Origin of the sequence: Anabaena sp. CCY 9910, assembly GCF_963920875.1 — a bacterium.
In the GTDB taxonomy this organism is placed as follows: Bacteria; Cyanobacteriota; Cyanobacteriia; order Cyanobacteriales; family Nostocaceae; genus Trichormus; species Trichormus variabilis.
This window is the reverse complement of sequence record NZ_CAWUDJ010000010.1, coordinates 115,343-165,872: the sequence shown is the minus strand read 5'-3', so window position 1 is coordinate 165,872 and position 50,530 is coordinate 115,343. Positions and strand designations below refer to the sequence as shown.

Sequence of the window (50,530 nt, the reverse complement as noted above, 5' to 3'; positions counted from 1 at the left end):
CAAGTCTTGGTTCTTCTGAAATCGATAAGCTGACAACGTTAACTGAACCGTATTGAGCTATGATTCAGTCTTGCTGTTCGCGGGACTCTGGTATGACTTCCGAACCCAGTCTGTGAAACTGTCCTAGCTAGTTGTGCCGCCTTTCCCCGAACAGCACCCATAACAATTCAAAATTCAAAATTCAAAATACCCTACGGGAAGCGCAAGCGCTACAAAATTCAAAATTTTTTAGTTTTACTACTAATGTTCGCGGGACTTTGGTATGATTTCCGTTCCAACCTTTTAAGTTGTCTAACCTAGTCGTACCGTTCTTTCCCCGAACTTGATATAACTCTTTCTCTTTGCGCCTCCGCGTCTCTGCGTGAGTAAATAAAAAACTCATCCCACAAAGCTTTATGACTAACCTCAATACCAACCGCATCGAACAGGTAGCGCGAGAAGATTTAGTAATGTTTATTAATGCTTGCCTCGCCTGCACGGGACAAAAAGAATTTTATGATGATGCTTATGGTCAACGAGTATCAATTGACTTTCTCCATGATTATATTCTGGGTAATTACCGCTTACTTTATGCCCGGACTTTAGCCGCAGGTATCAACCATTTTAACCAAGCCCAAATTATCTTAAAATTACTGGCCACAGGAAAAGACACAATCCCCGAACATCGCCAAGAAGAAGGCGCACTGATTGCCCACGCACTCAACGCCTTACCTCCACAACGAGCTTGGGGAGTTTTACAACAGTTACGACAACGTAAAATTAATAATAGACGAAGTAGAGCGATCGCCCGCGATTATTTAAGTATGCGGCGTGATATGAGTTTTGATGCTGTTAAGTATCGCGCAAAAGTGAGAGCGATCGCCACCCATGCCCACCTAAAACTACAAGGTGAATTGGGTACTTTCCTTTTCCGCAAATGGAAGCAACAGTCTTACTCCACCCAGTTATTTGAACAGTTTCGCCAAGCCCATTACAGCACCGAAGCCATTTACAATTTGCCTTTCACTATCGCTGAAGGATTTGCAGTTAAACACAAAGTCCCCCGTGATGTTTTCTTATCTCGGATTCAACAGCAAATGACTTTAGGAGAAAAGCTGCGTTTGCAAGGTGCGGCGGAACGTAACGAAACTGATATCAATGTAGATTTTGGTCGTCTTCCCTTAACCAAGTTGGCGTTATATATTTTGTCCTTACCTTGGGATATACGACAACAACAAAGAGATATTCTACATCAAGCCTTAGAGCGATCGGCACATTTAGCGTTAAAAAAAGCACCCCTCAAACTGGGAAAAGTTGCAGCCGTTTTGGATTGCAGTTATTCCAGTTCCGGCTCTAGTGAAAAGCGCCGCCGTCCCTTGGGTATAGCTATGGCTGCACACTACTTATTACAAGTCGCCGCGCAAGAATATCAAGCTTTTTGGACAGTACCCGTAGAAGATTCATTGCAAGTAAGCGCCCGTGGACAAACTGACTTAGCCACACCACTGTTAGCCGCTTTAGCAACAAGAGCCGAGTTAATCATTATTATTTCCGATGGTTGCGAAAATGACCCACCCAATGGAGCAGCCGAAGTCCTACGCGTCTACCGGAATAAATTAGACCCCAGAGGGCGAACTTCTATCATTCATTGCAACCCTGTATTCAACTCCGACGACTTTTCTCTACGCACCCTCAGCCCAGCCGTCCCAACTGTAGGACTAAGAGACGCAGAAGATTTACCAACTATGCTCAACTTTGCTCGTTTTGCTGAAGGTTCTGCACCGTTGTCAGAACTAGAAACATATCTAGCAGAACGAGTAGAGCAATTAATTAGGGGTAATGGGTAATAGGTGATGAATTTTTTACTCAGTAGTAGGGTGGGCATTGCCCACCAAAACCAAGCTAAGTTTATCAGATTGTCCTTAATTTTGAATTGGAGCAAGGCGACTTGAGCGCAGGTTATTACGAATTAACTTATTATGTCAAAAACCAAAACTTTATTAACAGATATATCCCTCAAAGGATTGGAAATTGCACCTTCTCAAATACGTGGTGCAGTGCGTATCGTACCATTACTGCGGCGAGAAGTGCGGGGTGATTTGCGTTTGCTGCGTCGTTCTTACGATGAAGATATTGCGGTGGTTTCCCTGGAGGGTCAAATAGCCGAACCGGGGATGAAATACTATTCTTATGTTCCTCATGGCTTAGTCATGTCTTGGAGTGATGACGGTAGTCCAGTAGCTAGCTTTGGCGGACAAATGCTCAAGCCTGATGGTAAAAGTCATTCCTGTTGTGCAAGTGTGCGGTTAATGCACCGCATGGCGAAGCGGGAATCAAGGAACCAACTGAGATTTTTACCTTTGCACTTAGCAATGGAAGGTTTTTTATCGCTGTTTTTCTCAGGGCCAGATATTGCTTGGAGTGAGTATTCTAAATATGTTTTGTCTCATGGATTGGGTTCACGCTACGAATCATCTTTTAGCGGACGTTACATTGGTGGACTAGAAGATGCTTTGCGGGTATTTGAGATTCATAAAAGACAAGTGGGTGTATTGGTATTTGTCGCTGAAGCTTTAGCCTCTGCTTTTGTCGTTCCCACACCTGAAGACTACCGCGCTTTGCATACCAGTCTTTTAGAGGATTTTTATGGTGAACTAATTTACGAATACAGCTTGATGTATGGTGCAACTTTTCCAATGGCTACATCTGTAGATGATGCCCAGATTAATAGTTTGACAGATTTAAGTGGAGCGATCGCCCAAATGCGATCAGATTGGGCTGCATTCCAAGGATTCATGGCGGAAGGATTGCTACAGCGCCAACTCCAATCCCAGAGAGTGTACACGGCTGGTTCATTCCACCTGCAACGGTTCATTACTAACCTGCAACCCAAAGAAGAAAACCATATCGGTGAAGCGATTATTCGAGATAACGGAGAGTTAGAATATCTCAAAACTTACCGTTTATCAACCGCCCAAACCCGTCGCGTGTACTTACTCAGCCAACTAGCTGAATATAACTGGAATATCGATGCTACAGCCAAAGCCTTGGGACACACCCGCGATGAACTAGTTTCTCGCCTTGAGGCTTCAGGTTTTGGCTATCTACTCAATCAACAAGTACGCGACGCAGCACGGAAAAAAGCGAAAAGGTGAAGATGGGGAGCAATAGGAATTCAAAATTCAAAATACCCTACGGGAAGTAGTAGGGTGGGCATTGCCCACCTTATCAAGGTTTTGGTGGGCATTGCCCTACAGATACTTATAGAAAATTGATTTAAAAAATATAAATAACCCTAAAATAAAGTCCGTTTTTTTTCACACAAATCAGATATTACTTGTAGTTATTATTATTTGATTTTGTGGAAAATATGGTCAAATATAAGTTTTTAATCGGTAATATCAGTATTTTATTGTGTTTATTAAACTTTACTACCGCAAAAGCAGAAATTATTCCCGATACTACACTTCCTAGTAACTCTACTGTTAGACCAGTGAGAAATATCCGAGTAATTGAGGGAGGTACTCAAAGGGGAGAAAATTTATTTCATAGCTTTAGGGAATTTTCTTTTTCTGCCTTAACTACTAATGTTACAGGAAATGTTGCTATTTTTAACCACGATTTGGCAGTCCGAAATATTATTACTAGAATTACAGGTGGCTCACCTAGTTATATTGATGGTTTGATTACAGCTACCTCAGGTAGTAGAGCTAATTTGTTTTTGATTAATCCTCAGGGTATAATTTTTGGGGCAAATGCTAGTTTAAATATTGGCGGTTCTTTTGTGGCGACTACCGCAAATAGTATCAAGTTTGCTGATGGGATAGAATTTAACACAAATACTAATAATCATAACTCCTTATTAACAGTAAATGTTCCCGTAGGGTTGCAATTTGGTGATAGTCCGGGAAATATTGAACAGCCAATGGTTGCTAATTTACCTTTGGAATTGCAAGTAAGAGATGGCAGAACTTTAGGATTAATCGGTGGGAATTTATTATTAGAAAGTAGTCTTTTAGAAGCGCCTGGGGGCAGGGTTGAGCTAGGTAGTGTTACTGGAGGTGGTTTTGTCAGCCTTAGCCAAATTGATGATGCTTACGTTGCTGGATATTCAGGTGTACAAGATTTTGGAGATATCAATCTTGCGGCTGGAACTTTAGTTAATAGTGGTAGTGTACCCATGCAAGATAGTGGTGGTGCAATTCAAATTCAAGGAAGAAATGTCACGATTGACGATTCACTAGTTTTTACAGTTAACTCTGGTTCGCAAACAGGAAATAGCCTCGTTGTTAATGCTACTGAATCTTTAAAAGTAGGTGGCACTTCTAATATCTTGACTATTGCTCAGGCTGAAGGTAAGGCGGGAGATATTTGGATTACAGCTAAAGATTCAGTAGAATTAAGGGAAGAATCATTCATTGGTTCACAAGTCTGTTCTTTAGGTGGAAATTGTGCCAATGTGACAGGTAATGGTGGCAATTTGACCATTGAAACCGGGCGACTTTTGCTAACAGATGGTGCGGGAATAGAAGCTTCTACATTTGGTGCAGGAAACACGGGAAATATTTTAGTTAAAGCTACAGATTCTATAGATTTAAGGGGAGAAAGTCCCGATGGTGATATTCCCAGTGGAATTTTCGCACAAGTTTCCCCCGATGCTCCCGGAAATGCCGGTAATACTGGCACAATTACCCTACAAACTAGACGGTTGAATATTCAAGGTGGCGCACAAATATCTAATGTTTCTAGGTATGGAAGTCAGGGGGGTGATGTCTTGATTAATGCCTCAGCAGGTATTCAAGTGAGTGGTGCTTCCCAATTTGCTACAGCCTCATCTTTAGATATTTTTCGTAGTGGGATTTTTGCTGCAACTCAAGCAGGAACTACAACCAATGACAGCACATTAAATATCAATACTGGATTACTGACTGTAGAAAACGGAGCCAGGCTAACAGCAGATAACTTAAATATTGTAGGCGATCGCCTCATTATTCAAAATGGGGCAGAAGTTACGGTGGCTGGAGAGTCGGGAAATTTATCTATCAAGGCGCGATCGCTTAAACTAGATAACCAAAGTCAATTAATTGCTCAAACTACCTCCGGTAATGGTGGCAATATCACTCTCAATCTCAGCGCCATATTGCGACTACGCCTTAATAGTCAAATTTCCACATTTGCTGATGGTAATGGTGGCAATATCGAAATTAATAGCCCTTTCATTGTGGCAACTCCCAATGAAAATAACGACATCGTTGCCAATGTGTTTGGGGGTGCAGGGGGTCGGGTGACAATCAGTACTCAGAAATTTCTTGGTTTAGTTGTGCGTAATCGAGGCGAACTTGAGCAAATTTTAGGAACTAATGACCCCAATCAGCTTGACTCAGGATTTTTACTCACCAATGACATTGTTACTTTCTCACAGACCAGCCCATCTTTAATAAATACGGCCACAATTAACAGGCCGGATGTAGACTCGCGTCAGAGATTTGCTGCGTTCCCCACAAATCCCATCAATACATCCAGGCTAACCCAGGTTTGTAGTTCAGATAGTAGGAAAAAACCACGACTGAAAGACAGTTTTCAAGGAGAAAGGAAAACCAAAAATTCCCCCAGTCCTCACCATTTGTTAACAATCAGTAATTTTACCCCCATTGATGTTGTGGATAACCCTGATTCCCCTAAAATTGTGGAAGCACAGGGATGGGTGATCGATACTGATGGCAATATTACCTTAGTTGCTCCGGTTCCTACTGTTAATCATCACTATCCCTGGTTTTCGTCCACCATCTGCCATATTCATGAATAAAACTACTAGGGTCTACTATCCTGATTTTGTTACAGGTAGAATACGGAAGATAAAAGGTAAGCTGTTCAAGTTCTTACATTTGGCTTTGTGCTTTCTGTTGGCGTTGATATGTACGGTGAATTCGCCAGTGCTGGCAAGAGTAGTCACCCCAACTCATACCGCACAAGTCACTTCTACCATCTCCCTAGTAGAACAGGGTAAAGCCCTATACGATACAGGCAGGTTTGCTGAAGCAGCGCAAATATTACAGCAGGTGGCGCAGGAATATCAGCAAAAGGGTGAAAATCTCAAATTAGCAGCGACTCTCAGTAACTTGTCTTTAGCCTATCAGCAAATAGGTGAGTGGCAACAAGCACAGCAGGCGATTACAGACAGCTTAAATTTACTTGAGGGAAAAGAGCAGAACCCCCAAGTATTAGCCCAATCATTAGATATTCAAGGCCGTCTGCAACTGGCGATGGGTAAACCAGAGGCAGCTTTAAGCACTTGGCAGCGCACAGCCAAGATATATCAACAAACTAAAAATTTTAATGGCGAAATGCGATCGCAAATCAATCAAGCCCAGGCATGGCGGACACAGGGCTTTTATCGTCGGGCGGTGAAAGTTTTACTAGAAGTTAGGCAAAAATTACAATCACAGCCAGACTCCCTGGAAAAAGCAGTGGGATTGCGATCGCTTGGTGATGCTCTGATGGTAGCAGGGAATTTAATGGACTCCCGCACTACCTTAGAACAGAGTCTAGAAGTTGCCAAGCGCTTGGCAATACCTGGGGAAATTGCAGCTAGTTACTTTAGTTTAGGAAACAATACCCGCGCTAAACTGCAAATATCAGAAGCGATCAACTACTATCAACAAACAGTAGCCACATCCCCCTCACCTTTAACGAAAATTCAAGCCCAAATCAACCACCTCAGCTTGCTGCTGGAAAACGAAAAATTCACGGAAGTTGCCCCTCTGATCCCAGCAATACAAGCCCAAATCAACCAATTACCCCCTAGTCATGCGGCTATCTACGCCGAGATTAACTTTGCTCAAAGTCTCATGAAACTGGCGGGTTCCGACAACCAAGGGCGGAATCAAAATGTTCCATCAGCACCAAGCACTCAGGATGTAGCCAAATTATTAGCAACCACTATCCAACAAGCCCGCAGTTTGGATGATAAACGGGCAGAAGCCTATGCAATATTGAGTTTGGGGAATTTGTATGAACAAAACCAGCAATTGCCAGAAGCCAAAAGTCTGACACAACAAGCCTTAATCTTAGCCCAGGCTAGTAACGCGTCAGACATTATCTATCGCTTGCAGTGGCAATTGGGGCGGTTGCTATGGGCGCAAAAAGATATATCTGGTGCGATCGCCGCTTATGATACAGCAGTAGAAAGCCTAAAATCCCTACGCAGTGACTTAGTAGCTGTCAATCAAGATGTGCAGTTTAACTTCCGTGACAGTGTAGAACCCATCTATCGGCAATCGGTGGAGTTATTATTGTCATCCCAGCCAGAAAAAGTTAATGACAAAATTCTCGATAAAGCCCGTCAACGAATTGAAGCATTGCAATTGGCAGAATTAGATAACTTCTTTCGGGAAGCTTGCTTGCAAGGCGAAACAGTGTTACTTGATCAAGTGGTAGACCAAGATAACCCCACAGCAGCGATTCTCTACCCGATTATTTTGCCAAAACAGATTCAGGTAATCGTTAAGATTCCCCAGAAACCTTTGCAACTTTACAGCACTAATGTTGAACAAAGAGAAGTTGATGAAGTTCTGAGCGAACTACGCAAAAACCTTGTTCGTCCCACAGCTAACAAAAACGTCAAAACTCAGTCACAACAGGTTTACAACTGGCTTATCAAACCTATTGAATCAGAACTAGCAGCTAGTGGGGTAAAAACTCTCGTGTTTGTTCCCGATGGTTTATTACGCAATTTACCACTAGGCGCACTTTATGATGGACAACAATACTTAATAGAAAAATATGCGATCGCCTTGAGTGTAGGTTTGCAACTCCTCGACCCCAAACCCCTACAACGAGGAGACCTGAGAGCATTAACGGCTGGACTCACTCAACCCCCACCAAACTACCCCAACTTTGCCCCATTACCTGCAATCAAGTCGGAAGTAGACTTAATTGCTAGCGCAGGAGTTTCCATTACAAGTTTGTTCGACCAGCAATTTACCCGCGAAGCACTAGAAAAAGAAGTCAACACAGAACCATTTAACGTAGTTCATTTAGCCACACATGGCCAATTTAGTTCCCGCGCTGAAAACACCTTTATTTTGGCAGCAGATGGGCCAATTAACGTTACCCAGTTCGATACCTTGCTTCGCAGTCGAGAACAAATTCGTCCGAGTGCAGTAGAACTATTAGTTTTAAGCGCTTGTCAAACCGCAGCCGGAGACAGTCGCGCTGCTCTTGGTCTAGCCGGAGCCGCAGTCCGCGCCGGCGCACGCAGTACGGTAGCATCTCTGTGGCAAATTGATGATGAATCAACAGCTTTATTGGTTGGTGAATTCTATCGAGAACTCAAAAACAACAACATCACTAAAGCCGAAGCCCTCCGCCGCGCCCAACTAAAATTATTACAACATCCCAACTACAGCGCCCCAAGTTACTGGTCTGCCTACGTGTTAATTGGTAATTGGTTGTAATATTTAGCAAATAGAGATCAGGTTAACTATCAGGGCTGATTTGGGCAACATTAATACTAATAACATCAGAAGTTCTTGTGGTAGCAGAAAAGCTTCTGATGATTTAATTTGCTCGGAGATTAATCACTATGTTTCCTGAATTTCAGCATCAAGAATTGCAGTCTTGTTGCCAGCAGGGCGATCGCCTAATGGTAGATTTACAGAAGCCACAACAGGAACTTCAAGAAACCCAGGGTAAATTATCGCTAAAAAAATCTCTCAAAGAAGTAGGAGATATCAAATTTGCCTTAGATCAGTCATCTATTATTGCTGTGACAAATCATCAAGGCATTATTGAATATGTAAATGATAATTTTTGTCAAATATCTCAATATCAACCAGAAGAATTAATTGGCAAAACTCATAGAATTATCAATTCCCATTATCACTCAAAAGAATTTTTCCAACAAATGTGGTTAACCATCAGCCAAGGAAGAGTTTGGAAAGGTGAAGTTAAAAATCTGGCGAAAGATGGCACATATTATTGGGTAGATACAACTATTGTCCCCTTGTTAGATGAGCAAGGTAAACCTCAGCAATATGTGGCTATTCGCAATGATATTACTGCTCGCAAACAAGCAGAAATAACTTTAAAACAATCCCTTAAAGAAATAGCAGATATCAAATTTGCCCTAGACCAGTCGTCTATTGTTGCTGTAACAAATCATCTAGGAATTATTGAATATGTCAATGATAAGTTTTGCCAAATATCTCAATATCAGCCAGAAGAACTAATTGGTAAAACTCATAGAATCATCAATTCTGGGTATCACTCCCCAGAATTTTTCCAACAAATGTGGTTAACTATCAGCCAAGGAAGAGTTTGGAAAGGTGAAGTTAAAAATCTGGCGAAAGATGGCACATATTATTGGGTAGATACAACTATTGTCCCCTTGTTAGATGAGCAAGGTAAACCTCAACAATATGTGGCTATTCGCAATGATATTACTGCTCGCAAACAAGCAGAAGCCGAACTCAGCAAGCAAGCGAAGGAACTTGAACAAGCGTTAAAACAACTACAACTTACCCAACTGCAACTTATTCAAAGTGAAAAAATGTCTTCTCTAGGTCAATTAGTAGCAGGTGTGGCTCACGAAATAAATAATCCAGTGAACTTTATTTCTGCTAATCTCAAACACGCTTGCCAATATACTCAAAACCTATTGAAAATGATTCATCTTTATCAAACTTACTACCCAGAACCAGCCTTAGAGATTGCAGAAGAAGCTGAACATCTCGACCTAGAATTTTTACTTGCAGACTTGCCAAAACTTTACTCTTCGATGACACTGGGAGCAACCCGCATCAGCAAGATTGTTACTTCTCTACGTACATTTTCGCGTCTTGATGAATCTGATTTAAAAGCTGGTGATATACATGAAGGTATTGATAGTACATTAATGATTTTAGAACACCGTCTGAAATCCCAGCAAAATCGACCTGATATTTTAGTTATAAGAGAATATGGTAATTTGCCTTTAGTTGAATGCTATGCTGCCCAACTCAACCAAGCCTTAATGAATATTTTAATCAATGCTATTGATGCTTTAGACGAAAAATATGAACAAGAAAACTATCAGCAGGTAACACCTACTATCCATATCTGTACAGAGATATCAAGTTATAAACAAATAACTATCCGCATAAAAGATAATGGTGTAGGTATGTCAGATGCAGTAAGACAAAAAATATTTGACCCTTTCTATACAAGTAAACCTGTAGGTAAGGGAACTGGTATGGGCTTGTCTATCAGTTACCAAATTATTACTAATAGACATGGTGGGTCTTTAGAATGTATTTCTTCTCTGGGAAAAGGCGCAGAATTTATAATTGCAATTCCCATTCACCTGATGAAAAATACATAGAAGTGTCATCTTCAGATATAATTGGTATGACATTATTTAACTCTCAAAAATCGGGGTGTTGCTGAGAACAGTCCAAGTGCGATCGCCTACAATACCATCGACTTTTAAGTTATTTCGTAGTTGAAAAGATTTAATACCTGCTTCTGTAACGAAGCTAAAATCTCCGTCAATCAATCCCGTATAGTATCCAGCATTCTGGAGTCTTTGTTGCAAAGCTTTAACTAGTTCACCTTGACTACCATATTTCAAAATAGGTAAATCAATTGCTCGTCCTTCATATAAAGCTTGCCAAGTTTTACAGCCAACAATTCCATCTTCTGGGATAAAAACCCGATGCTGAAATAAAATTACGCCCCCAACTGTTTCTGAATCTAAAACCCCATCAATAGGCCCAGAATAACAATAATAATTCCTTAACAGCCTTTGTAATTCTTTGACTACCTCCCCTGTATCACCTTGTTTGAGTGTTGGTTGATTCTCAGGTGCTTTACTGTTAGTTGTATCAGTCATAGTGGTCATGCTTAGTACTCCATATTGAGCGATTTGTATACTAAAAAGTTAAATTTATAAGCTCAATTAAAACTTCACTCAATCTGAGTGATTTTTAACTACACCAGTAGTTAACTCAATAGTAGGATGGCAAAATATAGTAATCCGTTCTGGTTTCTGAATAGGCCTGGTTGGGATAAGAATAGAGCAAAATGCTTTTTGATGGGTAAGGAGCTTATTTAACAATCAAACATTAATCCTCTATTTGACCAGGGGAATCATAATTTAGCTGTAATTGTTTTAACAGGTAAAGGCTGTAAAGAAAAGATGATAAATGAAAAAGTTTTGCGTATAATTCGATGCAAGTATTGACCTGGCAGAGAATATAGATATGTAGAGCAGTAACGCAAATAATTACATAAAAGCTAATTAAGATGAACCTATAATTTATCATTGCTGGATGATGCGGTTCTAAAAGCAATACCCTGCAAGATTTTTAGGCATTCTAGAAGTGTGACCCTCAGTAAATTTAACTCAACATACTTCACTACAAGGCTTACTAGTACAAGTCACTTACAAGATGGTTAGAATGTCAATAAGAATGAAAACTTGATACAGTCGGCATTAAAGAAATTGAAATTAATTTGCAGTTTGCATGGTTATTAAATAATTGAGCCCATATCTTATCAGATTGTTGCCAATAAATAATTGGGGAAATTGGCTGAACCAAGGCAATAGTAGTTGACTGTTGACTATGGACTAATGACTATGGACTAATAACTAATAACTAATAATATGACTAATAATATGACTACTCTCCAAGTTGCTTCTTCCCTGAATGACATCGCTCAACAAACTCGCCAAGCCGCAAGTTTACTGGCGATGCTGTCTACCGCAGCGAAAAATCAAGCGATCGCTACTGTCGCTCAAGCTTTAGAATCTGCAAAGGAGGAAATCTTACAGGCAAATATTGCGGATTGTGAAGCGGCTACGGCTGAAGGTATAGCCAAACCACTATACAAGCGGTTGCAGTTGGATGAACATAAATTAAGAGATGCGATCGCTGGGGTGCGAGATGTTGGTAAACTAGCAGATCCTATCGGACAAGTACAAATTCAGCGTGAACTGGATACCGGTTTAGTTCTCAAGCGGATAACTTGTCCATTGGGAGTGTTGGGGATTATTTTTGAAGCCCGTCCAGAAGCAGCCATTCAAATTATCTCCTTAGCTATCAAGTCGGGTAATGGCGTAATTCTCAAATGTGGGAAGGAAGCTGTACGTTCTTGCGAAGCCATAGTCAAAGCTGTGAAACAAGGGTTATCAACAACAGATGTCAATCCTGATGTAGTACAGTTACTCACCACTAGAGAAGAAACCTTAGAACTTTTACGCCTAGATAAATATGTAGATTTAATTATTCCCAGAGGTTCTAACTCTTTTGTGCGGTTTGTTCAAGAAAATACTCGCATTCCCGTACTTGGTCACGCCGATGGCATTTGCCATGTATATATAGATAAGTCCGCAGATATAGAGAAAGCAATTGCTGTGAGCATCGATGCAAAGGTGCAGTATCCGGCTGCTTGTAACGCCATTGAAACCTTACTCGTCCACCACTCAATTGCGGCGGAATTTTTACCAAAAGTAGCCCAAGCCTTAGCTGAACGTCAGGTGGAATTGAAAGGAGATGAACGGACTTTGCAGATATTACCTGAGATTGCGGCGGCCACAGCCATCGATTGGGAAACAGAATACAGCGATTTTATCTTGTCCATTAAGATTGTAGACTCATTAACAGAGGCGATCGCTCATATCAATCAATACGGTTCTCGTCATACTGATGCCATTATTACCGAAGATGTGGCAGCCGTTGAAACCTTCTTTGGCTTAGTCAATTCAGCCGGAGTTTTTCACAACTGTTCTACTCGCTTCGCCGACGGTTTCCGCTACGGCTTTGGTGCGGAAGTAGGTATTAGTACTCAACAAATGCCCCCCCGTGGCCCTGTGGGTTTAGAAGGACTGGTGACATATAAATATCAAATGACAGGTACAGGACATATTGTCGCCACCTACACAGGGGAAAATGCCAAACCTTTTACTCACCAAGATTTTTAGACACAATTATCTGTAGGATGGGTGGTGCTATCGCCACCCATCATCTTGTAAATCTGGGGTTTCGTTTTTATTACCTATTTCTCGGCTACTGTAGAGTTTTCGCTAACTTCATAAATATTCTGTCAAAAGTTGGGAACTATATAGACAATTACACTAGTAGCAGTTGAGGTAATTGTCATGGCTGAATTGTTGAAAGGTTGCGTAGCCATACTGAATCAAGCGGCAAAATGAGACTAGATTCGGTTAACATATTTTTTTTAAGTGAAAATACTGATAAGACTTTAGTTAAATTCTGTTAAATTAACAGTGCTAATTTAGCTTTTATGAATTAAAAGTTACTCAGAGGAATATCACTTTTTTGGTATTTAACTTCTGTTGATGAAACCTTCCACAAGCCGTATTTCTCTCTGTAACAGAGTTAATAAATTTACTAAATTTTACACCTCATTGGGGATTAAATTATCGTAAAACATATACTGTACGAGTAGTTTATGACAAATACTTTTCAATAAAGCTTGTATTTTATATCACCTATTTAGTTAACCAATTCATGATAGGACTTTTGGCGAAGCTTCCGCATCAACTAAGTTGACACCTATGGAATTTATCTAAAGTAAAAGCAAAATGAGTACAACTCCTATAAATAACTACAGGTTAAATCATAAACTACATCCCCTATCTCTCTTAGCTCAACTCACCAGTCGTCACGCTACAGGATGCTTACGTGTATTTACAGACACTACATCTTGGACAATTAATTTAGAAGCGGGTAAACTTACTTACGCTTCCTACTCAGATAAATTATTTGAGCGTCTTGATAATCAACTGCGGCGCTTAAGCCAAAAAATACCTACCCTGAACAGCGCTACCCGTGTGCAAATGCGGTTGATGTTTGAACCCAAGAGTGAAGGTCAATCCATCTTATATGTAGATTATCAGGCGATTTGTTGGCTGGTAAATGAGAACCATATTAACCCCAAACAAGCCGCCATCTTGATAGAAGAACTAGCAAAGGAAGTAATAGAGACATTTTTAGTCATTAAAGAGGGAAGTTATGAATTTTTCCCTGATATTACTTGGGAAGAAATGCCAAAATTTTGTTATTTAGATTTGCGTGTATTAGTTGAATATTGCCAAAAACAATTGCGACAACGCCAACCTAAACCATCATCTGTAAATACGGGTGGTGGTTCACAAGTTTTGCCATCAACCAGACCCACCTCATCTCCATCATCACCACAAAATCATCCTGAAAATAGCGAAAACTCCCAGCCAATTAATCCTCCATCTCTAGTTAGAAAAACTTTATATACCATCGCTTGTATTGATGATAGTCAGACAGTCTTAAATTCCATCAGAAGTTTTCTCGATGAGAATGTCTTTACAGTGGTGACTATTAATGACCCTGTGAAAGCTTTAATGCAAGTTCTGCGGAGTAAACCAGACTTAATTTTGCTCGATGTGACAATGCCCAATTTAGACGGATATGAATTATGTTCCCTATTACGGAGACATTCAGCTTTTAAAAATACGCCTATTATTATGGTGACTGGTAGAACAGGATTTGTTGATAGAGCTAAAGCAAAAATGGTCAGGTCTTCAGGCTATTTAACTAAGCCTTTTGACCAATCAGAATTATTAAAAATGGTGTTTAAACATATTACTTAAATTGGGAGATGGAAAAGTGAGTATTACCTTAGTTGGCAAAATTTTGATTGTTGAAGACTCACCCAGTGAATTAGAACTGATGAGTCGTTATTTGCAAGAGAGTGGTTATGACGTAATTAAGGCTGCTGGTGCAAAGGAAGCTATAGAGAAAGCTTTATTAGAAAAGCCTGATGTCATTGTCACTGATGTTGTCATGCCTGGAATGAGTGGATTTGAGTTATGTCGTTCCTTAAAAAAACATCCACTTACAGAAAAACTCCCGATAGTAATTTGCAGTTCTAAGAATCAAGAAATAGACCGTTTGTGGGCAATGAAACAAGGTGCAGATGCCTATATTACAAAACCCTATACCCGTGAAAATCTGCTACGTACTATTAAATCTGTAGTACTTTAAATCAATGGATAACTCTCAAAGTTTAATGGCTACTCTGTTACCTCAAAATAAATCAGGAGATGGTTATCTAAAATTTTACCTAAATCAGCAAAGTGCTGCTATTTTAGCGATGAACCATACCCAAGAAGCAGTTCTTATTTCTGCTGAATCTATTACACCTATGCCAAATATGCCACATTGTGTCTTAGGTTTAATGAATTGGCGTAGTCGGATAATTTGGGTAATTGATTTACCAAAAATGCTCAATTTAGAATCATTAGAAAACCGGGTACATCAATATAGTGTCATTGTGATTAAAGTAGAATCAACAATATTGGGTTTAGTAGTACAAGAAATTAAAGGCATAACTAAATTTATGTCTGATGAGATTCGTTCGCCTATTGGACAGGTAGCATCTAGTTTGGTTCCTTATTTACGTGGTTGTGTGACACAACAGGAAGAAAACTTTCTCGTGTTAGATGCTCAAGCAATTGTCAATTCTTCTGTACTTATTGGTAATCAAAATTATCAATAAAATATTTTCTGTTCTGATTAATTATTTCCCCTAACTGCAATTATGATTAATAAAACCGACATGGCTAAGAGTGATGATGCTCAAAATCAATCATCATTGATTTCTCCTACACAAGCTGGTAATGGTATCGGACGAATCTCCAATAAGCTGAGTCATCTTGTTAATCAGCAGAATTTAGGAGTTTATTACCAACGCTTAAGCTTAAAAACCAAAGCCGTAGTTTTAGCGATCGCACTCGGTACACTCCCCATCTTAACCGTTGGGGCGATCGCCTATAACTTACTCAATAAATCAATTATCCAACAAACGTCTCAAGCTCAACAAACAGCCGCCACTAAATTAACCGACACAGTTAACCGCTTCATGTTGGGACGTTATGCAGATATTCAATTTATTTCCCGCCTACCATTTTTAGCCAATCCCCAAGTTAGTAGTAAGACAAGCAAGGAGGAAAAACAACTAGTATTAGATAGTATTATCGAAATTTATCAAAATTACGAAAGTATAGCTGTATTTGATATTCAAGGGGACGTAATCGCCCAATCTACGGGAGAAATTTTATATAACCAAAAAGGTCAAAGTTATTTTCAAGAAACACTCCGCAAAGAAGCACCCCTCATTCAACAATCAGAACCATCAAGTATTGATATAACTGCGCCAATCAAAGATATTACCACAGATCAAATTATCGCTGTAGTCAGAGCGAAGATGCCCATCAAATCCCTAGAAGCGGTTATCAAAGACTATGCAGTTAATGGCAATACATATAATTTACTTGATACTTCAGGGATAATTTTCCTCAGCCCAGAAAAAGAACTATTAGGTAAAGAAGCCAAAGCCAATTATCCTGATTTAGCCGCACATCTAGATGGTAAAAAAGTTGCTAGTTTCCTCACCACTCCCAAAGTTAATAAAAAACCCGTATTACTTAGTTACGTACCACCGCAAAACTTAGCAGGACTACCAGACCTAAATTGGCAAGTTCTTTTGACTACCGATGCAGATGCTTTATTACTACCACAACGACAACTATTGTGGACAATTCTTTTGGGTACAGCATTTGCAGCTTGTGCAGTAGGAGCGATCGCAGCTTGGTTAGCTAACCGTACCATACAACCCCTATCCCATGCGACCACCACCTTAGCAAAACTCGGTCAGGGTGAGTTCCCCAGCCGCATAGAAGTAGATAGGGAAGACGAGTTAGGCACATTGGCTACCAATATTAACCAAGTCGCCGAACATCTGCAAATTGCGGTCAAACAAAAAGGATTTGTAGTTACCAACCCTGACCAGGAATGGCAACCACAAGATGTTTTACAATTACAACTCTTGGAACTACTCAGCAATGTGGAAGGTGTCGCCAAAGGTGACTTAACAGTCCGTGCAGACGTGACGGCTGGCGAAATCGGTACAGTGGCGGACTTTTTCAACTCCATCGTCGAAAACCTCCGGGATATCGTCACCCAAGTTAAACAAGCAGCTGGTCAATTAAACACAGCTATTGGTTCCAACGAAGGCGCAATTCGTCAACTCGCAGAAGAAGCCCTCACCCAAGCCACCGAAATCAACCGCACCTTAGACGCAGTTGATAAAATGACCCATTCCATGCAGGCCGTAGCCGACAGCGCCCAACAAGCAGCAACCGTGGCTAATCATGCAGCCTTTACCGCCGCCAAGAGTGGACAAGCAATGGACTTGACCGTACAAAACATCTTGTCCTTACGCACCACCGTTGGCGAAACTGCCAAGAAAGTCAAACGCCTGGGAGAATCTTCACAACAAATTTCCCGCGTAGTCTCCATCATTAACCAAATTGCCACCCAAACCAACCTCCTCGCCATCAACGCAGGTATTGAAGCCGCCCGTGCTGGAGAAGAAGGCGAAGGTTTTGGAGTCGTCGCTGAAGAAATTGGCGAACTAGCTGCTAGAAGTGCAATCGCTACCCAAGAAATTGAGCAAATTGTCGAGAACATTCAACGGGAAACCAGCGAAGTTGTCAAGGCGATGGAAGTAGGTACAACCCAAGTGGTGGAAGGGACAAGAATTGTCGAAGAAGCCAAACAAAGCCTTGGTCAAATATTAGATGTATCCCGGCAAATCGATTCTTTAATACAATCAATTTCCACCGCTACAGTATCGCAAGTAGAAACATCACAAACTGTTAACAGACTCATGCAAGACATCGCCTCTGTCTCACAACGCAGCAGCGATTCCTCCCGCCTCGTAGCCCAATCCCTCAAACAAACTGTAGAAATTTCTCACCAGTTACAAAAAACTGTTGGTACTTTTAAAGTGAGTTAATTCATAGTCCAAAGTCCATAGTTCAAAGTCCATAGTTCAAAGTCCATAGTGAAAACAAAGGTTGTTGACCATTGACTATCGACAACTGACAACTGACAACTGACAACTGACTAAAAACCATGTCAAAAGATAAAGAATTAGAAATCCAGATGCAGTTTCTGGAAGAAGCTACAGATTACATTAATACTCTAGAAGGGGTATTACTAGAAATCGACACAAGTCACCGCATTGACTTAGAAAAAATTAATGGTGCATTACGCGCTGCTCATTCCATTAAGGGCGGTGCAGCGATGATGGGATTTCGTGCTTTAAGTGATTTATCCCATCGCTTGGAAGATGCTTTTAAGGTTTTAAAAACCCGTAAAAATTCCCTAGAAATTGATACCAAATTACAAAGTTTATTACTTTCTGCGGTTGATTGGTTGCGGCAAATTGTCCAGCTACTAGGAGAAGGTAATGCCGTAGAAGAAGATTGGTTAGCGACATTTTGTCACCCAGTATTTGATGAATTGCGCGATCGCCTCGGTGATCCTACTCCAGAAGACGCTGCAACCATGCTATCACCAGAAGAGGGGCAAGATATCATTCCTCTGTTATTTGAGTCAGAAATCGAAGGATGTCTCCAGCGTCTAGAGTCGGTATTGGCAGATCAAAACCAGCCTTGTTTACAAGAAGAAGTCGCCATCATGGCGGCGGAATTGGGCGGATTGGGGGAAATGTTGCAGTTACCAGCTTTTACCCAATTATGTGAATCTATTAAATATCATATAGAAAATGCTAACGGTAATGTCTCAGAAATTGCCCAATTAGCTTTACAAACATGGCGGCGATCGCAAGCTTTAGTTTTAACAAATCAACGTGATAAACTACCAACAGAACTCCAGTTTGGTGAATTAGTTCACATTCCCGTATACACTCCATCTCTACCACAAATCCAGGCAGAGAAATTATCAGAAACATCTATAGAATCTGATTTTATTCCTGAAGATTTGACAGTATCAAAAAAGAATAATAATACCCTCAATATTATTGATTTCCCCGAAATACTGACAGAATTTGCCAAAGAAAATATCACAACAGATTATACATTACTAGCTAACAAAGACCGTGAACATCAAGAAAATACAGTCCGAGTTCCTAGTAAACAATTAGAAGAAATCAATGATTTATTTGGTGAATTAATTGTCCAACGTAACGGGCTTAACTCCCAAATTGAAAGATTACGCAAACTTGTCCGCAACTTAAACCAACGTGTCCATACCCTAGAACGAGAAAATCAAGAACTGCGGACAATTCATGAGCGAAAAACTACCAAAGACTTGGTAAATGCTCATCATGGGGCAGAATATCCCCAGACCCAAGACCCAGGGAGCGAATTTGATGCCCTAGAGATGGATCGCTATAATGAGTTAAACTTGCGATCGCAAACAGTAGTAGAAACTATTGTCCAAGTCCAAGAAGTCACCACAGATATTCAACTCAGCGTTGACGACACAGACCACGTCGCCCGTAAACTCAATAAAACATCAAAACAACTACAAACCAAGCTCAACCATATCCGAATGCGCCCCATGTCGGACTTAGTTGAGCGTTTCCCCAGAGCCATCCGCGATTTAAACGTAGAATATGGTAAAAATGTTCAATTAAAAATTACAGGCGGTAACACCTTAATTGAACGCAGCATTTTAGAAGCCTTAAATGAGCCGTTAATGCACTTATTAAGAAATGCCTTTGATCATGGTATCGAAGAATCTGCCACCCGTCAGGCATTAGGCAAACCAGAACAAGGCTTAATTGAAATTACAGCCACCCACCGCAGTAATCGTACTATCATCACCATGCGCGATGATGGTCGGGGCATTTCTTTAGATAAAATCCGCACCCGCGCCCAAGGAATGGGGATAGATGCAGCTTTACTAGCCAACGCCACCGATGAAGAACTCCTATCACTAATTTTTGAACCAGGGTTTACCACCTCCGAACAAGTCACCGCCTTATCTGGTCGTGGTGTGGGGATGGATGTAGTGCGTAATAACCTCAAACTAGTGCGCGGCGATATTACAGTTGATACAGAATTAGGTGTTGGTACAACCTTTACCTTATCAGTACCATTTACCCTTTCAATCGCCAGAGTTTTGCTCATAGAAACCAACAAAATGCTGTTAGCATTTCCTACCGATGTGGTTTCGGAAATCTTCTTATTGCAAAACGAGCAAGTATTCCCAATGGCAGGAAATGAAGTCCTCAATTGGCAAGGGACGATGCTCCCCCTAATTCGCCTTGGTCGCCATCTAGAATTTAACTGTCCCCGCTACGACAGCCCAGAACTAGAAACACCCCCAGCAATTAACGCCCATAGCGTCTTAATAGTTAAAGGCAATAATCAACCAGTTGCCATATTGGTAGACCGTTGCTGGGGTGAACAAGAAGTTGCTATCCGCCAAGTTGAAGGCAATATACCCTTACCCCAAGGCTTTAGTAATTGCACCATTTTAGGTGATGGTCGAGTTGTGGCATTAGTTAATACCAACGAACTCCTGTATAAAATTGCCACCAATCAACACCCCACCAAAAATCTTCAATCATCATCAGCTACACTAAAAACGCCCTTCCTCTTCTTTGATAGTGCCAAACTACCAGCACCCCCCACTCAAAACAAAGGCACAATTTTAATCATTGATGACTCCATTAATGTGCGTCGCTTCCTAGCATTAACTTTAGAAAAAGGAGGATATCAAGTAGAACAAGCAAAAGATGGTGAAGATGCTTGGGAAAAATTAGAGAGTGGCTTAAAAGTGAAAGCTGTAATTTGTGATATTGAAATGCCACGCCTTGATGGCTACGGCTTTTTAGACCGCATTAACTCCAACTCAGATACAAAAAATATCCCAGTAGCCATGCTCACCTCTCGTAGTAGCAATAAACATCGACAACTAGCCATGCAGCTAGGCGCTAGAGCTTATTTTTCTAAACCTTACAATGAGCAAGAATTACTCGGTACCCTAGAAGAACTAATCTTTAACGTAGCGGTAAGTAGTTAGGGCGTTTTTGCATCAGGGGATGAAATTTGATGTGCTGAAATCAACAAGCCTACCTAATTGTTTTTAATTTTTAATTTTTCATTGAAGCGTAAAATCTGCGGCATAGTTTCTCTTAACGGGTAGTGTCTCGTAGAGAAGCGACTTGACGCACTCAGGTTGTCTGTTGAGACTAAGTATAAGAGGGTCAATAACGTCTTAAATACTTGAAACAGTTTAATTTTGGGGCTAGTTGCCTACATAACTGTTTACATGAAGTTCCTAAACGGTAACATTTGCGAATCCAATCTAAAGCAGAGTATGGCACAGGCAGTCGAAGTGGGCGTAACACGGGCAGGTATAACCAGTAATAAGCCTTTTTGAGATTATGCCATTTTGAACAAGGTTCTTGATGCAGAAAATCAGAAATGTCTACGACTAATCCTCTACCTTCGTGCATTATGACATTACGACCGTGGACATCGTGAGGGTAAAGTCCACGGCTTCGAGCATATTCAAGAGCTTCATCAATATCCCTGATCACCTGTTTGGGAATCGGTAAACCCAAGTGCATACAATCGTAGAGTGTTGTGCCGTAAAGACGTTTCAAGACTAAAAAGCCATCTTGGGCATACAAGCACTCAGAAAATGCCGGATGAGAACCTAAACGATGATAAACTTCTACTTCCTCTTCATAGCCTGGCCGTCTTGGAGCATAAATTTTGACTACAAACTCAGGGTAATCAGGGTGATAAACTACTGCTGCGTAATTTCCTTTGCCTAGCAGTAGCCAAGGTTGTGGAACATAAGTGACCTGAATGAGGTTACGTGGATTGACACTTTCAATTTGTAAACTAGGTAGTAGTTCTTGATAAATGCTTTCTTGAAAATGCGTTGGCAGTGATTTGTTCATGTCGGCAGTACATAGCACCAAACAATAAGATACACTACCTGATTAATATGGACTATTACGGCAACATTACAGGCTTATTTTGATATTTCTCATTGATTGTTGATTGGAGAATTTCTTTTACCGCTACCCTATTTTGAGGAGCAGATTTGCAAAAGTAAATTAATTTGGTGTTCGACACCAGATCCAACGCCACTTAACCATCTTTTGAGGCGATCGCTCTACTACCTAAAGAAATGTTGTATGAAAAATCACGCCTCATTCTGGCTTGATCCGGTCTTTGGTGCTGTGGTAATTAAGTAAGTCGATGCAATAAAACCAAACTATGTAAATAAAAGTAAATAAGGCTCAAACTCTTTCTCCCCCTGCTCCCTGCCCCCTGCCCCCTGCCTTATCCCAACAATATTTATTTACGCCGACCTACTTATTGGGGGAAGCGAATGGAGAAAGCAGTACCGCGATCGCACTCTAAAAGAATCTTGCCTTTGAGTTGTCTGACTAGGTTTTTGACAATTCTTAAGCCTAAAGAGTTGGCATTTTCCCAATCTAATGTTTCGGGAATGCCAATACCGTTATCTTTAACTAAGAGAGTTAATTGATTTCCTGGGACTGCTTCCAGGGAAATAGTAATATTATTGTCTTCGTTTTGTTCTGGAAATGCGTACTTCAGACAATTAGAAACTAACTCATTAATGATTAATCCGCAGGGAATAGCATTATCTAGAGCCAATTTAATACTATTTGTTTCTATATTTATCCTTATATTCTTTTGACTGACCCCGTAGCAACGAAATAAGCTATCTGTCAGATTTTTGATGTAGTCGCTAAAGTTGATTTGATTAATGTCTGCCGACTGATAAAGTTGCTCATGAATCAAAGCCATCGACTGTACACGATTTTGAGATTCTGTAAATAGCAACAAAGTTGTTTCATCAAAAGAACGTCTAGACTGCATCCTGAGCAAACTAGAGATTATTTGCAGGTTGTTTTTTACCCGATGATGAATTTCTTTGAGTAAGGTTTCTTTTTCATCTAGCGATCGCTGTATTTGTTCTACCGCTTGTTTGCGTTCACGATGTGCGGCTTGCTGTTCGCTAATATCAGACAATCGTACTAAATTAATACCCTTACCAGCTACAGTAATTTGTTTAGCAGCTAAATTTCCCCAGAAGAAATTACCTTTGCGGGTGGCATATTCAATTTCTCGACTCCACCAAGATTTTTGATTCAGTTCCTGTGTAATTTCATCCAATTGTTCGGGAGTAAATTGGTAACGTTGTAGTGTATTACCTTGAATATTGAGTAATTCTTCTTTATTGGCAACTTCAAACAAATCAACCGCACGATCATTACAATCAAAAATCAATTGCGTATCTCTATCTACTAAAAAAAGAGCATCGGCTGATTCATTAAAAATCGCTTCTCGCAAATCACGATGGTGAATAACTTCTGACTCAATTGTTTTGCGGGTGGTGATATCTGTCAAGCTACCTATATAACCCAAGATTGTACCATTTAGGTCGGTTTCGGGTACTATCTGGATGTAGAACCAAGTGATGCTGCCATCTGGACGTACATATCTGACTTCCCGCCGACAAGTTTCCGATAAACCACATTGTTTTCCGCAGAGGCCAGCACAATCTACCACCAGGTGATAGCGATCTTCTTCATGGATATTTTCTAACCATCCCTTCTTCAATGCTGCTTGTGTTGGTCTACCCGTCATTAAACTCCAACGTTCGTTGACGTAAATACAATTACTAGCAGTATCAAGCCGAAAAATAGCAACGGGAGCCGCTTCTGTCAAGGTAGCATAGCGCTTTTCACTTTCCCGTAAGGCAGCTTCTACTTGTTTGCGCTCAGTAATATCATAGTTAATCCCGACCATGCGTAGTGGTTCGCCCCACTCATTGCGTTGAACTAAAGCGGAGGCTTTGATAAAGCGGATATTGCCATTTTCCAGAACAATCCGAAATTCTGTATCAAATTCTCTGACTCCCTTTATGGCATCTTCAAAGGCCATCATTGCTTCATCTCGATCATCTGGATGGAGCCTATCTATCCAATCTTGGTACTTTGCCTTATTCTCAGACTGTTGTAAATTATATAGTTCATACATTCGGTCATCCCATTCCGCTTCCTGTATCATATCCCAGTCCCAAATACCAAGATTGGCTGAACTGACTGCCAAGGTCAATCGGTCTGAAAGGTTACGTAGTCGTTCTTCTGTTTGTTTACGCTCGGTAATGTCTAGGATAGTGCTGATTAACTGGTATGGTTGCCCATGAGTGTCTAATATGACTTCGCCTCGTGATAACAAATAACCCAAACTGCCATCAGCACGATAAAAACGATACTCTAGTTCATAAGCTTGTCTTTGTGTAATAGCTTGATGTAAGACAACATCGCGGTAGTTGCGATCATCCGGATGAATACAATCAAGCATTTCCTTGTAACTTGGTGTCCCGGACTCAGGAGGGCGGCCAAATATGCGAAAAACCTCTTGTGACCAGATTAAGTTGTGCGTTGACAAATCCAGTTCCCAACTACCCAGATGAGCAATCCGTTGTGCCGCAGCAAGAGTAGAGGTATTTTTGCGAAGTTGAGCTTCTATCTGTTTTTGTTGAGTAATATTTTTGGCAATTCCCACACCACCAATAGGCTTTCCTTCTTGATTAAACATGGGTTTAACCGAGAGAGCCACAGGGAAACGCGAACCATCTTTACGAATAAAAGTCCATTCTAATTCATCATTACCTTGCTGAGTTTTGACCATGAAATCTTGAGGGGTAATTTCCCTACCCATCTCTTGTTTGAGTTCATTCATCCGTTGTCTGAGTTCCTCTGGCTCATGAAAGCTGTTTGGTGTTAACTTACCAATCACCTCATCGGCTGTGTAACCCAACATCCTTTGAGCTGCAAGGTTAAAAGTTTGAATTATGCCGTCGGAATCGGTAGAAATGATTGCATAATCGATGCTAGAAAGAATTGCGTGTTGCAATCTGGAAATGTTTAATAACTGATTTTCTGTCTCCTTGCGTTTAGTAATATCTGTTGCCGAGCCGCTCATGCGAATGGCATTGCCTGATTCATCCCATAAAGCCTGACCTCGATCCAATATCCATATATAGGAGCCATCTTTGCGCTGTATCCGATATTCTTCTTGGAAAAAGGGTGTTTTGTGAGCTAAATGGTCGGCGATCGCCTTCATAATGCGTTCATGATCATCAGGATGAATCCGGCTTAACCATGATTCTCGATTTTGGCTCAGTTCCTGACTGCTACAGCCCAACATTTCTTCCCAACGAATCGAGAAGAAAACTTCATTAGTTGTGATGTTTCTGTCCCAAATACCATCATTGCTGCCTCTTAGCGCTAAATGCCAGCGTTCTTCGCTTTCCCTTAAAGCCGCAGTACGTTCTGCCACTCTGGCTTCCAGTTCTTGATTAAGTTGTTGTAATGCCTGCTCTGCCAGAATTTTATCGCTAATATCAACTGCTACACCACCAATCAATAATTCCCCCGTAGTCCCAGGTAAGGGGAATTTATAGACTAAAAAATCCCCCAATGTACCATCCAATTTGGGAGCCTTTTCAACGGTTTCGAGGATTTGTTGCGTCTGTGCCACCTGGTGAATGTTATCCAAAAACTGCTGGGCTATTTCTGGAGCATAAAGCTCAGAAACTGTTTTGCCCATGACATCCTCTATCTTGTCAAATGGCAATTGAAAGGTACGAACATAGGTCTGGCTCAGATAAAGTATTCGACCGTGGTCATCGGTAATCCAGGAAGCTGAGGGGCTGTTATTCATAAACGCCTGAAACCGCCCTTCACTCTGTTGCAGGGCAGACTCCGCCTGTTTACGTTCTGTGATATCAAAATCTATACCACTCATTCGCAGAGGGTTACCGTTTTGGTCGTAGAATACTTTACCTCTACTGAGCGCCCAGCGTGGCGTACCATCAAGTTTAATAAACCGAAATTCGATGTTGTAATCTTCTCTGTTATAGACAGCACAATTAATTGATTGTAAAACCCTCTGCCGATCATCTGGGTGTATCAGCGACACAACCGTTTCAAAATGACCGTTGAAGCTCCCTGGAACCATGCCAAATAGTTTTTCCAAATTCTCCGACCAGTGTATTCCACCTGTTTGAATATCCCATTCCCAGTTACCCATACACGCAGCGTCTAGAGCCATAGTTAATCGCTCTTCGTTCTGTTGTAAAGCAGCTTCTGTTTGCTTCCGTTCGCTAATATCTACACAGGAACCGATATAACCCAGAAACACTCCTTCCGTGGTGAAACGGGGAGTGCCTGTATCCAAAATCCAACAATATTCTCCATCAAAGCGTTTGAGCCGATATTCCATTTGAAAATTTTGGCGGGCATCAAAGGCATTGACATAAATGTCTAAGCAATCTTTTAAGTCATCGGGATGTACTCCTTTCGCCCAACCATCACCGACTTCTTGTTCTAAGGTTTTGCCAGTAAAATCTAACCAAGTTTTATTGAAGTAGTAGCAAAGTTTATCAAGTCCCGACATCCAAATCAGTACGGGAGCCGTATCAGCCATCTGGCGAAACCGTTGTTCGCTCTCGCGCAGAGTTGCTTCTACTCGTTTTCGTTCTTGTAGTTCTGTCTGTATTTGCTCATAGGCACTTGCTTGCTGAATAGCGATCGCTATCTGCACCGCCAACTGCTCTAATAAGTCCAGTTCAAATGACTGCCATTCATGGGGTGCAGCACATTGGTGAGCAACTAATAATCCCCATGATTTATTTGTCACCATAATGGGTACTATCAAAGTGGCTTTAACTTGAAACTGCTCTAGTAGTTCTAAATAACAGTTCGTTAAGCCTGCCTGATAAATATCATTGATCGCTCGTTTTTTTACTTGATGGTTATGTTCTGCACTATCTTGAAAGCACTTATCTTCAATTTGCGCTCCTTTCGTCACTATCCAACCGGGAAGTATAGACTCTGCAACCACAATTCCACTCATATCGGGTTGGAATTGATAAATTAGTACCCGGTCTGCTTGCAAAAACTGGCGCACTTCCGCGACTGTGACACTCAAAATATCTTCTAGCTTCAAGGATTGTCTAATTCTTAAAGCGATCGCCACCATTAGTTGTTGCTGTTGCCGACTTTGTTCTAACTGTCTTGTCAGCAGCATCCGTTCTACAGCATAATGAATTGCACTTTGTAAGGTTTCCGGCGTAAGAGAATTTTTCACCAAATAATCTTGAGCGCCATTTTTCATCGCACAGACGGCGATACTTTCGTCCCCTTGTCCTGTGAGCATGATCACAGCAGATTGGCTATTATTTAGGTGTTCCCTAAGTTGTTGCAAAAACTCTAATCCATCGTAGTCGGGCAGTAAATAATCCAGCAAAATTACATCTGGTGTCTGTTGCTCACACCATGTCATTGCCTCTTGTGCTGTCTCCAATTGAAAAATCTCATAGGTATGTAATCTATCCTGCTGCAAAAAAAAACGATATATCTCCCTATCTTCGGCGCAATCATCAATCAGTAAAATGGTTAGAGGGAAACGTTGATTCATAAGCTATATACAAAAAGGCGATCGCCTTTCGTTAAAAAATTGAAATTCTCTATTTGCTGAATAAAAAGTTCTTCTTAAATCGAGCTATATCTAAAATAGATTAGTAAAAACAGAGCTAGTGAAATCCCTAACAATATTAATAGTTACAAAAATCTTTCTCCAGTTGTAAACTAATTTTTCAATTCTGGGTCAAAATGTAAATATTATCAACAAAACTTTAACATACATTGAAAAATCAACTAGAATTTGATGCAGTAAGCCATCACGCTTTTAAATTACATAGTCACTTGTATAGTTTGTTGACTGGTGACAGTCAATTGTCAAGCATTAGCAGTCTACAGCTAGCACGAAAAAATATGCAAATGAAAGCAAGGGCAGCTTATCTGACTTTTTGCTTCAAAAAATAAGCACCAATCAACCAGGTTTTTTCTTGATTCCTAACTACACCAGTTAATTTCCCACATCCAAACAGATGATTATAGGTAGAGTCAGGCGCAAAAATTCTTTAAAAATGCTTCTCATTTGAAGTTTTTAGTTTAAATATTTTTGTATGTTGTTTTATGGACATAGGAGATAATTCACCTAAAATATAATAATCATTTCCTGAATTAAAACAAATTGGATTTTTTAAAAACCCACATTCTTCAAATAAATAATTAAATCTGACATATTATTTAACATAATAGAATACTTAAAGATATCTCCAGTAATGACAAAAATTTTAGTAATTGAAGACCAAGAAGAAATTCGTAGCATTATTGTAGAAATGCTAACTGCGGAAAATTTCTATGTTATGGACGCAGAAAACGGACAAGTCGGGATTACATTGCTACAGACAGAAATTCCCGATTTGATTATCTGTGATATTGCTATGCCAAAAATAGATGGATACGAAGTTGTTACTTGGTCACGGGAAAATCCAGAGACTGAAGCTATTCCTTTTATATTTCTTACAGCTAAAGCTTCTCAAAATGATATTCGTCAAGGTATAGAATTAGGTGCGGATGATTATCTGGTAAAGCCATTTACAAGAGCCGAATTACTGGGAGCAATAACAGCTAGATTAGAGAAACAAGAAATAATTAATAGACAAACACAACAAAGACTCCATAAATCTTATATTTATCTGACATCGACAATTAGAAATGAGTTAAATAATCCTCTTAATTACATTACATCGATATCAGAGAAGCTCATCAATGACTATGAATTTATGAATCGGGAGGAAATCTTAAAAAAGATCAAAGAAATTTATAATTTAAGCAAAAAATTTCAGGATGGAAACCTGAACAAGCTATAAATCTAATCAACGTAGAAAATTAAATATGAATCCTATCCAAATTTTGATAGTTGAAGATGAGCAATTAGTGGCTGATGACTTGAGAGAAACTTTAGAACATTTGGGGTATGGTGTACCTGCCTTAGTAGCATCGGGAGAAGAAGCTATTTTCATGGCAGGAAATTTGCGACCTGACTTAGTGCTGATGGACATCAGACTAGAGGGTAAAATTGATGGTATAGAAGCCTCTTTTGCCATCCAGTCTCGCTTTGATTTACCAGTAGTTTACCTAACTGCTAATGCCGATCGCGCAACACTAGAGCGAGCTAAGGCTTCCCATCCTTTTGGTTATATTTTAAAACCCTTCGATGAAAGAATATTAGCTACCACAATAGAGATTGCTATTTCCCGGCACCAAACAGAAGTTGAAGTAAAAGAAGCACTAATTGCTGCTAAAAATAGTCAGCAAATCGCTGAATCCAAAAACCAGATGAAATCACAACACCTCTACATGGCAGCACATGAGTTTCGTAATCCTTTAACAACGATTAAGCTCAGTGCCGAAATGTTGAATACCTATGGCAAACAGATGTCAGAGGAAAAAAAACAAAAACATATCGATCGCATTGAATCTGCCACGGATAGCTTGACGAATCTGCTAGAAAATATACTCACACTTGGTAGAGCCGAAGCTGACAATTTTGTATTGAACCCCACTTTGATAGAGGTAGTAAGTTTCTGTGAAGAAATAGTCGAGTCTTTACGATTGACATTGAAAGAACATTATGAAATTAGTTTTGTCACAAATACTCAAAGCTTTATTGCCTGCTTAGATGAACAGCTACTATGGCATTTACTCAATAACTTACTTTCTAACGCAGTCAAATACTCCCCTAGAGGTAGTACTATTTTGCTGGGGCTGACTTGTGACGAAAGTAGTGTGTATTTTCAAATTAAAGACCAAGGCGTAGGTATTCCCCTAGAATTTCAAGCTAAACTATTTGAACCTTTTCAACGTGCTGCCAATGTTGCCACAATTCCCGGCACAGGACTAGGGCTAGCAATTGTTAAGCAATGTGTTGATTTGCATCAGGGTACGATATCTATTGATAGTACCTTAGGTCAAGGAACAAGTTTCTTAGTTAGATTACCATTGAAGGTAAATTCAATATCAGCTTAATTTTGCTAAAAATAGCACTTTTCTATGTGATGAAGTATATCGGCAAATTTGCCATCATTTATCCATAGCAATCTAATTTTAGCCATGCAATTACTAAGGTAAACAGGTAATAGCAAGAATAAATAAAGCTATCTTCAGGGTACTAAGCATTGTACAAGAATTAAATTAGATTTCTAATCTTAATAAAAATTAACTAAAATCCGACTTCTGTGGAAATAATTAATATTACCGGAATTTATAAAAAAGTTAATCATATATTTTATTTGGAGATTTTCCTTCCCTAGCTAAGTTAGGATATTCTCTTTTAGAGGTATAGTTTATATTTGCATAATAATTCCGGCTAATTACTGACTAAGAGCTTTTATTTTTGACAAAGATTGATATTATAAAGGGTTAACTTGCCGCTAATTTAAAAACTAAATATAATTGATAGGAATTCATGATGTAATTGAATTAATTTCTGATATAAGCATGGCTAAACGATCGCTCCAAGCTTCGGATGAAGGTATTAGGAAGGCCAAAAAAGCTTTTAATCATAAAGGTTGGACACAAGAATATCTGGCCAGTCAAGTTGGACTAGATAGTCGCCAACCAATTTGGAAGTTTTTTTCTGGCAAGCCTGTTGCCCGACATATATTCCATGAAATTTGCTTTAGCCTAGCCCTCAATCCAGAAGAGATTGTTCAAACACTAGAATTTGAACCAGACGAACATTTAGAACTCCAGCAGATACTAGAAGATCAAGACTCTACAGTCATTGAATCTTTAGTGAATAAAATACGTGCTGCCCACTCAGAGAAAATTCAAAATCAATGTGGTACTATCCGGTTGTTAGATGTTGCACGTACAGTAGAATTAGATGAATTATTTATTGAGATCAATGTATTAGAAGAAATTACTAGTCAAAGATGGCTAGATATTGCAGAGTTACAAAAGTCTGATGATAAAGCTTTAAACGAATTTTTATTAGAGGAAGTTACTACTAGAAAAATTACAGGATTACAAGCAATTGAGAAATTTTCTAAGCTTTTTGTCTTTGGCAATCCAGGAGCAGGAAAAACTACGTTTTTGCAATCAATTGCTACACTTTGTAATCAAGGTAAATTTCAACCTCAACGTGTTCCTATTTTTATTAGCCTGAAAGATTTTGCTGAAAATATTAACTATGATGATAAAAACCCTCTGTTAAGCTATTTAATTGAAGAATTAAGTATTTGCAAAATAGCTCAACAAGAAGTAGAAGAGTTACTTCATGAAGGTAAAGCTTTAATTTTACTAGATGGATTGGATGAAGTTGCAGATAAACATACGGAAAAAATCAATAAAACAATTAGTATTTTTTTAGATATTTTTTATAAAAACTCAGTAATTATCAGTTGTCGAATTGCATTCAGGCATCAAAAATTTAAAGGGTTTGCTGAAGTACAAATTTCTAAATTTACAAAATCACAAATATCGGATTTTGCTAATAAATGGTTTACAGCTTTTGCTAAAACTAATACCCGATTCAGGAAAACATTAGCATCTAAATTTATTGATAAAATAACACTTCCTGAAAATCGACTAATCCAAAATCTAGCATACACACCTATTTTATTAAATCTCACCTGTTTAGTATTCCAATATCTAGGGGATTTTCCTACTAAGCGTTCTGAAATTTATCGGCAAGGATTAGAGCTATTACTAGTACGTTGGGATGAAGCCAAAGGAATAAAAAGAGATGAAGTTTACGCTAATTTAACCTTATCTCAGAAAATTAAGTTGCTTAGTTATATCGCCGTCACTTTTTTTGAGAAGGGAGATTACTTTTTTGAAGAAAATATCATTTGTCAATTAATAGCTGACTTTTTATATCTGTTACCAAATGCACCAACTGATTTAGAAGATTTACGAGTAGATAGTAAAGCTGTGCTTAAAGCAATAGAGTTACAGCATGGATTATTAGTTGAACAAGCGAGAGGAATTTATTCTTTCTCTCATTTAACATTTCATGAATATTTTACTGCCAGATTCATTGCTAATAGCGACAATAAAAAATTAGAACAAATTGCTGATTATTTAGTTGACAAGCGATGGCGTGAAGTTATCTTACTCACAGCAGAAATTATCAAATCCTTTGAGGATTTATTCCAGTTAATCAAGGAACAAATTGATAAGTTAGCAGTTGCAGATGAAACAGTAAAACTTTTTCTCACTTGGGTAATGAACAAGTCCTCAATAGTTATTTCCAATTATCATTCATCTGCTGTACGTGCTTTTTACTTTACCCTCGTCTTACCTCCCGATTATGCTTTATCACGTAACCAAACTCTAGCTACAGCTTTAGATAGTCATCTAACAGGAAAACTAGCTGATGATTTAGCTTTGGATTTAGCTTTAAGTTATATTTTTGCAGTTAGCATTTCTTTGACTCCAGAGCTTTTCTGTAAGCGTATATCTGCTCTCAAATTAGCTCTTGATATTGATTATTTATTACAGTCATATTCATCTTTAGATGAATCTCTGCAAAACCTCAAACAAGAATTACCTAGTTCACAACAAGATAAAGAGATATTAAAAGCATGGTGGCAATCTAACGGGCAATCTTGGACGACACAGTTAAAGGAATTGATCAAAATACATCGCCAAATGGATTGCGCTTGGCAATTTAGTGAGAAACAATTACATTTAATTCAAAAATATTGGGAGGCAAACAACTTATTAGTATATTGTTTTAACACCGCTAGCAATGTTACTCCCAATTTGAAAGAAGTTATTAAAGAAGCTTTGATTCTGCCTCCAGCGCAAAAATGAATCAATTCAAGATTTAACAAAATATAGAAGTTGAAGTCTCCGGCTTTTATCAAACCGCCAGTGTTGTGGCTCTTTCTGTCTTACACAGTTCAGAGCGCCTGCTTCCGGCGCTCTGAACTTGGCGCTAAATCGTCGTTACAACACGGAAACAGCGAATTGCCTTAGGGTTAGCCTTGCCATAGGCTATTGCGAATTGGTTTAATCTGGACGCTGTTCTGTGAGAACTTTATAAGCATAGTTGAAATCATCAGTAGTAATCTTGATTTCAGAAGGGTCTGTCAATCCTTGGGAGCGAAAACGACGAATTGCTTCTACAGCCGCTTGATTGCACAGTAAAGTTAAGTCTGCACCATTCCAATTTTTAGTCATCTCTGCCCAATAGTTGAAATCCACACCTTCCAAGGGTCGTCCTTGGCTATGGACTTGGAGAATCGCCAGACGACTAGCTAAATCTGGTAAATCTACCTTCATTTGTAAATCTAAGCGTCCGGCCCGTAACAAAGCTGGATCAAGGGCATCGGGTCGATTTGTTGCCCCAATTACTAAAATAGTACTCCCTACTTCTATGCCATCCAACTCTGTGAGCAATTGTCCAACTACGCGATCGCTCACTCCCGAATCACCACTGAAACTACCCCGCGCTGGAGCTAAAGTATCGATTTCATCAATAAACACGACACAAGGCTCTGCTTGACGCGCCTTGGCAAATAATTCCCGTACTGCTTGTTCACTCGCACCCACCCAACGGCTGAGAAGTTCTGGGCCATTAACACCAATAAAATTAGCTCTGGCTTGGGAAGCAACGGCTTTAGCTAATAAAGTTTTTCCTGTTCCTGGTGGTCCCCACAATAAGATGCCTTTTGGTGCTAGTGCTTTGGTTTGCAGATACAGTTCTGGATATAACAGCGCTCCTTCTACTGATTCCCGTAGGGTTTGCTTAATCGTATCCAAACCACCAATATCGTCCCAGGCAATATGGGGAACTTCGACTTCCACACTCCGCAGTACAGCTGGTTTGATTTCTTTGAGGGCTTGCAAAAAGTCAACTTGGCTAACCGTCATATTCTCTGGAACTGCACTTTCAACCGAAGGCATTTGACGGCGCAGAGCAGTATACGCCGCCTTTTGGCACAGGGCTTTTAAGTCAGCCCCCACAAATCCCACAGATCGTTCGGCGATCGCATCCAGGTCAACCGTGTCTTCCAAAGGCATGGCACGGGTGAGAATTTGCAGAATATCTCTGCGTCCTTTCACATCTGGGACACGAAACTGGACTTCCCGATCAAATCGCCCCGGACGGCGCAAAGCTGGGTCAAGATGGTCAGGACGGTTAGTGGCAGCCAGTACAATCACACCTTGACTGTGGGAAAAACCATCCATCAGGCTTAAAAGTTGGGCTACAAGACGTTTTTCTACTTCCCCTTCTACTGCACTCCGGTCTGGAGCTAGACTATCGATTTCATCAATGAAAATAATACAAGGAGCATTCTTAGCAGCCTTCTCAAAAATACCCCGTAGTCTTTGCTCGGCTTCACCATAATATTTGCTGATAACTTCCGGCCCCACCAGCGCAATATAGTTAACACCAAGTTCCTCAGCTAAACCACGAGCAGTCAGAGTTTTACCAGTACCAGGAGGCCCAACTAAAAGTACACCCCGCGTAGGTTCCAATCCTAACTTTGCCAATAAATCAGGGCGTTTTAAGGGAATAGCGATTAATTCTTTAAGTTCTTTAACAACCTCACCCAGTCCGCCAACATCTTTCAAGGAATTACCAGAAGGCGCATCTGGCGGAACAACAACATCAGAAGTGTCTCCATTCCCTGAATCAGAATTAGGAGAGGGTTGGGTACGAATACGGCTTGTACCAATATCATTAGCCATATTATTAGGACGCGGGATATTGCCAGTCCGAGGAATACTGCTCATGGAACGAGAGTTAATCTGGAAATCGGTTTTAATTTCTCCTTTCTCTGCTTTTTCTTCTAAAGTTTTGACTAATTCAATTAACTGTTCAAATCCCTTGAATAAATCACTCATAGCATCGCTCCAAAAATCTCAAAAATCTTACTTTTTCTATGTTTATCTTTTATTAGCAGTTAATTCTTCGACTTCAAATAAAAGACTGGCCGCACCTTTAACTCGGTCTATAGCCTCCACCGAACGGGGTAATCCAGGTAGGCGAATCATAGTTTGTTCTGGAAATAAACTATGATCAATTTCCACTTCTGGACTATAGCGATTCTGAACTATATAACGCTGATTAACCCCCATATTTTTTAAAGACTCTGTTAAGCGTATATGTTCAGATATGATGGCTACTTCTGACTGAATTACACCAATAAATTGAGTATGTTGAGAATTCTTTAACTTCTTTTGTGCTTGTACAACTTGTTGACGTAAATTTCGTAACCGTCCCATGAAGTCCACTCTACCCAAAACATCTTGATATTTCAGCCACAGTTTAAATATCCAAGATAACCAATCACCTAAAGCCGATGGCATTTCTAAAAATCTCAGAAGATGACCTGTTGGCGCAGTATCTAAAATGATTAAATCTTGCTGGTTACTATCTAACAAATCCATCACAGTAATTAGAGATAGCATCTCATCAATACCCGGTAAAGCTTGAGACATAATCTGTCGCCACGCCTCAGGCACATAAGCAACATTCACGGTTGTATCTGCTTGTGAACCTTCGCCACTAATCATATCTGCTAATTCCCAAAGATAATCTCCACGGAATTGTTCTAAAACTCTGTTAGCATCAATTTCTTGCCCACACAAATTCGAGGTTAAAGATATAGGTTCATGGCCTAAATCCTTCCCAAAAGCATCTCCTAAAGAATGTGCTGGGTCTATAGAAATTACCTGAATCTTTTTATCTGGATGTTGTTGAGCAGAAGCCCAAGCTATGGCGGCGGCTACCGTTGTTTTCCCTACACCTCCTTTACCGCCAATAATAATTAATTTGCATCCTTCGTTGATAAAATCATGAAAGCTAGGTAAAACTTGAGTAGGCCATTGAATAAGTGGCGGTGGAACAAGTTCAACACTGGTAATTTTTTGAATTTGGGATGCTAGAGAATCTAACGCCACCCCACCTAAAGGTTCTACTCTTTGTTGTGGTACGATAAAAACAGGCTGATTATTATTAAGATTTAAGTACTTATTCAGTAAATTTTGCTGTTCAGCGTAACGGTCTAGTTCTAACTCCGAATTTAGTAAAATGTGATTAATAAATAATCCAGCGTAGGGAACATCTAAAGTTTCTAGGCTATTTAAAAATCGCTCGGTTTCAGAAAAACACATGGGTTCAGAAATACCCACCACCAAACAACCAGTAAATTTTTCATCTTGCAGTAAGCGTCTACCTTCTGCTAGTTGATGTTTCATTTCTACTAAAAAGCTATCGACTTCATCAGCCGTATAACTACCTTTAAAACTTTGAGTAATTACCCGATGTTTTTCCTGAAATAGTTCTAAGGAATTTAAAATAACATCTAAAAAATCTTTGAGGCGTAATAAATTTAAGGTATGACCAGAAGGAGCCATGTCTATAATTACACGATCCGCCTCATTTTCAGCTAGTAGACGCTGAATTTCTAGCAAACCCATTAATTCATTCAAGCCGGGCCAGTTTAAATCCCAGACTGGTGCTAAATCACCTCCATCAGCTAAACTGCCTCTCTCCACGAGTATTTCTAAAAAGTAACTATATTTTGCTTTAAATTCCAACAACAGTTTTTGAGCATCCAACGCCTGAACACTCAAGTTAGGTAAGTCTGTCACTGCTAATGCAATATCTTTAACTTCCGATTGCAATACATCACCTAAAGAATGTGCAGGATCTGTAGAAATTAACAGAATTTTTTCTTGAGGAAACTTTCTGGCCCAATAACGTGCAAAGCTGCAAGATATGGTAGTTTTACCAACCCCACCTTTGCCACTAAACATAACTAGATGCAATGAATCATAGTAGTCCATCATGAAATTAAAAATTCCTTGATAAATTTATTAGTAGAAATTAAACAAAATGATAGGGTGGTAGTGGTTCTCCCAAGATTAAATTCCAATGAGGACATTTCTCTTGTAGCGTTAACACTTGTTTGAAGAGTAAAGCTTTATCATGGCGATCAACTAAAAGATGAAGACGTACTTCTTCTACATAATCTTGAATAATTGCAGATGAGCGATAAATATCCATCATTAAATTGATCAGATGATGTTTCTCCCTATTTTGATCACCAATAAAGCTTTTTTGATGCTCATAATGCAATTTTTTCGCCAAAAAATAATCTCTTCCATGTCCCCCTGATATCTTGGCAAGTTCTTCAAATTTACGAGGAATGAGCTTTAAAGTATATTCAGTTTTCCCTTGTATATGATCGAGTTTCTCTTGATATTCCTGAGCATGAGACTCTATATGATTTAGCAATGTCTCTTCGGAATTGAAATAAGTGCCAAAACGCAGAGGTAAAACTGTTGTCTGCTGAGATAGCTCACAAATGACGCGATCGTGAGCTAAAACCATTTTAATAACTTCTTCATCATTATTTTGACTAGATTCTAAGGATATTCCAGGTTCTACGACGGCTGAGATATTATTGCCATTAATCAGGAGTAATTGACCTAGATTGCCAGATGGTAGACGTAAAGGAACATCAGGAGTATTTAAAAAAGCATAAGTGTAAAAATTTGGCGATCGCATTATTCCACCCAGGTAAAAAACTTAAGTATTCTATTTTATTGGTATCAGAACAAATATCTTGTCATAGAAATAGAAAAAATGCTGAATCTGATTAAACTATTTACATCCTTAAAATCTTAGTTATAATGCTATCAATTCTTCAGGTATTTCCCATGAAAAAAGTACGTAATCGGGGCATAATCAGACCTAAAATCACCACAATGCCTAGAAATAAATCTGAGGCTTCCAGCCAATTAGAACTTTATAAGTTAGTAACAGAACAGCAGAGAATCAAACAAGAGTTGGCTTTCATCGAACAGAGGACAGTACTACTTAAGCAAAGATTATCTACGCTTAAAACTCAGATAGAAGGGACAGAAAGAAGTATTAATAATTTACGTCATCCTGAAGCAAAACCTTCTCGGATAGCACTCCCAAAAATATTCCGTGAAACCAATAATTACCAAGCTTTTGATATCGAATATTAAACTATTAACCCGCGAAAGCGGGTTTTTAATAGTTCAATTAAACTGATTAATAGCTAAGCGCATATAGGCAAAGTTTGTAGTAAAAACTTGTCCCTAAAGGCTGCAAATATAAACTAACACCTAATCAAGGTGATAAAACTAGATCCTCATTATCTTCGTATTCTTCGCTAAATCTAGATTGCTCTTGATAAACTTGATTTTCTTCAGATGCTAATATAAAAAGAGGTTGTACCTCTAAATCATCATCTTCCTCAGACTCTGCATTAAGGCGCTCTTCTTCTTCTAAAGCTTGAATTTTCAAGAGAATCTCTTCTTCTTGAATATCAAATTCTTCTTCAGAAATTTCTCCCATATCAAATTTTAATTGCAGACTTAACAATTGTTTATGTAGATTTTCTTGAGCATCAAACTCAGTATTGGTACGTTCTTGAATTTGTTCTCCAATCCACATAAGTCCATTAATTGGCCCCATAACAGGCAATAACAAGATTTTACCTAGCATTTTATGACTCCTATCAAGAAATTTGAGCAAATGTATAAGGTGCTGTAAAGTTGTTGTAGCGAATGCGTAAACGTTCACCGAATTTATGATCAATAGCTTCGACTTGTTGGCTAAATATAGATTCGTTTTCCCAAGGAATTAAAAATGCCGCATTATAAATCATGTCTTCTGTCATTGGGTCACTTTCAATAACCTCATCTGCTAAGGGTTTTAGCTCATCAAAAAAGGCTTGAATTATAGATTCCTTGCGACTGAGTAAATTACTTTCAATTAATTGTCCAATTTGTATTACCTCCTCCATACTTAATGCTTTGCCTTCCATTTGGTCTCGCTTCTGTTTTAAGTCTTGATGAGAATCCATCATGGCTTGTAATTCAGCTTTGCTATCCCAAAAAATCTTCACACTAACCTCCCGTCGCCCAGCTAGTTTTTGGAATAGCTTTCGTAATTGTGCTTTATATGGTTGAAGTAGTTGTGTAACCACCGTTTCCCAATTTTTTACAACTAGTCCAAAACGCAAGGGTAGCAAAGTTCTAAATCCAGCGTGCATCGCTTGTTCTAATACCTTTTCATGGCTGATTAAATTTCGCCGAGATGCTAGATATTTTTCTTGTTGTGCTTCTGAATATAAAAACGTAAATCCATCAATAACTTGACTATAGACAAGTTGAGAATCCAATCCTTGAAGAGCAACTGTTTCTGGGATTGGATCGGGAAAAATGCCGTATAGATAAAGACCAGAACTCATAAAATTTAAAATTCAATTAGGGTGAAATTTGCCGACGATGCGTAGATTTAGGTGGGTATTACCCTTCTGAGTTATTGACTTTCCTCTCTTGTCTTTCACTTATAATTACAACGGTCTTGAGGTTAAAACTAAGCGCAATTTAGCATGAATGAGATTGAGTTGAGCTATACCTAAATCTACTTCACCATCTACAACAATTCCTGTGTTTAATAGACGATCTAGCAGTTCTAGCACAGAAGGTTTATTTCCTACCTCACCCGGATAATAAGATCCTGGGGAAGGTAAAAGAGTACCGACATCACCTAAATTTATATTTAAGTCTGCGGGTTCAATCTCAAAAATATGGCACAGATTTAGAACTTGTTCTTCTAGTTTTTGCAAACTTTCACTTGCTTGTTCTAACTCAGATTCACTAAGACATTCCTGTTCCATGCGCCGAATTACTTGTGCCTCCATCAGCTGGCGTATGAGTTCCACTACCGTCAAAAGTAAAGGAGCTAAACCTGCTTTACTGTTAGCTTTAGAAGTGGTAGGTAGCAAATTAGGAGACTTTTCAACTGGAGTAAAAACCATTGTCATAATGCTATCTACCTTTTCTAAATTTCTTTAATTCGATTCAATCCAGGCTAATACCAATTTAAAATTAAGAAAGTGAGTATCACTTGATGTTAGAAAATTGTTATAAATTTAGCCTGAGTTGCTTTGGGATTTCCAGAATCTGACTAAGCCTCAAGTTGGGATTTATCTCGCTCTTGACTATTTACTTCATACATTGGTTGCACATTTTCTGGATTGTTAACTGTTAATCTATTCTCTTCTTTCACGGCAGATGTGAGTAAACGTAGTTGTGTTTCTAGACTTTCTAGCCGTTGTTGCAGTTGTTGATTTTCTTCAACTAAGCGTTGCGATTTGCTACTAAGATAGGGGTCATTTTCCCACCAATTGATACCCATTTCACGGGCTTTATCAACTGAAGAAATTAACAGGCGAATCCTAATATGTATGAGTTCAGTTGAGGCGATAGATACAGAAATATCACCAGCAATCACAATGCCTTTATCCAAAACTCTTTCGAGAATATCTGCTAAGGTGGAACCTTGTGTAGAAGTGGGAATTACTCGATTTGATTTAGTCGGAGGACGTGTTGGGTGTATTGGGGTAGTAGTCACGGTTGATTCGACTCTTCAATGGTATATACATGATTGTTCTTGCTGACTAAGCCTTTCTGCTCTAAAGAGTTGAGAGCGTTGGTAGCTACAGTCCGACTGAGTTCAAATTCTTGTTGAAGTAGAGCTAAAGCTGCACTCTTGTACTGTTGTAAGTAGAGATAAATTTCCCGCTCAAATGGAATAGAATCTTCCACACCTGGTTGTTCGAGAACTTCAGAATCAAGAGTACCAAACTGAGAATCGATGATGGTAGGAAACCCGCTTTCGTTGATCGCATTGTGATCTTCGTCTGCGATCGCATCCGTATCCTCTGATGTAATACTATTCTTGAATTCCTCTATTTCCTCTAAGTCCAGATGATTCAGTAATTCAAGGAAAATCGTTGTAGCTTCGCTAGCAGACCAATTCGTGCGGTTGAACAGCACATCTGCACAGATTTCTCGAAAATCAGAGCTTTCTGGTGCAACTAAAATATTGTGTTCGGCACATACCTTAGCAATCATCAAACAAGACCGCAAGCCAGAAGTCTTTTCCCCACCTGTACGTGAGCGAAATGCTTTCACTAGTCGCACGACTAACAGCGCATCTGCTCTATTGAGTGCGGTTTTCTGAGCTAATATCTCAGTTTGAGTTAGCTCATCCGGCTCTGGCATATTAATAGTTACCAACCGATCCATTAAAGCATCCTGCGTCGAGTGGACTCCGCAGTACTCTTCTGGATTAGAGGTAAAAATAGCCCGAAATTGGGGATTAACGTGCAAGTATTCTGGCTGATTACTACTAGGAGGAAGAGTCAGAATTTTTTCTTCCAAAGCTGATAGTAAGACGTTATTCACTTCCGGTCTAGAACGGTTAAATTCGTCGTAGACCAAGGTGAAGCCTTCTCTACAAGCTAGAGTTAGTCTAGAATCGACCCAATTTTGTTTAAATTCGTCTTCGACTTTGAGAACACTGTGAATGTAATTATCCAGTAACTTTTTATGGGTATAACCGGATTCACTACCAATCAAATCAGAACTTTTAAATTCATCATCTCCGAAAATCAACATGATTGGTCTATCCAAACAGTTAGCCAAGTGCATGGCTAAAGTTGTTTTCCCTGTACCGGCTGGACCCCGTAAGTGAATAGCAAATCCTGATGTGAGATAACGTAACGCCCGAATTGCTACCTGCTCAATTGCAGGTGTAACAACAAATTGACCGGGACGGACGCGGAGAACAGCTCTTTTCTTATTATTTGCAGTCAGAGTCATAGATTAGGATGATGAATAATTACTTTGCCAGACAAAAAATTAGATCCTCAATATTGCAATTCGTAGCTTTCATGTGCTACGATTCGGTATATGCAGCTATCAATAACAAAAGTTAATTCTATTAATTCCTAAAAGTAAACTGAAGAAATACCCTCAAGTCTCGATCACTTCCTTGCAATAAATTAATAGATAGCATAGGATATCTAAAGTTTTATACTAAAACTCATTGTTGAATCTGCCCCCTTGTCTGACCAGTTGTCTAACTGTAAGATTAGGGGGTTTTACTATTTAGTCTAGTTCGCCAACAGATTACCAATTCTCAAACATATATCTACAAATAGGCAGCACAGAGCAGGAGAAATTGAACTGTAGACTTAACTTAGAGAAAGGGTATGAACTCCTTGAGTAAGAGTTTTAACTGATGACTAAAGTGTGCCAAAAATACTAGCAAACAAATCCTTACGAAATTCTTGCAGATATTGACTTTGTGCCTTGGCTTGCTCAGTTCTGTTTTTTGCTGTTTCTGCTAGAAACTCCTGGGTGGTCTGCTCTAGATTTTGGCGAAACTTATGCAAAAACTTTGCCTGTGCTTCTGCTTGAGCAACCCTTTGTTTTGTAGTTTCTGTTAAAAACTCGTGGGTTGTCTGCTCCAGGTTGTGGTGGAACTGATGTAGCTCTTGCGCTTGCTTTTTGGCTTGCTCTTGTCTTTGTGCTGTTGTATCGGACAAGAATTCATGAGTCTCTCTAAATAGTTGATTTACTTCCTCAGCTATTGACCGATGCTCTTGCCGGATTTTTACCATTAAAGCCATCATGAGGTTCTCCGCAATATTATGACAATCGTCAATTAACTACATTTACTGGATAATGGCTATCCAATAAATGTAGCTACAACAATACTTATACTTACGCTTTGTTCCTTGATAAATCTGATTGAAAAGTATCCAAATACTTGACAAAAACAGATTACAAATCAGAATTATTTAAGCAATAATCTGATTTTATTACACCTACTTAATAATTAAGCAGGCATAGCGGCGGATTGTGTTAGACCTACAGCTTCTGCATATTTCAGGTAGGTTTCAACGGAAGCAACCACGATACGAGCTTCGATTGCAAGTAGTTCAATACCAACTAGAGAAACACGTACCCAAGCATCTACAACGATACCTTTATCTAAGATACGGTCAATAACTTCTGCCAAGCTTGAAGAAGAATTAGTTTTTTCGACTGCCATGATTTTGTACCTTAAGCTATTATTGTGTTTACATTGATCTGGTCGGGAGTAGAATATCTTAATTTCCTATTAGGAATTAAGATATTCTAGAATCTACTTAATAATTAAGCAGGCATAGCGGCGGATTGTGTTAGACCTACAGCTTCTGCATATTTCAGGTAGGTTTCAACGGAAGCAACCACGATACGAGCTTCGATTGCAAGTAGTTCAATACCAACTAGAGAAACACGTACCCAAGCATCTACAACGATACCTTTATCTAAGATACGGTCAATAACTTCTGCCAAGCTTGAAGAAGAATTAGTTTTTTCGACTGCCATGATTTTATACCTTAACTCATTGTTGATTCTTTAGTATTAAGCTCGGCGTTCGCTTTACTTGCTACTGAATTAATATTAGACACACGTTTTTCGGATGTAAATACTTTGCAAGTATAAAAAACTTTAAAAAATGTAAAGGCGAAAATATTTTAATAATAAATGCGAGCGTTTAGGTTGATTATATGTTTGTTTTGCCTGGCTTTTTATGGGAATGTAAGTTTTAAATTGCAACATCGTTGATTTTGTATACTTTAACGTAAATTTTAAAAATCATTCAGGATTTACAATAATTTTCCGGGAAAACAGAAATTTGTGGTGTTATCCTCCTTTAACAATTAATTTAACCGGTAAATACACGGTCATTTTTTCTAAATCTGTTTTTTAAATTAGGTAATATTGCTATTACTTAATTCTTGAAGAAATAACATAGGATATCTTCAATAATTATTTTGTGACAAAAACAATGTCTATAGAAGCTACTTCTGATCCAGTACGCCAAGAAGCCTTCGCAGGCTTAATCGCTCATTTTGTCAATCAAGGTCATCCAGTCCAATATGCTCAATCAATGGCAACTTCCGTTATTTTTCAAACAGACCTAGATTTAAGAAATGCCCAACTGTCCCGTCTTTTAAACTGGTTGAAACAAGAACACCAAGAGATATATGCTTCTTCTCTGGTTATAGTTGAAAAAACCCGTGAGGAATTTGAACACCGAGTTCAAGAAGGTTAGTTCCAATAGTACGTGTCAGCTTAGATTCACAGACTAAGTAAAACTTAGTCTGCTATATCAATCTCAGGGCATATCCTACGGCTATGGGTTTGTAACATGATCTTAAGAACCAGAGGAATCAAATTCTTGTGGCGATTATTGTCTATATGTAAATTGCCCTAGGCGATCGCCTAAGTTTGGATATATATAAATATATATAAATATAAATATCTTAATGAATGGTTAACACCATTTACGGGGTGATAAATTTTAAATTTCTATACCAATTAACTACGGTATTCTCTGGCTTGACTCTCGGAGCCTCTAGTTATAGTTGATACAAAATTTAAGTGCTATCATGGTGCCAAATTTATGGACAACATCATGATGAATAATGGTCTAACTTTCCTAGCCCTAAGCTTGGAATAGCTTTATTTATTAAAAATTTCTCTATTTTACACAGGACAAAATAAAACTCCTTTGACACAATAGTACAGAAAACATCAAGTATCTAATGTTTTCGTATTTCTGCGTATATTCTGTTTAATTGCACTGTCACATAAGTAACCAAATCAAGTACACACAACTCTATGAACCTGAATAATCCTTTGGAGATGATGCAAACAAGTTTCCATACAGCTTTAGGCGCTGTTAGTGAATTGACATCTCTCCTGCAAGAACCCCAAAAACTGCCAAATTACTTTACTCAAATCCAACAAAAACCAGAGCAATTATTTCAAGATTTAGCGGTAAAAGGCAAAAATATAGAACAAGATGCAGCGAGTTTTTTCCAAAATTACTTTTGTGGCAAGGGAAACAAATCACCATACCCCAAATATATAGAACGAGCGGATGGACAGGCATTTAATCAACCCTACGAAATCAAGGGAACAAAAATGTATGCCTTTGTCGTTGAAGGCTCGATGGCAAAGTTGCAAGAGGTGTGTGATAAATATCTCAATGATCCCAATAATGGAGAGATTGAATATCGCCCAGCGATGAACTATCTCATCCTGACATTCAACAAGATAGATTCTTTAAGTTCCATCAATCCGCCAGACTATGATAAAGGAACCGTATTTGAAGAAGAAGCTATTTTTTGGATGTTAACGGTGGTGGGTAAAAGAGTCGGCCCTTTGTTTATAGCCGAACGCCTGGCTTGGTTTATGCCTTACCTATATGTGAATAATTCTCCTATCCTGGTTTCTGGTAGGGAAGTCTACGGCTTCTTTAAACAACTTGGTACATTTCAGATTCCCGACTTAAATCAAGAACCAGATTTATTGACCGTAGACACCTTAGTATTTAAAGACTTTTCACCTACAAGCAAATCTATAGATGCTCGCCTATTGGAAGTTAAACGCGTCAGTACAGGAGAGAAACATGAAGCTATCAAAACATGGGACACCTTTGAAGAAGCGGTGAGGGCGATCGCTAGTTTACTATTTGAAAATGACGAAATTATCTTTCCTGGCTTACAGTTACCCTTCAATCTCCTCGAATATCTCCTTGCAAAAATCGTCCCCCTTGTCACTCTCAAACAAATCCGCGACGTAGAAAATAGTAAAAAAGCCTGCTATCAAGCACTCATCGAATCGCCAATGCAACTCCAAACTTTCTATGGCGGAAAACTCTTTGGCTTCAATGGTTTTGGCGACCAGTTTCAATTAAAAATCAATAATTTCGCTAGCCAACCAATTGTCCAGGATTTGGGGCTATACAAGGGTTATTCTCCAGGCAGTGAATCCATAAATATTCCCGTCAAGCTTGGTTTTGTCCTGAATTTCGACTTCACCCTCAAAGATGGTAAAACCGTTTGGCAAGCACCACAGCAATAGTTATAAGTGCTGTTAGTTGGCGGTAGCGGAACATTCAGCCTGTTATGAGGAAGAAATCATCACTTCTTCCGCTACCTTCCTACGTCTATACCTGTCGGCTATCTCCCTCTCCCTTCACACTTAGCAAAGAAGGAAAAACAACCATGTCTAAAACTTTTCAACCCAAAAAAATCGCTATCTTAGGCGGTGGAATGGCATCTCTAACCACCGCTTACGAATTAACCAGTCAACCAGGATGGGAAAGTCTTTACGATATTACTATTTATCAAACCGGGTGGCGTTTGGGCGGTAAATGTGCAACTGGACGCAATATCAAACCCCATACAGCTGATTGTGAACCAGACTACCGGATCGAAGAACACGGACTACACATTTTTTTTGGATTCTATGAAAATGCCTTTCGTCTACTAAAACAATGTTACGACGAACTTGGTGGTAACGGGCCTTTTCAGACCATAAAAGATGCCTTCAAACCCCACAGTCTGATTGTTTTAGAAGAGTACATTAATCAAAAATGGGTAAGCATACCTTTTGATTTTCCGACTAACTGTCTCGTTCCTTGGGAAGGTGACGGTATTTCCTCTCTCTGGGAACATATCTGCACCACTATCAAATTCATCATTCAGACTTACGCAGAAATTGATAATTACAACCAGTCTGATTCATCTCCAAGTTCCTCAGCATCTCTTGCTAAACAAATAGCATTGGGCAAGGAGGTCATAGAATTTTTAACAGATAGTAGTCTTTTGCAGTTCCCTAGCCAATTGATTCCGTTATTTCTCCAAGCACCCAGCTTTTGGGGAGGGTGGCTGAAAAATATTAACCAATATATTATCGATATCCTTCAAGGCCTAGATTTGACTTCCGAAACAGTTTTTTTAAACCTCGTCGATAACCTAGTGCAATCACTGCCTAAAAATACCAAAACTCACAGACGCGAACATCATAAGTTAATTCTCCGGTTAGTAGAGCGCTTTCAAAAACACTTGAGCCGTCAGATAGAATCTAAAATTAGTCAAAATCCTGACATATTCTGGCGCTTAACACTCATCGACTTAGCATTAGCCAACATCCGAGGCTTATTTGTAGATGAGGTCATAAATTTCCGCTCTCTAGAAAGTCTAGATGAGTATAACTACAGAGATTGGCTACAAAAAAACGGAGCGAGGAAATCCAGTGTTAAATCAGCATTTATTCGCGTCCTATACGATTTAGTCTATGGCTTTCCCGAAGGCAACACTAATAAACCGCAACTAGCAGCAGGAACAGCAATCCGTATCCTCACCACTATCTTGTTCAAATATAATGGTGCGATCATGTGGAAGATGCAATCAGGAATGGCAGATGTAGTCATCACACCACTATATGAGCTACTAAAGCGTCGCGGCGTAAAATTCCAGTTCTTCCATATTGTCAAACAGTTGCATCTAGATGAAGATCAGCAATCGATTGCTAGCATTACTTTAGCTCGTCAAGTTAATTTAAAAAAACCAGAGCAAGAATATCAACCACTTATCACAGTTAAAGATATTCGTTGCTGGCCTAGCGAACCTCTTTATGATCAAATTGTCGATGAAGAAGCACAAAAACTCCAACAACAAAAAATTAACCTTGAATCACATTGGACACCTTGGCAAAATGTGGACAAAATTACTCTTACCAAAGGCGATGATTTCGATATTGTGTTGCTGGGAATTTCTATAGCCGCCTTACCTTTTATTTGTGGTGAATTGCTCCAAGCTGAAAAAAATCCAGTTCATCAAAAATGGCTCAATATGCTCAGTAACGTGAAGACAGTCACCACTCAAGGTGGACAAATATGGCTCAAGCCTACCTTGTCCCAATTGGGATGGCAAAAACCTAGTCCGGTGTTAGGAGCTTATGTTGAACCGCTTGATGTCTATGCAGATATGAGCGAGGTATTACCAAGAGAAAATTGGCCTTCTGACCATTACCCTTACAATGTAGCTTATTTTACAGGAGTAATCGCAGATCCTGGGATTCCTCCCCAGACAGAATATGATTTTCCAGCTAAAGCCCAGAAAACAGTAGAGCAACAAGCAATTAACTTTCTTAACAATCACATCGGACACCTTTGGCCTAATGCTACTCACCCCAAAAATCCCCAAGGTTTGAATTGGGATTTACTAGTAGATTTTCAAAACCGTCAGGGCGCGGAACGTTTTCAAGCTCAATACTGGCGGATTAACATTGACCCGTCAGAACGCTATGTATTATCTGTACCTGGAAGTACTAAGTATCGACTCAAAACCGATGAGTCTGGTTTTGATAACCTCTACCTCACTGGTGACTGGATTAACAACGGTTACAATTCCGGTTGTGTAGAAGCAACAGTCATGTCTGCAATGCAAGCTACGCGTGCTATTTTACAACAATGCTTCCACATAAATTACACCAAAAAAATTATTGGTGAATGGGATTCTTGGCTCTAAGAGTGTGTGTAATTTAAATTAATAAGATATATTGTGACAAACTTGATGAAATTTAGCATTATTGAGCTTGTCAGAATCTATTCCCTGTAAGATGAACATACATTTTTCAGGTCAGTTAATTAACTGACCTGAAAAATGTATTTATTATTTCGTAAATAAATAATCGCCTCAATACTATACTCACTGATTTTAATTATTGAAATAACCAATGATTACATTGCCTAATTACAAAATTCTAGAATTAATTGACGAAGGAGTGAAGACTAATGTTTATCATGCTATCAGTATTCCAGATGGTAAACTAGTAGTTATTAAAATTTTGGAAAAAGAATACCCTGAATTAAAAGATATAGCAGCATTAAAACATGAATATGAGCTAATCAAGAATTTAGATATCCCAGGAGTAGTGAAAGCTCATAGTTTTGAAAAATACAACAATTGTTTTGCCATAGTTTTAGAAGATTTCGATGGTACTTGCCTTCACAAAGTCATTCAAGAGAAGAAAATTGGGTTACTCGATTTCTGTAAAATAGGTATTCAAATTACCCAAGCACTAGGGGAATTACACCAAAACTATATTATTCATAAAGATATTAAACCACAAAACATTATTGTTAATTTAGAAACCAATCAAGTTAAAATAATCGATTTTTCTATTTCATCACTGTTATTTCAGGAAAAAGCTAAACTCAATAATCCTGATTTGCTAGAAGGAACTATAGCCTATATTTCTCCAGAGCAAACAGGTCGAATGAACAGGTCAATTGACTATCGCACAGACTTTTATTCATTAGGTGTAACTTTTTATGAAATGCTCACAGGTCAGTTACCATTTGTCGTGACTGACCCAATGGAGTTAGTTCATTGTCATATTGCCAGACAACCTACAAAAATAAACCAATTAATCCCAGAAATACCTGAGGTAGTTTCTGACATAATCATGAAATTACTTAGCAAAACTGCTGAGGAAAGATATCAAAGTGCTTTTGGAATTAAAGCTGATTTAGAAAAATGTCTTAATCAGTTAATCGAAGGCGATTCTATCACCACGTTTATTATTGGTCAGCATGATTACTCTAGTCAATTACAGATTCCTGAGAAATTATATGGACGAAAAACGGAAATAGATATTTTGATGACTGCTTTTGAAAATGTCAATCAAGGTAATAAAGAATTAATATTAGTTGCCGGTTACTCAGGTATTGGTAAATCAGCTTTAGTGAATGAAATTCATAAACCCGTTATCAAAAGTAGAGGCTATTTTATTGCAGGTAAATTTGAGCAATTTCAGCGTAATATTCCTTATGCTTCAGTGATTCAAGCCTTTCAAGAGTTAATACAGCAATTGCTAACAGAAAGTGAACAACAATTAGCTAATTGGCGAGAAAAAATTTTAGAGGCTTTAATTCCTAATGCTCAAATTATTATTGATGTTATTCCTGAACTAGAACTGATTATTGGTAAACAACCAGAAGTACCACAACTAGGATCAGCCGAAGCACAGAACCGCTTTAACTTGGTTATGCAAAAATTTATTAATGTTTTTGCACAAAAAGATCATCCATTAGTTGTATTTTTAGATGATTTACAGTGGGCAGATTTAGCCTCATTAAAATTAATTCAATTATTAGCTATAAATAGTGATATTCAATACTTATTTCTCATAGGAGCTTATCGAGATAACGAAGTTGACGGCAGTCATCATTTAATGCTGGTTTTGCAGGAAATTGAACAAAAATGTATTCCCATCAATATTATTTACTGCCAAAACCTTAAAATAACTGATGTTTGTCAATTAGTTAGTGACACTCTAAAATCTGATTTAGAAGAGTCCAAAGAATTGGCTAAGTTGATTTTCCATAAAACTGCTGGCAATCCATTCTTTGTCAACCAATTGCTCAAGTTTATTCATCAAGAAAATTTACTTGTATTTAATTTTATTACTGGTCAATGGCAATGGTATATTCAGTATATTCAGATGCTAGATATTACTGATAACGTTGTCGATCTGATGATAGGTAAAATTCAAAAACTCAAAGATAATACACAAAATATTATAAAAATAGCCGCTTGTATAGGCAATCGATTTAATTTAAATACTCTATCTTGTATTAACGAAAAATCACATAATGCTACAGCATTAGATATTTGGGAAGCCCTACAAGCTGGTTTAATTATCCCTTTGAGTGATAATTATAAACTGCCACAACTGTTAGATGATGTTGACGTTTTTGTCATTGATTATAAGTTTCTTCATGATCGTGTACAACAAGCAGCCTATGCGTTAATTCCCGATGAGCATAAAAAGGGAATTCACCTAAATATTGGCAGGCTACTGTTAAAAAATATAAATGAAAGTTTACTAGAAGAAAAAATCTTTGATATTGCTAACCAGTTAAATATGGGTGCTGAACTCATTACTGTTCCAGAAGAAAGGTATAAATTAGCTTCCTTAAATCTGATGGCTGGACGTAAAGCGAAGGATTCCAATGCTTATGAATCTGCTGTAAGCTTCCTTAAGCAAGGTTTAACTCTACTTGATGTTGACTGTTGGCAAA

At 39.0% G+C, this 50,530-nt stretch carries 33 protein-coding genes (1 of these 33 only partly in view); 19 read left to right on the top strand and 14 right to left on the bottom strand.

Features of this window, described 5'->3' with window-relative positions; all coding sequences use genetic code 11:
• Nucleotides 1-395: 395 nt before the first annotated feature.
• The 5 genes from ACM5QX_RS10760 (at nucleotide 396) to ACM5QX_RS10740 (ending at nucleotide 10,339) form a co-directional block, all read left to right on the top strand.
• Nucleotides 396-1,826 carry a hypothetical protein gene (locus ACM5QX_RS10760; RefSeq protein WP_414753504.1) on the top strand — a complete coding sequence of 477 codons (1,431 nt, stop codon included), beginning with the start codon at nucleotides 396-398 and terminating at the stop codon, nucleotides 1,824-1,826.
• A 132-nt stretch (nucleotides 1,827-1,958) separates the two neighbouring features.
• On the top strand, nucleotides 1,959-3,134 hold the full coding sequence (locus tag ACM5QX_RS10755; RefSeq protein WP_414753503.1) for an ARPP-2 domain-containing protein: 1,176 nt from the start codon (nucleotides 1,959-1,961) through the stop codon (nucleotides 3,132-3,134).
• A gap of 215 nt (nucleotides 3,135-3,349) precedes the next feature.
• Entirely contained in the window at nucleotides 3,350-5,785 is a 2,436-nt protein-coding gene (locus ACM5QX_RS10750) for a filamentous hemagglutinin N-terminal domain-containing protein (RefSeq protein ID WP_414753502.1), read from the top strand.
• Nucleotides 5,778-8,435 (top strand): CHAT domain-containing protein, encoded by a 2,658-nt coding sequence (locus ACM5QX_RS10745; protein ID WP_414753501.1) that lies wholly within the window; start codon nucleotides 5,778-5,780, stop codon nucleotides 8,433-8,435. Before ACM5QX_RS10750 ends, ACM5QX_RS10745 begins: the two co-directional genes overlap by 8 nt.
• Nucleotides 8,436-8,563: 128 nt before the next feature.
• Nucleotides 8,564-10,339: a PAS domain S-box protein gene (locus ACM5QX_RS10740; protein ID WP_414753500.1), complete on the top strand. Its 1,776-nt coding sequence runs from the start codon at nucleotides 8,564-8,566 to the stop codon at nucleotides 10,337-10,339.
• A gap of 36 nt (nucleotides 10,340-10,375) precedes the next feature.
• Here ACM5QX_RS10740 and ACM5QX_RS10735 read toward each other — a convergent pair whose 3' ends face one another.
• The gene (locus ACM5QX_RS10735; RefSeq protein WP_414753499.1) at nucleotides 10,376-10,858 is read right to left on the bottom strand and encodes a peptidoglycan-binding domain-containing protein; all 483 of its coding nucleotides are present in this window, start codon (nucleotides 10,856-10,858) and stop codon (nucleotides 10,376-10,378) included.
• A 777-nt stretch (nucleotides 10,859-11,635) separates the two neighbouring features.
• On the opposite strand from ACM5QX_RS10735, the gene ACM5QX_RS10730 reads away from it, so the two are divergent.
• The 6 genes from ACM5QX_RS10730 to ACM5QX_RS10705 all read left to right on the top strand — a co-directional run bounded on the left by ACM5QX_RS10730 (nucleotide 11,636) and on the right by ACM5QX_RS10705 (nucleotide 20,858).
• Nucleotides 11,636-12,940 carry a glutamate-5-semialdehyde dehydrogenase gene (locus tag ACM5QX_RS10730; RefSeq protein ID WP_414753512.1) on the top strand — a complete coding sequence of 435 codons (1,305 nt, stop codon included), beginning with the start codon at nucleotides 11,636-11,638 and terminating at the stop codon, nucleotides 12,938-12,940.
• Nucleotides 12,941-13,564: 624 nt separating this feature from the next.
• A complete protein-coding gene (locus ACM5QX_RS10725) occupies nucleotides 13,565-14,608 on the top strand; it encodes a response regulator (RefSeq protein WP_414753498.1) in 1,044 nt (347 codons plus the stop codon).
• A 16-nt stretch (nucleotides 14,609-14,624) separates the two neighbouring features.
• A complete protein-coding gene (locus tag ACM5QX_RS10720) occupies nucleotides 14,625-15,002 on the top strand; it encodes a response regulator (RefSeq protein ID WP_011316957.1) in 378 nt (125 codons plus the stop codon).
• Between the two features lie 4 nt (nucleotides 15,003-15,006).
• Entirely contained in the window at nucleotides 15,007-15,516 is a 510-nt protein-coding gene (locus ACM5QX_RS10715) for a chemotaxis protein CheW (RefSeq protein ID WP_414753497.1), read from the top strand.
• A 42-nt stretch (nucleotides 15,517-15,558) separates the two neighbouring features.
• Complete coding sequence (locus ACM5QX_RS10710) at nucleotides 15,559-17,817, top strand: methyl-accepting chemotaxis protein (protein ID WP_414753496.1); 2,259 nt, start codon at nucleotides 15,559-15,561, stop codon at nucleotides 17,815-17,817.
• A 119-nt stretch (nucleotides 17,818-17,936) separates the two neighbouring features.
• The gene (locus ACM5QX_RS10705; RefSeq protein ID WP_414753495.1) at nucleotides 17,937-20,858 is read left to right on the top strand and encodes a response regulator; all 2,922 of its coding nucleotides are present in this window, start codon (nucleotides 17,937-17,939) and stop codon (nucleotides 20,856-20,858) included.
• A gap of 184 nt (nucleotides 20,859-21,042) precedes the next feature.
• On the opposite strand, the gene ACM5QX_RS10700 is transcribed toward ACM5QX_RS10705, so the two are convergent.
• Both ACM5QX_RS10700 and ACM5QX_RS10695 read right to left on the bottom strand, forming a co-directional pair.
• The gene (locus ACM5QX_RS10700) at nucleotides 21,043-21,747 is read right to left on the bottom strand and encodes a serine/threonine protein kinase (RefSeq protein ID WP_414753494.1); all 705 of its coding nucleotides are present in this window, start codon (nucleotides 21,745-21,747) and stop codon (nucleotides 21,043-21,045) included.
• A 421-nt stretch (nucleotides 21,748-22,168) separates the two neighbouring features.
• Nucleotides 22,169-27,313 carry a PAS domain S-box protein gene (locus ACM5QX_RS10695; RefSeq protein ID WP_414753493.1) on the bottom strand — a complete coding sequence of 1,715 codons (5,145 nt, stop codon included), beginning with the start codon at nucleotides 27,311-27,313 and terminating at the stop codon, nucleotides 22,169-22,171.
• A gap of 709 nt (nucleotides 27,314-28,022) precedes the next feature.
• Here ACM5QX_RS10695 and ACM5QX_RS10690 point away from each other — a divergent pair.
• The 3 genes from ACM5QX_RS10690 (at nucleotide 28,023) to ACM5QX_RS10680 (ending at nucleotide 32,565) form a co-directional block, all read left to right on the top strand.
• Nucleotides 28,023-28,613 (top strand): response regulator, encoded by a 591-nt coding sequence (locus ACM5QX_RS10690; RefSeq protein ID WP_414753492.1) that lies wholly within the window; start codon nucleotides 28,023-28,025, stop codon nucleotides 28,611-28,613.
• A 25-nt stretch (nucleotides 28,614-28,638) separates the two neighbouring features.
• Complete coding sequence (locus ACM5QX_RS10685) at nucleotides 28,639-29,772, top strand: ATP-binding protein (protein WP_414753491.1); 1,134 nt, start codon at nucleotides 28,639-28,641, stop codon at nucleotides 29,770-29,772.
• A gap of 471 nt (nucleotides 29,773-30,243) precedes the next feature.
• Nucleotides 30,244-32,565: an NACHT domain-containing protein gene (locus ACM5QX_RS10680; protein ID WP_414753490.1), complete on the top strand. Its 2,322-nt coding sequence runs from the start codon at nucleotides 30,244-30,246 to the stop codon at nucleotides 32,563-32,565.
• 198 nt (nucleotides 32,566-32,763) lie between these two features.
• Here the strand turns inward: ACM5QX_RS10680 and ACM5QX_RS10675 are convergent, their stop codons facing one another.
• From ACM5QX_RS10675 to ACM5QX_RS10665, 3 genes are read right to left on the bottom strand one after another with little or no spacing between them, the layout of a single operon-like run.
• Entirely contained in the window at nucleotides 32,764-34,605 is a 1,842-nt protein-coding gene (locus tag ACM5QX_RS10675; protein ID WP_414753489.1) for an AAA family ATPase, read from the bottom strand.
• A 42-nt stretch (nucleotides 34,606-34,647) separates the two neighbouring features.
• Nucleotides 34,648-36,555: an ArsA family ATPase gene (locus ACM5QX_RS10670; protein ID WP_414753488.1), complete on the bottom strand. Its 1,908-nt coding sequence runs from the start codon at nucleotides 36,553-36,555 to the stop codon at nucleotides 34,648-34,650.
• 37 nt (nucleotides 36,556-36,592) lie between these two features.
• A complete protein-coding gene (locus ACM5QX_RS10665) occupies nucleotides 36,593-37,276 on the bottom strand; it encodes a GvpL/GvpF family gas vesicle protein (RefSeq protein WP_414753487.1) in 684 nt (227 codons plus the stop codon).
• A 152-nt stretch (nucleotides 37,277-37,428) separates the two neighbouring features.
• Between ACM5QX_RS10665 and ACM5QX_RS10660 the strand changes: the two genes are divergently transcribed.
• Complete coding sequence (locus ACM5QX_RS10660) at nucleotides 37,429-37,743, top strand: gas vesicle protein (protein ID WP_414753486.1); 315 nt, start codon at nucleotides 37,429-37,431, stop codon at nucleotides 37,741-37,743.
• Between the two features lie 124 nt (nucleotides 37,744-37,867).
• On the opposite strand, the gene ACM5QX_RS10655 is transcribed toward ACM5QX_RS10660, so the two are convergent.
• The 8 genes from ACM5QX_RS10655 to gvpA (ACM5QX_RS10620) form a co-directional block, all read right to left on the bottom strand.
• Nucleotides 37,868-38,245: a gas vesicle protein GvpG gene (locus ACM5QX_RS10655; protein WP_414753485.1), complete on the bottom strand. Its 378-nt coding sequence runs from the start codon at nucleotides 38,243-38,245 to the stop codon at nucleotides 37,868-37,870.
• Between the two features lie 13 nt (nucleotides 38,246-38,258).
• The gene (locus ACM5QX_RS10650; protein WP_414753483.1) at nucleotides 38,259-38,993 is read right to left on the bottom strand and encodes a GvpL/GvpF family gas vesicle protein; all 735 of its coding nucleotides are present in this window, start codon (nucleotides 38,991-38,993) and stop codon (nucleotides 38,259-38,261) included.
• 105 nt (nucleotides 38,994-39,098) lie between these two features.
• Nucleotides 39,099-39,566, bottom strand: coding sequence for a gas vesicle protein K (locus ACM5QX_RS10645; protein WP_414753511.1), 468 nt, complete (start codon nucleotides 39,564-39,566; stop codon nucleotides 39,099-39,101).
• A gap of 149 nt (nucleotides 39,567-39,715) precedes the next feature.
• Nucleotides 39,716-40,162: a gas vesicle protein gene (locus tag ACM5QX_RS10640; RefSeq protein ID WP_414753482.1), complete on the bottom strand. Its 447-nt coding sequence runs from the start codon at nucleotides 40,160-40,162 to the stop codon at nucleotides 39,716-39,718.
• Nucleotides 40,159-41,415, bottom strand: a complete 1,257-nt coding sequence (gvpN, locus tag ACM5QX_RS10635) for a gas vesicle protein GvpN (RefSeq protein ID WP_414753481.1) — start codon at nucleotides 41,413-41,415, stop codon at nucleotides 40,159-40,161. Before gvpN ends, ACM5QX_RS10640 begins: the two co-directional genes overlap by 4 nt.
• Before the next feature lie 425 nt (nucleotides 41,416-41,840).
• Nucleotides 41,841-42,230, bottom strand: coding sequence for a gas vesicle protein GvpC (gvpC, locus tag ACM5QX_RS10630; protein ID WP_414753480.1), 390 nt, complete (start codon nucleotides 42,228-42,230; stop codon nucleotides 41,841-41,843).
• Nucleotides 42,231-42,436: 206 nt separating this feature from the next.
• On the bottom strand, nucleotides 42,437-42,652 hold the full coding sequence (gvpA, locus tag ACM5QX_RS10625; RefSeq protein WP_011316976.1) for a gas vesicle structural protein GvpA: 216 nt from the start codon (nucleotides 42,650-42,652) through the stop codon (nucleotides 42,437-42,439).
• Nucleotides 42,653-42,756: 104 nt separating this feature from the next.
• The gene (gene gvpA, locus ACM5QX_RS10620) at nucleotides 42,757-42,972 is read right to left on the bottom strand and encodes a gas vesicle structural protein GvpA (RefSeq protein WP_011316976.1); all 216 of its coding nucleotides are present in this window, start codon (nucleotides 42,970-42,972) and stop codon (nucleotides 42,757-42,759) included.
• Nucleotides 42,973-43,423: 451 nt separating this feature from the next.
• Here gvpA (ACM5QX_RS10620) and ACM5QX_RS10615 point away from each other — a divergent pair, with 451 nt between their 5' ends.
• The 4 genes from ACM5QX_RS10615 to ACM5QX_RS10600 all read left to right on the top strand — a co-directional run.
• The gene (locus tag ACM5QX_RS10615) at nucleotides 43,424-43,702 is read left to right on the top strand and encodes a hypothetical protein (protein ID WP_224311614.1); all 279 of its coding nucleotides are present in this window, start codon (nucleotides 43,424-43,426) and stop codon (nucleotides 43,700-43,702) included.
• Nucleotides 43,703-44,271: 569 nt separating this feature from the next.
• Entirely contained in the window at nucleotides 44,272-45,519 is a 1,248-nt protein-coding gene (locus ACM5QX_RS10610) for a hypothetical protein (protein ID WP_414753479.1), read from the top strand.
• A gap of 143 nt (nucleotides 45,520-45,662) precedes the next feature.
• Nucleotides 45,663-47,972: an NAD(P)-binding protein gene (locus ACM5QX_RS10605; RefSeq protein ID WP_414753478.1), complete on the top strand. Its 2,310-nt coding sequence runs from the start codon at nucleotides 45,663-45,665 to the stop codon at nucleotides 47,970-47,972.
• Nucleotides 47,973-48,180: 208 nt separating this feature from the next.
• On the top strand, nucleotides 48,181-50,530 hold the beginning of the coding sequence (locus ACM5QX_RS10600) for an AAA family ATPase (protein WP_414753477.1). It continues 2,993 nt past the right edge of the window; only the first 2,350 of its 5,343 coding nucleotides appear in the window; the start codon lies at nucleotides 48,181-48,183; the stop codon falls past the right edge of the window.

Coding starts and splice junctions, on each gene's coding strand:
- ACM5QX_RS10760 (WP_414753504.1), top strand. CDS start 396: ATGACTAACCTCAATACCAACCGCATCGAACAGGTAGCGCGAGAAGAT.
- ACM5QX_RS10755 (WP_414753503.1), top strand. CDS start 1,959: ATGTCAAAAACCAAAACTTTATTAACAGATATATCCCTCAAAGGATTG.
- ACM5QX_RS10750 (WP_414753502.1), top strand. CDS start 3,350: ATGGTCAAATATAAGTTTTTAATCGGTAATATCAGTATTTTATTGTGT.
- ACM5QX_RS10745 (WP_414753501.1), top strand. CDS start 5,778: ATGAATAAAACTACTAGGGTCTACTATCCTGATTTTGTTACAGGTAGA.
- ACM5QX_RS10740 (WP_414753500.1), top strand. CDS start 8,564: ATGTTTCCTGAATTTCAGCATCAAGAATTGCAGTCTTGTTGCCAGCAG.
- ACM5QX_RS10735 (WP_414753499.1), bottom strand. CDS start 10,858: ATGACCACTATGACTGATACAACTAACAGTAAAGCACCTGAGAATCAA.
- ACM5QX_RS10730 (WP_414753512.1), top strand. CDS start 11,636: ATGACTACTCTCCAAGTTGCTTCTTCCCTGAATGACATCGCTCAACAA.
- ACM5QX_RS10725 (WP_414753498.1), top strand. CDS start 13,565: ATGAGTACAACTCCTATAAATAACTACAGGTTAAATCATAAACTACAT.
- ACM5QX_RS10715 (WP_414753497.1), top strand. CDS start 15,007: ATGGATAACTCTCAAAGTTTAATGGCTACTCTGTTACCTCAAAATAAA.
- ACM5QX_RS10710 (WP_414753496.1), top strand. CDS start 15,559: ATGATTAATAAAACCGACATGGCTAAGAGTGATGATGCTCAAAATCAA.
- ACM5QX_RS10705 (WP_414753495.1), top strand. CDS start 17,937: ATGTCAAAAGATAAAGAATTAGAAATCCAGATGCAGTTTCTGGAAGAA.
- ACM5QX_RS10700 (WP_414753494.1), bottom strand. CDS start 21,747: ATGAACAAATCACTGCCAACGCATTTTCAAGAAAGCATTTATCAAGAA.
- ACM5QX_RS10695 (WP_414753493.1), bottom strand. CDS start 27,313: ATGAATCAACGTTTCCCTCTAACCATTTTACTGATTGATGATTGCGCC.
- ACM5QX_RS10690 (WP_414753492.1), top strand. CDS start 28,023: ATGACAAAAATTTTAGTAATTGAAGACCAAGAAGAAATTCGTAGCATT.
- ACM5QX_RS10685 (WP_414753491.1), top strand. CDS start 28,639: ATGAATCCTATCCAAATTTTGATAGTTGAAGATGAGCAATTAGTGGCT.
- ACM5QX_RS10680 (WP_414753490.1), top strand. CDS start 30,244: ATGGCTAAACGATCGCTCCAAGCTTCGGATGAAGGTATTAGGAAGGCC.
- ACM5QX_RS10675 (WP_414753489.1), bottom strand. CDS start 34,605: ATGAGTGATTTATTCAAGGGATTTGAACAGTTAATTGAATTAGTCAAA.
- ACM5QX_RS10670 (WP_414753488.1), bottom strand. CDS start 36,555: ATGATGGACTACTATGATTCATTGCATCTAGTTATGTTTAGTGGCAAA.
- ACM5QX_RS10665 (WP_414753487.1), bottom strand. CDS start 37,276: ATGCGATCGCCAAATTTTTACACTTATGCTTTTTTAAATACTCCTGAT.
- ACM5QX_RS10660 (WP_414753486.1), top strand. CDS start 37,429: ATGAAAAAAGTACGTAATCGGGGCATAATCAGACCTAAAATCACCACA.
- ACM5QX_RS10655 (WP_414753485.1), bottom strand. CDS start 38,245: ATGCTAGGTAAAATCTTGTTATTGCCTGTTATGGGGCCAATTAATGGA.
- ACM5QX_RS10650 (WP_414753483.1), bottom strand. CDS start 38,993: ATGAGTTCTGGTCTTTATCTATACGGCATTTTTCCCGATCCAATCCCA.
- ACM5QX_RS10645 (WP_414753511.1), bottom strand. CDS start 39,566: ATGGTTTTTACTCCAGTTGAAAAGTCTCCTAATTTGCTACCTACCACT.
- gvpN (WP_414753481.1), bottom strand. CDS start 41,415: ATGACTCTGACTGCAAATAATAAGAAAAGAGCTGTTCTCCGCGTCCGT.
- gvpC (WP_414753480.1), bottom strand. CDS start 42,230: ATGATGGCTTTAATGGTAAAAATCCGGCAAGAGCATCGGTCAATAGCT.
- gvpA (WP_011316976.1), bottom strand. CDS start 42,652: ATGGCAGTCGAAAAAACTAATTCTTCTTCAAGCTTGGCAGAAGTTATT.
- gvpA (WP_011316976.1), bottom strand. CDS start 42,972: ATGGCAGTCGAAAAAACTAATTCTTCTTCAAGCTTGGCAGAAGTTATT.
- ACM5QX_RS10610 (WP_414753479.1), top strand. CDS start 44,272: ATGAACCTGAATAATCCTTTGGAGATGATGCAAACAAGTTTCCATACA.
- ACM5QX_RS10605 (WP_414753478.1), top strand. CDS start 45,663: ATGTCTAAAACTTTTCAACCCAAAAAAATCGCTATCTTAGGCGGTGGA.